This is a genomic window from Listeria farberi (genome assembly GCF_014229245.1).
GTDB classification, from domain to species: Bacteria; Bacillota; Bacilli; order Lactobacillales; family Listeriaceae; genus Listeria; species Listeria farberi.
The window spans coordinates 57,672-115,342 of record NZ_JAARZJ010000006.1 but is presented as its reverse complement, the minus strand read 5'-3'; the positions used below and the strand labels follow the sequence as shown (position 1 = coordinate 115,342).

The following is a 57,671-nucleotide window of genomic DNA, read 5'->3' as shown; positions in this document are numbered from 1 at the left end:
AATCACTAAGCAGTTCACGCTCAGCATTAATTCCATCAAGCACAGAACCATTAGGCTCCAGTGGATGGTGGCGGCGTGTTTCTTTATAACGCGAAACAAGCACCTTATCATCAGCCTCTAAAAAGAGAATTTTTGTTGTTATAAAATTGGTATTATCTAATTCATCTAGCGCTGGTTCAATGGAATCAAAAAACTCACGACCGCGAAGATCCATTACGAGCGCGATTTTATCCATTTTATCGCTTTCTTTCATTAACTCCCAAAATTTCGGAAGTAAACTTGGCGGTAAATTATCTACACAAAAATAACCGAGATCTTCTAAAGACTGCATTGCAACTGTTTTTCCTGCCCCAGACATCCCAGTAATAATTACTAACTTTAATTGTTTAGAAGCCATTTCTGCCTCATCCTTTCGCACAAATAATATCTATCTTTTATTTTAGCACACTTCACGCTAGAAAATCCCGGAAAAGTCTCTAAATAGAGTTTCCGGGATTTTTCTTTTTTAAGCCTCGATATGTTGCATTAAATCAGCTTTTACTTTTTCTAATTTTGTTGTACTTTCTTCTTTACTTTCACCACGAATACTAAAGTAGAATTTAATTTTTGGTTCTGTCCCTGATGGACGTAAGCAGAACCACGAACCATCTTCAAAATAACATTTAATTACATCTGCTGTTGGTAAATGAATTTCTCCAGTTTTACCTGTTTCAATCCAAGTAGTTTCACTTCTTAAATAATCTTCCGCGCGCTCAATTCGGAAGCCGCCCATACTAGTAGGAAGTTGCTCTCTAAAGCCACTTGTAATTTCTTTGATGCGCTCTGATCCATCTTTTCCACTTAAAGTAAGCGAAACTAAATCTTCTTTATAATAACCAAATTCAGCATAAATTTGTTCTAACTCTTCTAGCAAAGTCCGCCCTTCCGTTTTGCTCACAAGTGCCACCTCAGAAATCGCGAGAACTGCCTGAATCGCATCTTTATCACGCGTAAATGGCTTAACCATATAACCATTACTTTCTTCATAACCAAATTCAAAAGTATGCTTACCAGTTTCCTCAAAATGCTTGATTTGTTCTGCGATAAATTTGAATCCTGTTAAAACTTCAATCATTTGTACGCCGAAGTCTTTCGCGATTTCTGTTCCAAGATTACTTGTTACAATTGATTTTAAAACAGCCGCATTTTCTGGTAGTTCATTTTGCGCTTTCTTTTGCTTTAACAAATAATGTAAAATAATCGCGCCAATTTGGTTTCCAGATAAAACTTCGTATTCCCCGTCATTATTCCGTACTGCAACTCCCAAACGGTCAGCATCCGGATCAGTTCCTACTAATATATCGCCATCATGTTTTTTGCCATATTCAATTGCGAGCGAAAATGCTTCTTTGTTTTCAGGATTAGGTGATTTTACTGTTCCAAAATCAGGATCATTTACAAATTGCTCCTCTACCTTAATAATATCCGTAAAACCAACACTCTCAAGCGCAGGAACACCGAGAATTCCACCAGTACCATGAAGTGGGGTGAAAACAATTTTCAAATCCTCACCACGTTCTTGAACAAGCTCTTTATTTACAATAACCTCTTTTAATTTTTCTAAATATGGACGGTCTACCTTTTCACTAATCACCTCAAGTAAACCATTTTCAATTAAGTCAGCTTGCTTTGCCACTTCTACAGAAAAAATATCTTCTACCGCATTTATGTAATCAATTACCGCACTTGCACCTGTTGGAGGCATTTGTCCGCCGTCTTCTCCGTAAATCTTGTAGCCATTATATTCAGGCGGATTATGGCTTGCTGTAATAACAATCCCCCCAAATGCATTTAAATGACGTACTGCAAAAGAAAGTTCTGGTGTTGGTCGAAGTGCATCAAAAACGTAGCTTTTCACACCATGATGTCCAAGTACCGCTGCCGATTCAAAAGCAAATTCGCGTGACATATGGCGAGGATCATACGCAATTACTATCCCACGTTTCTTAGCCTCTTCACCGTTCTCCGCCACAAACTGCGCCAATCCTAAAGACGCCTTACGAATAGTATAGATATTCATCCGGTTGGTTCCAGCACCTAGTACACCACGCATTCCAGCCGTTCCAAATTCCATATTACGATAAAAACTATCTTCAAGTTCTTTTTCATTTGCTTCCATATCCGTTAATTGTGTTCGTATTGTGCTATCTAATTTATCATTCGCAACCCATTTTTGATATTCCTCTTGCCAATTCATTCTCGACACTCCTTCATTTAGAACTCTTTAATTAAAATTTATCAGCTCTCCACTGTGAAACGAAAAGCTGTCCTAGATGTAAAAGGCTTTTCTGGTCGAAGTACAATATCACCAAATCCATCATGGTTAATCGCATCCACTAAACCTTGTGTTTCCATTGTTATGCCAGCATATTTTGGTACAGCTCGCCCATCCATCTCAAAAGAGCCGTCTAAACTATTTGCTGTATATACTAATACCGCATCAGATTCGGTTTCCATTTCCAAGCGCCGCCCTGACTTTGGATCAAACAAAACTGCATCTGGACGACCATTTTCATGTTTTAAAATAAACGCATGATCCAGCCCCGCTCCAACTAATTTTACTTGCTGATCCTGACTTTGTGTAATCTCCGCTACTTCACGACCTGCACGCAAATCAAAGATAATATTTTCCACTGAGCGCTTTTCCCCAATTGGGAGGGACTCCTCATCTATAGGCAGGAATCTGTCACTATTAATCCAAAGCTGATGCCGTAAAATCGTCGAACCGACTTCTCCACTCAGATTAAAATAAATATGATTGCTCGGATTATAGATGGTCGATTGATCGCTTTTCGCTTCGTAATCAATCAGCCATTCATTTTTATTATTTAACGTATAAGTCATTTTCGCGTCGATATTTCCTGGATAGCCATTTTCCCCGTTCACCCAGCAGTATTCAAAAGTCATCACAATTTGATCAAGACCTTTTTCCACTGAAACATCCCAAAGCTTCTTACTAAAATTAAGTTTACCTCCATGACGATGGTTAGCGCCTTCATTTTGCGTTAATTGAATTTTCTTACCATCCAAAGAAAATTGTCCTTTGGTAATACGCCCAGCCACTGGGCCAAGTGTTGCGCCAAAGTATGGCGAATAGGCTAAATAATCCTCTAAATTCGAAAAGCCTAGACTAATATTAGCAAATTCACCAAATTTATCTTTCGTTTCAATAGAAGTAACAATCGCACCATAATTTAAAACGCACATTTTCATCCCGTGATCATTTATCAGCGTCCACTGCCACACATCATTTTCTTCAAACAACCCGAAATGTTCTTTTATTACTTTGATATAAACCACATTCTTTCGTAGTTATTAATAGCCATTGGGATGTGACACGTGCCATTTCCAAGCAGTCGCAATAATATCTTTCACATCTGTATAAGTCGGTTGCCAGCCAAGGATTTCATGCACTTTATCGCTAGAAGCTATTAAAGTCCCTGGATCTCCTGCACGACGTGGTACCACTTCAGCTGGAATTTCTTTTCCTGTTACACTTCGAGCCGCTTCAAGCATTTCTTTCACAGAAAAACCATTACTGCTACCAAGGTTGAAAATATTACTTTCTCCCCCATTTTTCAGGTATTCTAGCGCTTTAATATGCGCGTCTATCAAATCCTCTACTTGAACGTAATCACGAATACATGTACCATCAGGTGTATTATAATCATCCCCATAAATTGCTAGTTTTTCTCGTTGACCAAGAGCAACTTGTAAAATAATTGGAACTAGGTGCGATTCTGGTTTGTGGTCTTCCCCGATTGAGCCATCCGCTTTTGCACCAGCTACATTAAAATAACGTAATGCAACAAATTTCATGCCGTACGCTTTATCGCACCATTTCATCATTTTTTCCATCATTAGCTTTGTATCGCCGTAAGTACTTTCTGGGTTTGTTGGCATATCTTCTGTAATTGGCACACGTTCTGGTTCGCCGTATGTAGCCGCGCTTGAAGAAAAGACAATATGCTTTACAGCAAATTGCTCCATCACCTCTAAAACGATTTGCGTACCGTAAACATTATTATTCAAATATTCTAAAGGAACTTCCATTGACTCACCAACAAGCGAGCTCGCGGCGAAATGAACCACACTATCAATAGATTCTTTTTCAAAAACAGTGCTTAAAAAAACTTTATCCCGGATATCACCTTCATAAAATTTTGCTTTTTTGTGAATAGATTCTTGATGGCCTGTTCCTAGATTATCTACCACAACTACCTCATAGCCACGATTAATCAATTCATCTACTGCGTGAGAGCCAATATAACCCGCTCCGCCAAGTACGACAACGCTCATCATTTATCTCTCCTAACTGGTCTTTGTATTTCATTTTACACTACTCAGGACTATGTAGTCACGCAAAAAAATGGACCTAAGATAAATAATCTTTAGATCCATTTTTGTTTTTTATTATTTAGCTGCTTCTGCTTCCAAAGCTTCTTTTAATTCTTCCACATATTTTTGCGCATTTTGTCCAGCAAGTCCGCCGTCGCCTGTAGCTGTTACAATTTGGCGTAAGCTTTTCGCACGAACATCCCCCGCTGCAAAAATACCAGGAAGATTTGTACGCATTTCCTCATCTGTTACAATGTAGCCTTCATCGTCTGTAATACCTAAATTTAAAAATGCTTTCGTAAGTGGAACAAGTCCAACATAGATGAAAACACCATCCACTGGCATAATCGATTCTGAACCATCCACAGTAGAAACAAGTTTTGCACCTGTTACTTTTTTGCCGTCGCCAACAATTTCTTCTACTGTACTATTCCAAATGAAATTAACTTTTTCATCTTTAAAAGCACGATCTTGTAAAATTTGTTGTGCACGCAATTTATCACGACGGTGTACAATGGTTACTTTATCCGCATAACGAGTCAAGTAAGTCCCTTCTTCAACAGCAGAGTCTCCGCCGCCCACCACGATTAATTCGCGATTTTTGAAGAACGCTCCATCACAAACTGCACAGTAAGAAACACCGCGTCCGCTAAGCTCTTCTTCACCAGCTGCGCCAAGTTTACGATGTTCAGCTCCAGTTGCAATAATAATCGCCCGAGCTTTATATGTTTTCGACCCAGCCGTTACAGTTTTATATTCTTTTCCGTCAACAACTTCTTTAATATCGCCATAAGCATATTCAGCTCCAAATTGTTTCGCACCGCTAAGCATCTTGTCGGATAAATCCGGTCCTAAAATACTGTCAAAGCCAGGATAATTTTCTACTTCTGCCGTATTTACCATTTGTCCGCCTGGTACGCCACGTTCAATCATTAATGTATCTAAATCTGCACGGGAAGTATATAAAGCTGCTGTCATTCCAGCAGGTCCCGCTCCTATAATAATCACATCATAAATTTTTTCTTCACTAGCCATTCTTTTTGCCCTCCTCGTTTATGTGTATACAATAGTTAGCCTAAATTAATCCTAATACGGAATAGCAAAAAGGTCTATTTATCTGCTCAGAACTTGCTCAATATCCCTTGCACACTTGCTGCATTCAAATTCATCTATTGAATCGAGTTTTATTTCAGGTAAGAAAATCTTTGCAATCGCGCTAGCAACCGTTTCGATTGTATAACGACCAAGAATTAACTCTTTTCTATTTTCCATCAATACTAATGAAAAAATCGTTTCATATAAAGAATAGTTTTCTTTATTTAGTAAAAACCCTCTTTCCCGTAACATATTCATTGCTTTCATAATTAAATAGCAATTCTGCTCTACGTTTCCATCTGGAAAATAATCAAAATCGGTAAACATTAAATGCTCCATATATGACCAACTGCTCATGTCAAGAAGCGGATGAAATAGGACGAATTCCGGTCGGTTACCTGAGACAGACATTGCGTAGACGCCAAGGAGATGTGTGATATCCTTTTCGGCTTGAAGCATTTCTAAAACTAAACGAGTATCACTAGTTAAATCCGCTTCTTGCTCCCAAGGAAATCTAGTATCTTCATATAAATCACACTCTAAAAAAGAATGCCAAAACATTTTCGCCTCTTCAATATCTTCTAAATAATAAGCAGCTTTTGCTCGATAATAATAGTATTTACTGCGCTCCGTAACTTCCAAGTCCGCCACTTGTTCAAATAAATCGTCTGCCTCCTCGTAATCCCCCATCATTGCATGAATTAAGCCAATTTTTTCTTTATGATGCGAGAGAACTGGTAAAACATCCCGTAATTCCGAGTAAAGCGAGTCGGCTTCTTCCCGATTCCCTTTATAAAAATGGTAAATAAATAAGTCGCATAAGCCCAATAAGTTCCCTGGGTTTCTTGCAATTAAGTCGCTTAATACCTTAACACCTTCCACTTCTTTTAATTGTTCAAAATAAAGTGCGGCTAGCTGATTGTAAGCAGGCCAAAAGTTTGGTTTCTCATCAATAACTTTTTTCAAAATGTCACATGCAGAAGCACTATCTTCTTCCGCTAAATAACGATTAATTTCTTTCTTATATGAATAAAATTCCTGTTCTAATTTAGAAAAACCATTTTCAATTGTCTCACCAAATGGCGTTTCTTCGAGTAGTACTTCAATTAAATCTTTAGCTTCTTCAGCATAATCTCCTTCAGGTGCTGTTTCTAAATAGCGATTTGCATATTGCAGCGCCCTACGATAATCTTTCATATAAGCAAAATTATTAGCAATAAAATAATAACAGTATTCCATATTATCCAGTCGTTTTTCTAATATATCTCTTAGTAATTGATTTGATTTATGAAATTGACCGATTTCCGTATAGCATATTGCTAATTGACAAAGTATTACTGGCTCTCCAGGTTCAAGTTCTGCGGCTCGTACTAGATAACGAATCGCTTCCTTAATTCTTTGGTCGCGAAACGCCTCTACTCCACGCTCAAAATAAAATTGACCATTTGGATAAAATGGATAAATTTTTGCGGTTGTTTTTTTGTCTTTTTCCATTTCCCCACCTCCAACAATATCCTTATTCTTCTGAGTATAACATAGAATTAATTTCTTTGGGCAAGAAAAAAAGCCACTTCAATTTCACTCAAAAGTAGCTTTTTCTTTGATTACTAAAGGATTCCCATACGCAAAACTTTCTGGTGGAATATCCTTTGAAACGACTGCCCCAGCAGCAATAATCGCCCCGTCTCCTATTTCTATTCCAGGGAGAATGGTTACATTTGCCCCAACCATCACATCCTTACCAATAACTACTTCCCCAACACGATACTCAGACAACAAATATTCATGTGTTAAAATTGTCGTATGATAGCCAATAATAGAATTTTCTCCAATCGTAATCTTCTCAGGAAAAAATAAATCCGGCATAACTTTATAGGCAATAGCAGTTTTCTTACCAATTTTCATTCCAAGACAAGTACGGTAAATATTACGTTTACCACTCATCCAAGGAAAAAAACGTCCAAATTCAACTACCACAGTATTCTTAACGACTTTCCAAAAAGAAATGGTTTTATAAACCTGGAAAAGCGTGTTGACTTCCTCATCCGGCGCCTTAAACCTATTCAGCCGTCTCAAAATTTATTCCTCGTCCCTAACGATGGTAAGAAGATCGCTCATTTTTTCTAACATAAAGTCTGGTTGGAACTGCGCCAAATGTTCTGGCCCTTTAATCGCCCATGCTACACCAGCAGTCAGCGTTTCCGCATTTTTCCCTGCTTCAATATCATGATAATTATCACCAACCATAATCGCTTCTTCTTTCGTTGCATTTAGTAAAGAAAGAGCCATCTCTATACCTTCTGGATCGGGTTTCGCATTAGATACTTGATCTAACCCAATCACCACTTGGAAAAACTTATCCAAACCAGTCACTTTGAGACCTCGCATAATCGTATCGTACATTTTCGTGGATACAATTCCTAGTTTATAATCTTCTTCATACAAAGCACGAATCGCTTCATATACCCCATCATACTCTAAAATTAAATCATCGTGATGTTTCAAGTTATATTCCCGGTAAAACACACGCATTTCTTCTGCATGTGCTGGGTTTATTTCTCGAAAAGTTTCCATTAATGAAGGACCAATAAACGGTAAAATGTCTTCTCTTGTAAAAACTCGGTCAGGTAAGAACTCTTGTAGTGTTGCTTGGAAAGTTTTAATAATCAACTCATTCGTATTTATCAGTGTGCCATCTAAGTCAAATAACAATGTAGTAATTTTCCCAGTCATAATTTCTTCCTTTCTTATACAAACTCGAAAATCTTCAACTTTTTATTTCTTTTTAGCTACTTTTCCCAATTTATCTTCCATATAATACGGCGGATTCATTTTCACGCGACGATAAATAATTAAACCAATGGATAACACAATTAGCAGTAAAGATAAAACCTGCGAAACTCTAAAGTCACCCCACATTAAACTATCTGTTCGCATTCCTTCGATAAAGAATCTTCCAAACGAATACCAAATTACATAACTAAGAAAAAGTTCCCCGCTACGTATTTTAGTCCGACGAATAATTAGTAACACAATAAAACCAAGAACATTCCATAAACTTTCATATAAAAAAGTTGGCTGGTAATAAGCGCCATCTATGTACATCTGGTTGATAATAAAGTCTGGTAAATGTAAACCCTCAAGAAATGCTCGAGTCGTTTCCGCTCCGTGAGCTTCTTGGTTCATAAAATTACCCCAACGTCCAATCGCCTGAGCAATAATCAAACTTGGAGCAACAACGTCCGCAAGTTTCCAAAACGAAATTTTTTTAATCCGCGAGAAAATGATTGCAGTTAGCACGGCGCCAATCAATGCGCCATAAATCGCGATACCACCATGCCAAATCTTCACAATTTCGCCTAAATTATTCTTATAAAAGTCCCATTCAAAAACAACATAATAAATGCGAGCACTAATAATCGAAATTGGAATCGCCCATATTAGTAAATCTACAATAATTTCTTTATCCATTTTGCGTTTACTTGCTTCACTAAGAGCAAGAATCAATGCAATTACAACAGCAGAAGCGATAATAACTCCGTACCATTTTACAGAAATACTACCAATTTGAATCGCCACTGGATCAAGTGGCTGAACACCATTACCCATAATTTCCCTACTTTCAAAAAAGAAAACTCCGCAACCAAACAAGATTATCGTACTGTTTGTTTAGGCTGAGGAGAACTTTTCTCTATTTATTTAATCATTCATACTGCTATTATGACCTATTAAATTATTTAGATCTTGTGTAAATTGTTCTGCCGCATTGTAGCCCATATTTTTCAAACGGAAATTCATCGCTGCTACTTCTATAATAACAGATAAATTTCGCCCTGGCCGAACCGGAACAGTAATTTTTGGAATGTCCATATCAAAGATTTTAGTCTTTTCTTGGTCCAACCCAACACGATCATAATGCTTATCTGGGTCCCAGTTTTCAAGGTGCACAACAATAGTAATTTTTTTACTTGAGCGAACTGCTCCTGCCCCAAACAAAGTCATTACATTAATAATTCCAAGGCCTCGAATTTCTAGTAAATGTTCAATAATTGCAGGTGATGAACCTATTAATGTCATTTCATCTTCTTGACGAATTTCTACATTATCATCTGCTACAAGTCTATGTCCACGTTTTACAAGTTCAAGTGCCGTTTCACTTTTACCAACGCCACTACTACCTGTAATTAAAACACCAAGCCCGTAGATATCTACTAAAACACCATGCATTGAGATAACAGGTGCCAGTCTACTTTCTAAATAGTTCGTAATATAAACGGATAAACGGGTAGTCTTTAAACGCGAACGAAGAACTGGAATATCTGCTTCTTTCGCCGCTGCTACTAATTCTTTCGGCACTTCTAAATTTCGTGAAATCACAAAAGCAGGAGTCCTTTTCGTACACATTTGCTTATATCTTTTAAGTCGTTCTTCCGGCTCCATACCCTCTGAAAAGGAAATTTCTGTCATTCCAAAAAGCTGCACACGATCTTCTGGATAATATGAGAAAAATCCAGTAAGTTCCAAACCTGGCCGAGATAAATCACTGGTTAAAATTGGTCTTTCAAGTCCCGTTTCTGAACAAATTAGCTCTAAATTAAGTCGTTCCTTTAAATCCTTTACCGTAACCGATTTTGTCATGCAAGTACCTCCAAATGAATTATAAAGTCCATAACTGTTCGCTACAAAATATTGTTTAGAAAGCTCCTTATCATTTTAGCACTTTAGAGAGAATCAAGCTACCTCTTTCTTACCAAACGGCTCTACACAGCAAAACCAGCTACATTTAAAAGCTTTTTTAGCCTTAAAATGTAACTGGAATGTTTAATTTTCTTTATTACCCCATAAAACAGAATTAATAATCATATTCGCAAATGCCATAATTGCTGCAATAATTAATGCTGTTCCAAAACCGTCAATTTGGAAAGAATCTCCAATAAAGAAGGTAGTCATTTCAAGCATAATTGCGTTAACAACAAAGGTGAAGAGCCCTAGTGTGAATATATTAATCGGTAAAGTTAAAAGGAGTAAAATAGGTCTAATTAGCATATTAAGAATTGCTAATACAAAACTCGCTAGTAGCGCAGTTGTGAATCCATCTACGTGAAAACTTGTAAAGAATCCAGATAATGCTACAAAAAGTACCGAGTTAATGATTACGCCTATAATCCAACGCATATTTTAGTTCACTCCCATTCTGATTCAGGTGTTGCTTTTGGCATAATAATCGCCGCTAGAATATATAGTAAAATCCCAGTACCAAAGAATAGAACTGCTCCAGCCCAAAGTAAACGAATGATGGTTACTTCAATGCCAAAATATTCTGCAAGCCCACCACAAACACCAGCAATCATTTTTTGTGATGAAGATTTATATAACTTTTTCATTGTTTTCCCTTCCTTTCATTTTATTAAACGTTTTTAGATTCAAGTTCAGAAACCTTGATAATTCCATTTCCCACTTTCGCTTGAAGTGTTGCCATGCTTATTTCTTCTGCATTTTGAGTGAAGACAAAAGTTCTTTCTGCATCATCCCAAATTTTCGCATTTTTTAAGTCGAAGTAAATTTTTTCTTTTTTCGTTCCGAGTGTTCCATCGACATTCCATGTTGGCGGTATTTGAATTCGGATATCACCATTTGGAGCCTCTAGATCTGCGGCCGAGGACGTATCATTTTCAAGTATATACTCAACGTCACCTTGAGCCGCCTTAGCAATTGTTGTAAGGAAATTACCTTGAAGAGCAATATCTCCTTTAGCAGTAGACATATCTACATTCTCAACGGAGCTGCGTTTGAAGAAAATTTCGCCGTCTTTGGATTCTGTGCTAAGGAATTTACCACTAGCTCCTGAAGACCTAATATCACCATGACGTGTTTTGATAATAGCATCTTCTGCAGCTGTATCATCATATTTCAAATTACCATTAAGTAATTGAATTTTTACTTGTTCATATAAACGTTTTGGAATAGTAACAACTAAATCGGTTTTTAGTAATTCATTTTTTGATTCAAAAGTGAAACTATCTGGTGAAATGTCTAGCATTGTTTGGCTAAAGAAGTAATCCCATAGTTTTTCTTCACTTAATTGACGAATAGAGCGTGCTTTTTCGTGTACAGCTAGTACGGCACGAATTTTCATTTGATCTTTGTCCCAAGAACGGATAATAACATCCCCGGTAGCTACTCTTATTGTAAAAGAGCGGAAAGTTGCATCGTCAAAATTGAATTCTCGCACTGGACGAGGACGAGCTTCTTTTCTTCTTGCTCCGTGATGGATTGGTTCTGGTCTAACTGGTTTTTGTCTGTTGTGATGACGGCTATTTCTCATCGCTTCTCGCACTTCCTGTCTCGCTTCATTACGGTCGGCGTGGCGTCTTCTTTTTTCTTCAACGCGGCGACGATGCCGTTCAAGCACTTCCTCATTACTTGTATCAGAAGAAGGAATCACAAACAAGGCAACGATGTAAGCAATAATCGCAATACCGGTTTTCATCGTAATAATCGTGATGATAATATAGATAAGGCGTAGAAGTGTGGCATCTATCCCTAGAAATTCGGCTAGTCCGCCAAAAACACCACCGACTTTCCGATCCACTCTTGATCTTCTTAATTTTTTATCCATGTTAGCTCTTCCTTTCTTATTTCTATGTAAAATCTAGCGCGCTTTCTTCGCGCTAGATTTCAATTAATTATTTTGCATCACGAATTTTAACAGAACCTGTAGTTGCTTCTGCTTCGATTTTCAGTGAAGAATCAGCTGCTGTTGGTAGTTTAGTAAAGACGATTGATTTACTTACTGATTCCGTTTTTGATTGAAGTACTTCTGCATCTTTTAAGTCTAAATGTAGTTTTCCAAGGTTTGTATGGAAACGACCGTCTACGCCAATAGTTGTTGGTACGACTACCTCGATATTACCTGCTCCTGTTTTAGCTTTTAAGAAAGTAGCTTCATTACCAGTGAGCTGATAATTCACATTACCATTTTTAGTTTGCAAGTTTGTTGAATAATAATTACCTTTTACTGCTACATTACCGTTAAATGTTTTAAGTGCTACATCACGGGTTTCACCATTTTGGATACGAACATTCCCATTAATCGATTCAATTTCAGCTAAAGTAGCATTTAGTGTGCCAATGCTAACATGACCGTTTGTTGTTTTTACAAATAAATCGCGGCCTGATAATTCATCCATATGGAAATTACCATTAAGCATTTTTACAGAAACATAATCATACTCACGACGAGGCAAGTACACAGTTAAGTTCGTAACGATTTGTTTCGATGTAGATTCAAAACGCAATGTTTCTTCATCCACACGTAAAGTCGTTTTATCAAAAAAGATTTTAAGTGCTTCATCTTCTGGATACTCTTTGAAAAGTTTAATCATCGCGTGAACTTTAATATCATTTGAGTCGGATGGTTTAAATTCAACATTACCATTAGCAATTTCAAATTCTAAAATGGAAAGCGTTGTGTCGTGATAAATGAAATCACGTTCGATTTTAGTAGATGTAAGAAACGGAAATGGCATATCTTTTACTTGTTTAAACGCGCTATTTAGGAAAGAACCGATTTTTTCACCAGCTTGTGATAAGTCATTGACCATATTGCGCATGGAATCTTCACGGTCTTTAGAAGAGTTTTCATTACCTTCTTCTTGACGCTCATGGTTTTCTGGAGTTGGTTCAGGACGTCTCTTACGACTTTTCGGAGCAGTGTAAGGATTTCCTTCATTGTTCCAACCTTTGCTATAATCATAAGTTGGTTCTTCTTCCGGTTCTTCAACACGTTCTTCTCTAGGTGCTGTAGAACGACGGATATTTTCTTTTGCTGCGGATTTGCCTTCTTTTTTAGAGATATTTTCAAGTAAAGTAAGGGCTTCTTCTGTAGAAATGATACCTTGTTTCACTAATTCGAGAATACGTTTACGTTCATTTTCCATTTTCATTTCCTCCTAATTTTTCAGTTTAACTATTTTAGGCTTGCTTCATGTGCAAGTAATCTATCTGTTTTATCTATGACTCTATTATGAAGGAAAAAATAATTTCTGTCATACAACCAGAGGATGATTATTTGTTTAGACTTTGGGTGGTTGGGTCTTAGGAAAGAAAAAAATCCCGCTTATACTTTAATAAGCGGGATTGAGATTTATTTTTTCTTAGCGGTTGCAATACGTTCTTCTGTGCGCTCTTTGTCGCGTTCTAAAATTGGTTTTAAATATTTGCCTGTGTAGGATTTTTTAGAACGGGCGATTTTTTCTGGTGTGCCAGTTGCGATAATCTGACCACCGCCATCGCCACCTTCTGGACCTAAGTCAATCAAGTAGTCAGCTTGTTTAATAACATCTAAATTATGTTCAATAACAAGAACGGTATCGCCGTTTTCTTCTACCAGTCTTTGTAATACTTTTAGTAAACGACCGATGTCATCTGCATGGAGCCCAGTAGTTGGTTCATCCAGGATATAGAATGATTTACCGTTGCTGCGTTTATGAAGTTCAGAAGCTAATTTTACACGTTGCGCCTCACCACCAGAAAGGGTTGTTGCAGGCTGACCAAGGCGAATATATCCAAGTCCTACATCCACAATGGTTTGTAATTTACGAGCAATTCTAGGCTGGTTAGTGAAATATTCTAATCCTTCTTCTACAGTCATTTCTAGCACTTCTGCAATATTTTTCCCTTTATAGCGAATATCCAAAGTTTCCCCGTTATAGCGTTTACCATGACAAACCTCGCAAGGTACGTATACATCCGGCAAGAAGTGCATTTCGATTTTGATGATGCCATCGCCTTTACATGCCTCACAACGGCCGCCTTTTACGTTGAAGCTAAATCGACCTTTTTTGTAACCACGAACCTTGGCTTCATTAGTACTGGCGAAAAGATCACGGATATCATCAAATGCACCAGTATAAGTTGCTGGGTTAGATCTCGGGGTTCTACCAATTGGCGATTGATCAATATTGATGATTTTTTCAAGGTTTTCGATTCCTTTTATTTCTTTATGTTCACCTGGCTTAGCGTGGTTTCTGTTTAGTTTTCTTGCGAGTGCTTTTCTTAATACTTCATTTACTAGTGAACTTTTTCCTGAACCAGAGACCCCCGTTACACAGGAAAATGTAGCTAGTGGTATTTTGGCATTTACATTTTTTAAGTTATTTGCTTTAGCTCCGATGATTTCTAATTCAAGTCCATTTCCTTTTCTTCTTTTGGCAGGAACAGGAATGAATTTTTTACCAGAAAGATAATCTCCAGTGATAGAGTTTTTATTCTTCGCCACTTCTTCTGGAGTTCCAGCCGCGACAATTCGTCCGCCATGTTCTCCAGCACCTGGACCAATATCAATAAGATAATCTGCCGCCATCATGGTATCTTCATCATGTTCTACTACAATAAGCGTATTTCCAATATCTCGCATACTTTGAAGTGTATTGATTAATCGATCATTATCGCGCTGATGAAGTCCAATGGAAGGCTCATCAAGAATGTAAAGCACGCCAGTCAATCGTGAACCAATTTGGGTTGCTAGTCGAATTCGCTGCGCCTCTCCTCCCGATAAAGTTCCAGCAGCACGACTCATTGTTAAATAATCGAGTCCTACATTTTTTAAGAAGCCTAATCTAGCTCGCACTTCTTTGAAAATTGGCGCCGCTATTTGCGTTTCTTTTTCAGACAGCTCTAGATTATCAAAGAATGCAAGGGCTTCATTGATGGAGAACTCGCTAATTTGTCCAATGTGGTGATTGTTCACTTTGACAGAAAGTGTTTCTTCTTTAAGGCGGTACCCTTTACAAGATGGGCAAGGTAAATCTGTCATGTATTGCGCCATTTGATCGCGAGTAAAGTCTGAATTAGTTTCTCGGTAGCGTCGTTCAATGTTTGGTAGAATCCCTTCAAACGGAATCCAAGTTTCTCGTGTCATACCAAAATCATTTTTGTATTCAAAGTAAAATTCTTTGTCTTTTGAACCATTTAAGATAATATCTAATGCTTCTTTAGATAGTTTTTCTATTGGCGTGTCCATATCAATTCCAAACTCTTTACATGCAGAGGCTAGCATTTGTGGATAGTATTGTGAACTGATGGGTCTCCACGGAATAATTGCACCTTCATTTAAAGTTAAACTTCTGTCTGGGATAACGGTATCCACATCTACTTCTAATTTAGTTCCAAGACCATCACAAGTAGGACAAGCGCCAAATGGGCTATTAAATGAAAACATTCTTGGTTCTAATTCACCAACCGAAAAACCACAATAAGGACATGCATAATGTTCGCTAAATAGTAATTCTTTATCCCCCATAATGTCCACCACTGCATAACCATCAGCCAAGCGAAGAGCAGCTTCAATAGAATCATATAGTCGCGTATTTATTCCTTCTTTAATGACAATACGATCGATGATAATTTCGATGGAATGTTTTTTGTTTTTTTCGATTTCAATTTCATCATTAATATCGTATATTTCTCCATCAACACGAATACGTACGTAACCTTCTTTTTTAATTTCTTCAATCGTTTTCTTATGCGTTCCTTTTTTACCAGAAACGATAGGAGCCATAATTTGAATGCGTGTTTTTTCGGGGTATTCAAAGACACGGTCTACCATTTGTTCGATTGTTTGAGAAGTGATTTCAATGCCGTGATTAGGACACACCGGGTGCCCCACACGTGCATAAAGCAGACGCAAATAATCATGTATTTCAGTTACCGTTCCAACTGTAGATCGCGGGTTACGGCTTGTAGTTTTTTGGTCAATGGAAATTGCTGGACTTAACCCTTCAATTAAATCTACATCGGGTTTATCCATTTGACCTAAAAATTGGCGAGCATAAGCAGACAAAGACTCTACATAACGTCTTTGTCCTTCTGCATAAATTGTATCAAAAGCTAGCGAAGATTTTCCTGAACCAGAAAGCCCGGTCATCACCACTAATTTATCTCTTGGAATCTCTACATCAATATTTTTTAAATTATGGGCTCTTGCACCTTGAATGACTATTTTTTCCTTATCCAATTCCGCTTCATCCTTCCGCTTTTATTTCCAGTAAAGCATCACGAAGTTCAGCTGCACGCTCGAAATCAAGTGCTTTAGCTGCTTCTTTCATCTCGTGTTCCATACCTTCAATGAAAATATCTCGTTCTTTCTTAGACATTTTACTTAAGTCGTGTTGTTTTACTGCTTCTCGTTCATCTGCGGCAGAGGTTGCTGCGATAATGCCACGGATTTCTTTTCTAATTGTTTTTGGTGTGATGCCATGTTTTTCATTATATTCGATTTGAATTTTACGACGACGTTCTGTTTCACTAATCGAATTGCGCATGGAGTCCGTCATTTTGTCGGCATACATAATTACACGACCGTTTTCATTACGAGCAGCACGCCCCATTGTTTGGATTAAAGACCGTTCTGAACGTAAGAAGCCTTCTTTGTCTGCGTCTAAAATTGCCACTAAGGAAACTTCTGGCAAATCGATTCCTTCACGAAGTAAGTTAATCCCAACAATAACATCGTATACCCCTAATCGAAGGTCACGAATAATTTCAATTCGCTCTAAAGTTTTTACCTCAGAATGTAAATATTGAACCTTTACTCCGGCTTCTTTTAGATAATTCGTCAAATCCTCAGACATTTTTTTCGTTAACGTGGTGATTAGAACACGTTCGTTTTTCTCAACTCGATCATTAATTTCATCCATTAAGTCGTCTATTTGACCTTGGATAGGGCGTATTTCGACGATTGGATCTAGTAGTCCAGTAGGTCGAATGATTTGTTCAATCACATCTGGATTTTTTTCTAATTCATATGGGCCCGGGGTTGCAGAGATAAACATAATCTGATTAATATGCTTTTCGAATTCTTCTAATCGAAGTGGACGGTTATCAAGTGCGCTTGGCAATCTAAAACCATGATCAACTAGCATTTGCTTTCTAGCTTGGTCCCCGTTGAACATGCCGCGGATTTGAGGCATCGTTACATGCGATTCATCAATAACCATTTGGAAATCATCTTGGAAATAATCTAGCAATGTATATGGAGTTACTCCCGCTGGACGCAGTGATAAATGTCTTGAATAGTTTTCAATGCCTGAACAATAACCCATTTCTTCCATCATTTCTAAATCATAATTGGTTCTCTGTTCAAGGCGTTGTGCTTCCAGTAATTTGTTCTCTGCTCTTAAGACTTTAAGGCGATCTTCAAGTTCTGCTTTTATATTAACAATAGCTTTTTTCATAATATCTGGTCTAGTAACAAAGTGAGATGCCGGGAAAATAGAAACATGCTCTCTGTCTCCAATGATTTCACCAGTAAGTGCGTCTACTTCTCTAATGCGCTCAATTTCATCCCCAAAAAATTCAATCCGCATACAGTGTTCATCCCTAGATGCTGGGAAAATTTCGACCACATCTCCGCGGACACGAAAACGACCGCGCTGGAAATCAATATCATTTCGGTCATATTGAATATCAACCAGCTTGCGTAACAATTGGTCTCGGCTGATCTCCATACCAACTCGAAGCGAAACTAACATTTCTCCGTATTCGACCGGTGAACCTAACCCATAAATACAAGATACACTTGCAATAATAATTACATCTCTGCGTTCAAAAAGAGCAGCTGTAGCGGAGTGACGAAGCTTATCTATTTCGTCATTGATACTAGCATCTTTTTCAATGTACGTATCACTCTGTGGTACATAAGCTTCTGGCTGGTAATAATCATAGTAACTAACAAAGTATTCCACCGCATTATTCGGGAAAAACTCTTTGAATTCACTATATAATTGTCCCGCTAGCGTCTTATTATGTGCCATAACAAGCGTTGGCTTATTTACTTCTTGAATTACATTAGATACGGTAAAAGTTTTCCCTGTACCGGTTGCCCCAAGTAAGGTTTGGTGTTTCAAGCCTTTTTTTAATCCCGCAACTAATTGTTCTATTGCTCTAGGTTGGTCTCCTTGTGGGCTATACTTAGAAACTAACTCAAATTTATCCTTCAACTCGGATTCCCCCATTCTTTATCGGTCCGATTCTGGCATCTAAAAGCTTTAACTGTAAAATATCCAGCAAAGCAAAAAGCGGATTTTTTCAGATCCGTTAATGTTTCTATTTTATCATAAAAATTTTAATTAGCCTAGCAAAAACCGAACATATTTTCGCATTCGTTTGAAAATAAAAAACGCAACCTGTTGATTACGCTTTTCTTTATTTTATCACTTTTAGAGTATTCTACCTATCTATTTGCTTTTTAAAAGTCACTGCCGCTTTTCTTTAAACGTCGTAACATGTATGTGGCTACGACAAAACCAATTGTCATCGAAAAGGCGTCTATCGTAATTAACCAAAACGAACTTGTGTAACCTAATTTGGCAGAAGCGGCTATCAAAACTACCATAAGCACTAAGGCTACATAACGGTTATACGTGATGCGTGCAAAGAGAATAACGAGCAGACAAGGGAAAATAAGTGCCGATATAATTTGATCCATCTTACTTCCCTCCCCAATTTTTTTACTCGTCACGTAATGCTTTTGTCGTTATTTCTGTAGTAAGTTGTGGTAATTCTGTCTTTTCAATACCTTTTTCAGCAAGCATATCTGGTAAAATTTCTTTTAAAAAGTATTTTACACTAGCCATTTCTCGGTATTCATAAATAGTCGCGAGTGCTTCACTATAAATTTCAACAAAAATGTTTTCTGGATTACCTTTTTGAATCTCGCCAAAGGACTCATATAACAAGTCTACTTTATCAGATATAGCGAGAATTTTCCCTTCTAACGTACTGTCTTTCCCTTCTTTTAACAAGTGTCGATAAATAGGCTGGAAAGTTGCTGGTATTTCACGGCTAATAAAATTTTTAGTCATACTTTCTTCCACTTCAGAGAGCATTTCTCTTAGTTCTGTCGTTGCGTATTTTACGGGTGTTTTAATATCGCCAATAAAAAGCTCTGAATAATCATGATTTAACGCTTTTTCATATAAAGCACGCCAATTCACTTCATTACCTGCATCTTCTTCTACAGCTCCAAAAAATTGTGCGATAGAAGTAACCTTGTAAGAGTGTTCTGCAACCGAATGCTCTTGATATTTAAATTTTCCCGGACAACGATAAATGTTCTCTAAATCCGATAAACTTTGGAAATATTGATGAATTCCCATATTATCACTCCATTCTTCGTTTTATTCTTCTCTTTTTTGTTTTTTATTGGCGGGATTAGTGTTTTCTATTTCTCGCATCATTAATGCTGCACAGTAACCAATTAGAGCAATCATTGCTGCGGAATAAGTTCTAAAATTATCTGTCGCAAAAATAAAAATAATGACTGAAAACAGAAGTGTCGTTAATATTCCCCAACTAAAAAGTTTTGTTCCTCGTGCTGTTCCTACTTTCATATGCGAATATATTCCTACATAACATACCAACTGAATAATAATAAATTGCGCAACCGACAAACCAATAACTGCCGCAAGATTACTATTCCAAATAACTGCTAAAATGGAAATAATAACCATGACAACTATTCCCGCAATGACGATAAATTTTTGTACTGGCGATAATTTGCTCAAAATGTTTCCTCCAAATTTTTATTTGTTAACTACTTTATCATAATCTCTCTTTATTTGGCATAAAAAACACCCATCATTCCTAAAAAAGGCTTCTGAGCGTTTGTCATTAGTGATGGTGCACGTGGCGAATTGCTTGAGTCAGTAATTCTAATACGTGATTATCATCTTGCATATAATAAATTGTAGTCCCTTCACGTCTTGATTTCACAAGCCTTAAATTTTTTAAAAAACGAAGCTGGTGTGAAACCGTTGTTTGATTAAAAGTTAGCGTTCGCGCAATTTCATTCACAGAGTATTCTCGCTCTTGAAGCAGATTTAAAATTTGAACACGTGTCGGATCAGAAAGCGCCTTGAAAATTTGCGTTACACTAAAAAGCGTCTCATCATCTAAAGTTTGTTTTGCGTTTTCCATCAGAATCACCTCATTTTCATATATGGTCATATATTCATATGATACTTAAATAGGAATGATTCCGCAAGTTTAACTACCTCTTCATTCAAAAATGATTAAATATGAGCAAAATAGTAATTTTTCTCCTTCAGATGATACAATTTCTTTATTATAAAGAAAGGAGAATTGAAGAATAAATAAGGTTTTAAATATTGAGAAGTTATTTAAACCGCCTAACACACCAAAAAGTCCGATTAACCTGTGGAAAGGAAAATCGGACTTTTTTTATCTATTTAAATCTTCAATTTCCCCGCTCTTCAAGTAAACTATCCACTCGCAAACATTTGTTACATAATCACCAATACGTTCAATGTATTGAGAAACTAAAAGTAATTGTGATACATCTTCAATATGCTCTGGTTCTTCTTGCATAAAATGAATGCATTTTTGATAAACGATTTTATGCAGTTTATCTACTTCATTATCGCGCGCCGCTATTTCGCGAGCAGCTTCTTCGTCTTCCGAAAGATATGCTTTTAACACATCTTGTAGCATTAATTTTACAATTTCGCCCATTTCTGGAATTTCCGGAATCGGCTTTAAAACTTTACTTTCACCAATTAAAATAGCAGTTTTGGCAATACTTACTGCATGATCACCAATACGTTCTAAATCCGAACTTGTTTTGAGCACGGTAACAATCTTTCGTAAATCCATGCCGACTGGTTGTTGCAAAGCGATTAACTCAAAAGAGCGTTGTTCTAGTGAAAGCTCCATGTTATTAATTGCTTTATCTTCTGCGACTACTTGTTTAGCAAGTTCCGTATCGCGATGTACAAGCGACTTGACCGCTTTAAAAATTGCTTCATTCGCAAGCATTCCCATTTCCATTAGATGTTGGTGCAAGTCGTTTAACTGTTCCGTGAAAATTTTTCTGACTACCATATTAACACTCCTTTATCCAAATCTTCCTGAAATATAGTCTTCTGTTTCCTTTTCTGCTGGGTTAGTAAAAATACTCGTCGTATCCGCGAATTCCACGATACGGCCATTAAGGAAAAAGGCCGTTTCATCAGAGATTCGGGATGCTTGTTGCATATTATGCGTGACAATAACAATCGTATAGTCTTTCTTTAATTCTAAAATCAAATCTTCTACTTTCGCTGTCGAAATCGGATCTAGTGCAGAAGTTGGCTCATCCATCAAGATGACATCAGGTTTAACAGCTAAAACTCGTGCGATACAAAGCCGCTGCTGTTGCCCTCCTGACATCCCAATTGCTGAACGATCCAGCCTATCATGCACTTCTTCCCAAAGAGCCGCCTGACGCAAACTTCTTTCTACTATTTCATCAAGTACTTTTTTATCTTTTACACCGTGCATCCGTGGACCATAAGCTACGTTATCATAAATGGAAAATGGAAACGGATTAGCCTGTTGGAAAACCATACCCACTTTTTTTCGTAAGTTAACCATGTCAATTTTAGGATCTTGCACATTTTCGCCGCCAATATGGATTTCTCCGGTCGTTTTCACATTGGGAATTAAATCATTCATTCGGTTAAGCGTTCGCAGGAAAGTAGATTTCCCACACCCCGACGGACCAATTAAGGCAGTCACTTTATTCTTCTTAATATTTAAAGCAATTTTTTGCAGTGCTTGCTTGGAACCATAAAATAAATCTACATCTTTTGTTTCAATGATATACTCTACTTTTTCAGCAGTTTCGGTTGCCATAAAAAAGCTCCTTTCTAGCCAAAGTTACCAGAAATATAATCTTCGGTTTGTTTTTGTTGTGGATTCGTGAAAAGTTCGGATGTTCCTGAGAATTCCACGACTTCTCCTAGATAAAAGAAAGAAGTATAGTCAGAAACGCGAGCCGCTTGTTGCATATTATGCGTCACGATAATAATAGTATATTTATTTTTCAACTCATTAATTAAATCTTCAATTTTACTTGTGGAAATTGGGTCTAGCGCTGAAGCTGGTTCATCAAGTAGTAATACTTTAGGCTGCATTGCTACAGCTCTAGCGATGCAAAGTCGTTGTTGCTGTCCACCAGAAAGTGATAGCGCACTTTTTCCTAAATCGTCTTTTACTTCGTCCCAAAGAGCGGCACGGCGCAAGCTTTTCTCCACGCGCTCCATGATTTCTTTTTTATTCTTCATCCCGTGACGTTTAAGTCCAAAAGCAACATTTTCATAGATGGATTTCGTGAATGGATTTGGTTTTTGGAATACCATGCCTATTTCTTTACGAACATTGTATAAATCAACTTCTTTACGATTAATATTAATCCCATCATATAAAATTTGTCCTTCCATGCGGCAACCATCAATTTCATCGTTCATCCGGTTTAATGCTCTTAAATAAGTGGATTTTCCACAACCAGATGGTCCAATCAAAGCTGTCACTTTATTTTCCGGGAACGTCAAATCGACACCTTTAATTGCGTGATTATCACCATAATATACGTGCAAATCCTCGGTCGCCATTGCAGCAGGAAGTGAATGAGGATCTGGCGTTGCTTGTAAAATTGTATTAATTTCCGGTTTCTTCGTTAACATCATTTAAAATCTCCTTTCCTGACTTTTTACGACGAGGTCATTCGTTTATAAACAACTTTTCCAAGCAAACGAGCTAGGATATTGAAAAGTAATACAGAAAGAATTAATACGGCAGACGCTCCGTCAGAAACAGCTTGCGCATCCGGCATAATTCCTTCACCATTAATTTTCCAAATATGAACAGCTAGCGTTTCAGCTGGTCGGAAAATGTTTAGTGGTGACGCTGGGTTGACTGGATTCCAGTCCGTGAAGTCAAGAATTGGTGTACTTTGACCTGCTGTAAAGATTAGTGCAGCTGCTTCGCCAAATACCCGTCCTGCTGCTAAAATAACGCCGGTAATAATGGCTGGTAGTGCAGCTGGAACAAGCACTCTCGTAATTGTTTCCCATCTGGATAAACCAAGAGCAAGCCCTGCTTCACGCTGCGTGTTTGGAATAGCATTTAGTGCCTCTTCCACAACACGAATTAATAGTGGTAAATTGAAAATCGTTAGTGTAAGCGCCCCAGAAATTACCGAGAAGCTCCACCCCATTTGAATAACAAAAACAAGGAAACCAAATAGTCCTACAACAATCGATGGAAGTGAGGAAAGCACTTCGATTGTTGTGCGAATTAAATCTGTAAACCAATTTTTACGCGCATATTCTGCCATATAAATTCCCGCTCCGAGCGAGATAGGAACAGAAATAATCATCGTAATAACGAGCATATAAAATGAATTCCAGATTTCCGGACCGATTCCGCCGCCAGCTTGGAACGACTGTGGTGGGGTCGTCAAAAACTTCCAGCTAAGTTGCGGAACACCTTTTACTAAAATATAGCCTAATAAACCAGCTAAGATAATGACAATTAATACAGCAATAGCATAGAATACGCCTGTCGCGATTTTATCTTTTGTTTTTACATTCATTTGACTTTCCTCCTACGTCCGATGAAGCGAATCACAATGATGAAAAATAGTGACATTGCGAGTAGCACCATTGCAAGTGACCAAAGGATATTATTATCAAGCGTACCCATAACCGTATTTCCCATACCCATTGTTAAAATACTAGTTAATGTCGAAGCTGGTTCAAATAAGGATGTTGGAATAACGGCAGAGTTCCCGATAACCATTTGTACAGCAAGAGCTTCACCGAATGCACGTGCCATTCCGAATACTATCGCTGTCAAAATCCCAGAACGCGAACTACGAAGTACTACTTTCCAAATCGTCTGGAAACGTGTTGCTCCAAGCGCTAACGAGGCTTCTCGGTAGTGACGTGGAACAGATTTAATTGCATCAACACTTAGTGAAGTAACAGTTGGCAAAATCATTACTGTCAAAACAACTGTCGCGGCTGCAATACCAAATCCACTTCCCGAAATATGGTCACGAATAAATGGAACGACAACACTTAGTCCAATGAATCCATAAACAACAGATGGAATACCAACTAAAAGTTCCATAACTGGTTGTAAAATTTTCTTTCCAAACTTTGGTGAAATTTCTACCATAAAGATAGCTGCACCAATAGCAAGTGGTCCTGCAATACAAGCGGCAAAAAGCGTTACTGCAAAAGAACCAATAATCATTGGCAAAGCACCAACTAGAGGATTGCCATTTGCATCTTTTTGCGAAGGATTCCAGTCTGTTCCAGTTATAAAATCAACAAAAGACACTTTATTGACAGTAAATGTTGCTAAACCTTTCGATATAACAAAAAACAAAATAGACGCTGCGGCAATAACCATGATAGAAATACAGATGAATGTAATAATTTTGCCTCTAGTTTCTAGATGCGCCTTTTTAGAAGTTTGTGTAAGCTTCTTTTCTTTTATCGCTTCCAAGTCACGTAAGCTCCTTTCTCCTCCCATGTTTACTCCTAACATGGGTATACGTCTATCCTGATATTACTAGGATAGACGCCCATTTCATTCTTTTTATTTTACGTCAGTTAGTTTACCAGATGCATCACGTTCCACTTTCATGGACTTGATTGATTGGTAACCAAGTTGTGGTACGATATTATTTTGTACTTCATCAGAAGTCATATATTTTAAGAAAGTTTTTGTTAGGCCTTTTGGTTCGCCATTTGTATACATATGTTCATAAGACCAGATTTTCCAATCGTTAGTTGCAACTTTTTCTTCTGTTGGTTCAACGCCGTCTAGCGAAAGACCAACCACAGAAGCGTCAATGTAAGAGAATGCTAGGTAGCTGATTGCTCCTGGAGTTTCACTTACGATTTTACGAACTGTACCGGATGAATCTTGTTCTTGTGCTTTAACTGGTGTTTTACCATCAAGTCCCCATTTTTCGAAAGTAGCACGTGTTCCGCTTCCTTCTGCACGGTTGATGATTGTAATTTTTTCGTCTTTACCGCCAACGTCTTTCCAGTTAGTTGTTTTACCAGTGAAAATGTCGATTAATTGTTGTTTAGTAATGTTTTTAACGCCTACATCTTTGTTTACTACAGGAGCCATTCCGACAACTGCTACACGATGGTCAACAAGTTTCGAAGCATCTACGCCGTCTTTTTCTTCAGCAAATACGTCTGAGTTACCAATTTCAACAGCACCTTGTTGTACTTGTGTTAAACCAGTTCCAGAACCGCCACCTTGCACATTGATTTGAGCTTTAGGGTTAGTGTTTGTAAATTCTTTGGACGCTGCTTCAACGAGTGGTTGAAGTGCAGTGGAACCGACTGCTGTTAATGAGCCAGAAACTTCTTTATCCCCTTTTGTTGATCCGTTTGCTTTATCTTTTGAACTGCTGTCACTTCCACATGCTGCGAAGACAAGCATTACTGCTGCTAACATTGCTACTATTCCCAAATACTTCTTTTTCATTATCTTATTCCCACCTTGTTTTTTTAATAGTTATTCCTTACAAGTATCACTATAACGCGTGAGATTTAAGGTGGTGTGTAGCTAATGTTAAGTAATTGTAAATTACCTCATTTTTTGTCGGAAATGTAAACTTTTTTATGAATATCTTTCAAATAAAAGGCAAACTGGTAAATTATTACCCCAAATTTGTGTCTTTCGTAAATAAAATAAAAATATCCTGTCCGAAAGATTACATTCTTTCAAACAGGATAATTATTAGGCTTTTTTTGGTAAAGTGACGCGAAAGGTCGAGCCAACTTCTTCTTGACTTTCTACTTCGATTTGCCCACCACAGTTTTCAACTAAATGTTTGACGATAGAAAGTCCAAGTCCAGTCCCGCCAGAGTGTCTGCTACGCGCTTTATCCACTCGGTAGAATCGTTCAAACACGCGGTCAATGTCTTTAGCTGGGATTCCGATTCCGTTGTCAGTTACTTCTATGATAACTTCTGCTTCTTGCTCGATTAATTTAACTTTTACTTTTCCATCTACTGGCGTGTAATTGATTGCGTTAGAAAGTAAGTTAATTAAAATCTGTTGCAATTTATCGCGATCTGTTTCAATCATGATAGGTGGTAGATTTTTTTCTGGAACAGATACTTGAATATTTTTTTCGGTCGCCATTTCAAAAATGGTCCGGACAGATTGTTCGATGACTTCATCTACTTCCACTAGCTCTGTTTTTTCTGTCACAGGATTTTGTTCAATTCTCGAAAGTGCAAGAATATCCATTATCAATCGATGAAGCCTATCACTTTCTTCTTTAATAATCGTTAAGAATTTTTTGAGTAGCATTTCATCGTACATTGCGCCGTCGAGTAGTGTTTCCGCGAACCCTTTTAGTGCAGTTACTGGGGTTTTTAGTTCATGCGACACATTTGTAACAAATTCAGAACGAACATTTTCCAGATGGCGAATTTGAGTTATATCATGTAAAAGTAGTATTATCCCGGTAATCTCACCATTTTCTGTTAAAATTGGCGAAACACTTGCATCTAAAATCATCTCTCGTGGGAAATAAAGAATAATTTCTTTTTGTTGCATCGTCTTTGTTTCAAATGTTGCTTCTATTAACTGGCTAAGAGCGAAACTTTTAATTACTTCATAAAATGGTTTTCCAGTAATTTCGGTCTCTCCTAAAATTTGATACATCGTCCGATTGGTCATGATGACTTGTTTATCAACATTGATAAGCATTACACCGCTCACTAAGTTTTGAACAATGGCATTAAGTCGTTGTTCATTTTGCTTAATTTCGAACATCTGAGTTTCTAAACTTTCTGCTAACATATTAACGCTAACAGAAAGGTCTTGAAGCTCACCGCTTACTTTACCATGAATGCGACTATCGTATTTATGATTAGCCAAATCAGTCGAAACTTCAATAATCTCATTCACTGGTTTAGTAATTTTTCTAGCAATAAAGACACTGATTGCAGCAATAATAACTAAAGCAATGCCAAAAATAAGCGCTAAGTTACCCCAAAGTTTAGCAACAGCCGCATCAACCGACTCAAGAGAAATTGAAATTCTTAAAACACCGTCTGTCTCTCCTTGGTGTTTAACAGGAACAGCCACATAAAGCATACTGTAACCAAGTGAGTCACTCTCTCGAATAGAAATGCCAACACTTTTCCCTTTTTCAAGAATATCAGCTACTTCTGGGCGGTTCATATGGTTGTTTAAGTTCTCTGGGTCTTTTTTAGTATCGGCTACAACATTGCCATCATTATCAATCACCGTGATACGAGCATCAATTTCGTCGCCCAAAGGATCCAGCGTTTTTTGAATCGTCGCAGCATCTTGGTCCAAATTCAAATGCTCAATGTTAGTTGTTTGAAGTAAAATTTTCGCATCGTCTTCTAGTTGATTTTCTTTCATCGTTAAATAAGTGGATTTCATTAATTCTCCAGAGAAAATACCCACTATGACCATCACAACAAAGAATAAAATAAAAAAGGATAAACCAATTTTCAACCATAATTTTTTCATTATTTTACATTCTCCATTTTATAACCAAATCCGCGAATTGTTTTAATGTATTTCGGTTGTTTCGTATCAAGTTCAATTTTATCGCGCAAATGGCTTACATGAACGTCTACAATTCGAGTTTCACCAACATAATCATAGTTCCAAACCGTATCAAGCAATTGATCTCTTGAAAAAACTTTGCCACGATGATTAGCTAAAAATAACAATAGCTCGAATTCTTTCGGTGTTAAATCTAATAGATTATCTTGCAAGTATACTTCATAACTATCTGGCAAAATTTTCAACTCACCAATTAAAATGGTCGCCTCTGTATCTTCTTTTTGCTCTTCTGGAAGTTCTGCCTTACCTTCTGTCCGTCTTAAGATCGCTTTTATTCTCGCGACAACCTCTCTCGGGCTAAAAGGCTTTGTCATATAATCGTCTGCACCTAACTCTAAACCAATGATTTTATCTAGCTCTTCATCTTTGGCAGTTAACATTAGTATTGGAACCCCAACTTTATCTTGGCGGAGTTTTTTCGTTACTTCAATTCCATCCATTTCAGGGAGCATTAAATCAAGTACAACTAAATCTGGTTTTTCTGATAGAGCAAGTTCGTACCCCGTTCTACCATCCTCCGCTGTTACTACATCAAATCCAGCTTTTTCAATATTAAATTGCAGCAAGGTAACAATAGAAGCTTCATCATCAACTACAAGAATTTTTACCAACTTACTTCCCATCCCTTCTTTATGTATCCCTTTTATCTAAAATATAGCATGAATTAACTATTTTCGGGTAGAAATGCATTTATATTAATCTTATCTTTACAAAAACTTAAAACACCAATGCTGCTTTCAAACAACACTGGTGTCTTAACATTACCTTGGCTCGACTAGCAATAACCCGAGTTCAAATGATTCGTTTTCATAAAGTGCCGTCTGCTCAAAGCGAGGTTCACCAGCATTATCAATTACTTTCAACTTACAAAAAGCCCGGTTTAAGTTAAGTGCCTCGTATAATTCTTCGCGTGTATGAACTAGTTGGTTGTTAACTTCTGTGATTTTTTCTCCTGCTTTTAAGTTTAAACGGGCAGAAGGAGTGGCTTCACGTGCACCAAGCACAACAAGTCCATCTGCTTGTGGACCAAATTTTTTCGGCAATATTTTTTCTGCTTGGTAATGACGATACGAAATCCAAAAGCGTCCAATCACAGCAAACATAAAGGCAAATAATGTAAGAACTGGCATAACAATTCCAAGTAGTCCTGCCACCGCAATGATAGTCGCAAGTGTTGTAACTTGAACTGAAATTTTCCGGCTCGCCTCTTCTGGAAGCTGACTTTGTACCCGCTGTTGAAATCCAATAAATAACGGTAAAATAATCAATGAATAGGAATGTGCACCAATGGTAAAAACTGGCCACCATTCAAATATTTTTGTAAATACATCCCCAGGAATAAAAACAACAAGTGGGACAAACCATAATTTTCTTAATTGAAAAGAGCCAACTAGTTTACCACGATTACTTTTTCTAAGTGATGGTGAGGGGTTTTTCGCACTTGTATATTGGATAAGAAAAGCTTCCACAAAAAGTAACAATGCGAGTAAAAATGTCATTGAAATCATAAAATTATCGATAAATATCGCATCATAATTAAAATCTGTATTCGTAAATGGCGCTAAATTAATATCAAAATAATAACAGAAATAAAAAGCGAGACTCGTAATCCCAATTGTAAAAGCCGTGGAGCTAAGTCGAAACATTCCTATAATCAATAAAAAGCAGGCAACTGTATTAAAAATTGCCACCCATTCTAACGATACACTAAACCCTATTATTGCCGTAACAACCGAAATCCCTATGCCAAATAGCAAACCTATTCCAAAGAAATTTTTCAATTCAAGCATCGGTGAATAAACACGAATACTAAATGACTTTCGCTCCCATTTAACCCTGTTAAAACCAGCAATTATCACTAGAATAATTCCTACATAAAATGCTGGTTGTAAAAATAGTCTTCCTATTCCTTTAAGTATCTCAATAAAAACTTCCATTTTTCTACACCAGCTTTCTTAAAAAATTACTTCTATAGTATAGGTGATAAAAGTCGGCTTACCGCTTCCTTAAATTTAATCCATAATGATCGTTTTGCATATAATTCTGGAGTTAGTTGATACGATTTCAAAATATCTTCTAAAAAAGCATCTTCTAATTTTTGGACCATTTTCTTTTCATAGATAAAAGCATTTACTTCAAAATTCAGTCTAAAACTACGAAAATCCATATTAGCTGTTCCAACCGAAGCAATTTCACCATCAACCACTAATGTTTTTGCATGAATGAAACCATTGTCGTAAATAAATATTTTTGCTCCTGTTTCCATTAATTCCCCCGCATAGTTTGTGGTTGCTCGGTAAACAAAGGCGTGGTCAGGTTTATTAGGAATCATTACTCGCACATCGACGCCAGAAAGTGCCGCGATTTTAATCGCCTCTAGCAAACTAGCATCTGGAATAAAATATGGTGATTGCAAATAAATCGTCTTTTTGGCAGCATTAATCATTTTTATGTAACCATTTTTAATTTGTTGCCATTCAGAATCTGGCCCACTTGATACAATTTGCATGCTTGTATGCCCTTTCCCGTGAAAAGTAGGGAAATATCTCGATTTATAATCAATTTTATGAGTAGATGATGCTGAATTCCAGTCCATAATAAAACGAGTTTGCATCGCGTAAACAGCTTTTCCATGCACACGAAGATGCGTATCGCGCCAATATCCAAATTTTTTGGATAGGCCTAGGTACTCATCACCAATATTAAATCCACCAATATACGCAATATCTCCATCAATAATTGCTAATTTACGGTGATTTCGGTAATTTAATCGAAAATTAATTAATGGTAATTTTGATGGGAAAAAAGGTCTAACGATGCCACCATTTTTTTCAAAAGTCCGGAAAAATGACTTTTTCGTTGTTCGTGAACCCATGGCATCATAAATAATTTTCACATTTAAACCTTCTGCTGCTTTTCGTTCAAGCACGCGCATCAAGCGATTTCCAAGTTCATCTGAATGAAAAATATAATAAATCAAGTGAATATGATCCTTTGCTTTCTCAATATCTGCAATTAACGCATCAAATTTTTCATGTCCATCAATAAAAAGCTCTACTTCATTATCTTGTGTTAAAATAGCTCCATCATTTACAAGTAGTAAGTAAATTAAATCCCGATGTTTTTTAACATTCGGATCGCTAAATGGAAATTCTTTTTGTCGAATCATCTCTATCTGATTAGCAGTTGATTCTTGTATTCCAATTTTTTCTTGTCCCTTCCAATCGAAAATCTTTTTCCCTGATAGTTTTCTCCCAAAAATCAAGTAAATAATGAAACCAAAAATTGGAACAAAAGTTAAGACTAGTAACCAAGCCCAAGTGGCGGATGTATCCCGTCTTTCTAAGAAGACCGTCACTGCCGCAAAGAATACATTTAAAATTAGTAAAATAACTAATAAATAAGTCAACAGTCCCATTGTGTTCCCCCTTTTCTTGCACAAACTGATAGTAGTATCATATCATAAAATCATCATTTAGCCTATTCCAGTTCGTTTTCAATCAGAAAAAAAACCATTGACGGCTAAGTCAATGGTTTTCTATTAAAGATAAGGTGCTGGATCAATCGGGACGCCATTTTGATGAATTTCAAAGTGTAAATGTTGACCTGTGGATTGACCCGTAGAGCCCATTATTCCAATTGGTTGTCCTTGTGATACTTGCTGTCCAGCTACTACTTTTAGGCTACCCGCACGCATATGACCATATAATGTTTGGAATCCATTACCATGATCAATTTTAACTACGTAACCATAGCCACCAAAACCACTACCTGATGCTCCAAATCCTGAAAAGACAACTGTTCCTGAAGCTGCTGCAGAAACAGTAACTGTTCCACCTGCTGCGATATCTTGACCTTTATGTGACTCGTGTTGACCTGTAACTGGATTTGTACGATCACTAAAGCCGGAAGTTAAAATACCTGCTGCTGGTTTAATAAATTGTCCGCCACTTGAGCTTACTTTTTCTTGTATACTTGGCGCATTTGAACTAGGTGATTGTGCTACAACAGCTTTACTTTCGTTTGCTTTTTTAGCGTTTGCTGCTGCTTCTTGAATACGTTTTTCTTCGGCTGCTTTAATTGCTGCTTCTTGTTTTGCTTTTTCACCAGCAATATTAGATGCTAATTTTTTTTCTTCCATTGTTAATGAGCCTTGTTCATTTGCTAATAATGCTTGTTCGTTTTTTGTTAAGTCTTTTTTATTTGCTAGAGCCATAACTAAATCGTTTTTTTCAGCTTTTTGACTCTCCATATTATTTCGCGAAACTTCTAAATCCATTGCTAATACTTTTAGGCTCTCTAGTTTTTTTTGTGAACTTGCTTCAGTTACTTTTAATTTATCTTGATCATCTTTTTGATCTTGCATAATGTTTTGATCTGCTTTTACAATAGCTGACACAACGGTTACACGATCAACTAATTCTTTAAAATCATCTGCTTCAAAAACCATGTCCAAATATGATGTAGCTGTGCCTGTAGTTTGGATTGCTCGTGCACGGCTATCCAGTACTTTTTGGCGATCTTTTATATCATTTCGCAACTTTTCAATTTCTTTTTTTAATTGCTTTAACTTTTTATTCTCAGACTCCACTTTTTCTTCTTGTGCTTTTAGTTTTGTATTTGTTTCATCAATACTTTTTAAAAGAGATTCTAACTCTTTTGTTGCATCTTTTTCAGCGCTTTCTAAATGGTTTAGTTCTGAATTTTTTGTATCTAGGTTTTTGTCAATTTCTGATTTTTTTTGTTCAATTTCATTCTGACGCTTTTGCATATCATTAATACTATCCGCATTTGCACTAAGTGGCGCGCAAACTATTACAACACTTAACGCTAATGTTACCCCATATTTTTTTAACATATTAAGCTCCTTTTCTATTATCTATTTCATTAGGAACTTGTTAATTCCCTTACTATTCCATATAAAAAAGCACCTTTGTTTTAAAAATCGACAAAGGTGCTTTTTAACTTTTCAATAATGATTAGAAGCTAGCTACGCGACCATATCCTACAAGATATTTAGCCCAGTAACCGCTAGTGATGTTGTCATATTTAACACCGTTATTTTGAGCATTAATCATTTGTCCGCCACCAACATAGATTCCAACATGAGCAATTCCGCCACCGTAGTTGAAAAATACTAAATCGCCTGGTTTTGCTTGACTAGCACTAACTTTTGAAGCTGCTGCATATTGAGCACCGGAAGTTCTTGGAAGAGAAATTCCTGCTGCACGGAAAGCATAAGAAGTGAATCCAGAGCAGTCAAATGCGCTTGGTCCAGTTGCACCGAGGCTGTAAGGTTTCCCAAGTTGAGCTCTTGCTGCAGAAATCATTGCTGAATATCCGCTGCCAGACGGAGCTGGAGCACTTGGAGATTCGCTAGCAGATCCATTTGAGTTAGATTTTGATGAAGAATTACTACTTGAACCAGAAGAATCATTTGATGTTGCTACAGTTTTAGTTGTTGCTTTTTCTTCTTGACCAACGTTAGAAGATGTTGCTTCACGTAAAGCTGTTGCACGTGCAGTAGCTTCTTTAGCTGCTTTATCACGTTCACTTACAAGACCAGCTTTTGCGTTTTCAGCACTTGCTTGATCAGAAGCAAGTTGAGCAACGATTGCTTCTTTTTCAGCTTTTTGTGCTTCGATTTTATTTTGTTGTGCTTCATATTCATGAATTGCTGTTGCTTGTTCTTCTTGTTTTTTCTTAACAGAAGTTTGTTTAGTTTTTAAGGCTTTTTCATCATTTTGTTGATCTTCTAAAATAGATTTGTCAGAATCAACTAATTGGTTTACTGCAGAAACACGACCAACTAAATCAGAAAGATTTTCAGCATCTAAAACTACTTCTAGGTATGCATTAGAATTTGAAGTTTTTTGCATTGCACGCGCGCGGTCTTTTAAAACTGATTCGCGTTCTTTAATACGTTCATTGATAGCTTTAATATCTTCATTAAGTTGTTTGAGTTCTTTGCCTGTTTTATCGAAATCTCCTTGTAAAGACTTAGCTTTTTCTTGAGCTTTTTCAAGATCTGCTACTAAACTAGAAAGACCTGATTGTAAGTCTGCTTTTTTAGACTTGATGTCATTAATCTTTTTATCTTGATTTTGAATATCTGTATTTACGTCCGCAAAAACATTTGTCGTGAAAGCTGGCGTCAAACTAATAACTGCTGCGAGTGAAATCGCAATAAACGTATTCTTTTTCAAAAAGTTTACCTCCTAAAAAGCTCCCTAAGCTTTTTCTTTTAAATTATTTTTATTTCAAGTTAAGTAAATTTCTTAGTTAGACTTTTAAGAATCTACGGATAGATATAACACTACCCCAAATTCCTATTAGAACCCCAATTGCAATAATCAAAGCACTGATTTGATAGGCGAACGGTGTCGGAGGCAGAAGTGATAGTGAACTTGTCACCAACTTCGGATTTACCAAGTTATAAACGTTAACATAGCCTATAAATGTTAACACAACCGGGACAATCGAACCAATTAATCCAAGCCACGCTCCTTCTAAAACGAAAGGCCAGCGTATGAACCAGTTGGTTGCTCCTACTAATTTCATAATTTCTATTTCTCTACGACGGGAGAAAATCGCAATCTTAATTGTATTTGATATTAAGAACATTGCTGTTAATAACAACCCGATGCTTAGTACAATACCAGCATAACGTCCCCATTTTAAAGTATCAAATAATTTGTCGACTGTTTTCTCACCATATTCTACATTATCTACATACTGTAATTTTTCTACTTTTTGAGCAATTGCCTTCGTTTGTGTTGGCTCTTTTGCCTCTACAACGAACACATCATATAGTGGATTATCTTGTTTAAACAATTCGAAGTTTTTGCCGTACGCGCCTACTAATTTCTTCAACTCATCATCCTTGGAAGAAAAAGTGACACTATCAACTCCATTAATCTTCTCAATGTTTTTCTCAAGTTCTTGCTGCTGTTTCTTGTCTGCGCTTAGAGAAATATGTACGTTAATTTGTACATTGTTTTCTACATCTGTTGCAAGCTTGTTCATATTGATCAATATTGCAAAAAACACGCTGACTAAGATAAGTGTTACTGTTACTGCACTTGATGCTGCAAAGGTCATCCAACCATTCCGGTAAAGGCTCTTAAAACTTTCTCTTATATGTCTTCCTACAGTCCTAAATTTCATAACCATATTCTCCTTGCTGCTCATCTCGAACAATTCTTCCATTCTCGATAGCTACTACCCGGTGTTTCAACGTGTTTACAATTTCTTTGTTGTGGGTTGCCATCACAATGGTTGTTCCGCGATTGCTTATTTCCTCAAGGATATTCATGATTTCCCATGAAGTATCAGGATCTAGGTTACCGGTCGGCTCATCTGCTATTAATACTTTAGGCATATTGGCAATCGAGCGGGCAATGGATATCCGCTGTTGCTCACCACCGGAAAGTTCATCCGGCAACATCCTTACTTTATGCTTAAGGTTGACTAAATCTAGCACTTCCATAACACGTTCTTTAATTACAGTCGGCTCAGTTTCAACCACTTCCATCGCATAAGCAATGTTTTCATAAACAGTTTTGCTTTGAAGTAATTTGTAATCTTGGAATACCACGCCTACGTTTCGACGTAAATATGGGATTTCTCGATTTTTCATATTAATCAAATCAAATTTGTCTACGATGATTTTGCCTTTCGTCGCTCGTTCTTCTCTGTAAATCATTTTAATAAAGGTTGATTTACCAGCACCACTCGGGCCTACTACATAAACAAATTCCCCTTCGCCAATGTTAATATTGAGTCCATTAGCAGCAGTTATGCCATTGGGGTATTTCTTATACACATCTTCCATTAATATCATTTTATCACCTTACTATGCCTTTCTACTGAGTTACATTTTAGGTAATGCATGGTAACCATGGAGATGAACTGTTTGTTGGCTCGAATTTAAACTCACAACATAAGCTTAATTATACCATGACAGTTTTTCATCTATAGGTTAATTGCATTACAATTATATTTCAGGGTATGACAATATCTTGATTATTGTAATAGGATACACCTTTTTTGAGTTTAATTTCTTTGTGAAACTTTATCTGTGATTCATAATTTCTTAGACAAAATAAAAAAGCACCTGGGTTGGTCTTTTCTACTGCTAACATTGTAACTTGTTTTTACCCAAAATAACATTACAGGTTGATTAAAAAACATTACAGTTATCGCTACCGGAATAGACCAATTAGAACAAAACTGCTTCAAGTCTACAATTACACTACAGGTTCCTGTCATCAAATTGTTAAATAGCGCAGTAAAAAACTTGAAAAAGCACCATTTCCTCCCTAAAAAGAGGAGAAAATGGTGCCTTTTATGACGTAAAACCTTCCCCCATAACTTCACTTGCGCTCATTACTACGACGAAAGCTTCTGGGTCAATTTCTTTTATTACTTCTTTTAATCTAGAAAACTCACTTTGGGCAATAACACAAAGTAAGATTTGCTTGTCATCTTCTGTATACCCACCTTTTGCTGAAAGACGAGTAATGCCACGATCGATTTTAAAGAGAATTGCTTGTCTGATAGCTTCTTGGTTCTCGGAAATAATAAACACTGTTTTGGATTGATTAAGCCCAACTTGCACTAAATCAATGGTTTTACTTGTGGCAAAAAGACCTATAAGTGCATAAAGTCCAGATTCAATGTCAAAAACAAACATTGCCGAGATAACTACAAAGCCATCGATTAAAGCTACACATATTCCTAAAGTTAAATGAGAATATTTATGCAAGATTTGGGCAGCCACATCCGTTCCACCAGTTGAGGCCTTGCCCCGAAAAACAATTCCAAGTCCCATACCGACTAGTACGCCCCCAAATAATGCAGCGACTAACGGTTCATGTGTCCACGGGGTTAATCCTTGTGTTAAATACACAAAGAAAGGTAAAAGCATTGTACCAACAAAAGTTTTCAAACCAAATTGATACCCTAAGAAGAATAACCCAGCAAGAAATAAAGGGATATTAAAAGCCCACTGGATAAATGCTGGATTCCAACCAGTTAAATAGTTAATAATTGTACTTATCCCACTCACACCGCCAGAAGCAACATGATTAGGCAAGAGTAAAACATTGAAGGCTAGTGCAATTAAAGCAGCACCAATAATAACATATAAATACTCAATTAATTTAGAAACCATTGGGGATAAAGGTTGCTTTTTCCTTTTATTTGTCATCGTTCTTATCCAATCCTAGAACGCAAATATGCATTGATAAAGTCGTCTAAATCTCCATCCATTACCGCTTGAATATTACCGGTTTCGTAATTTGTACGATGGTCTTTCACCATGGAGTAAGGGTGGAAAACATACGAACGAATTTGGCTTCCCCAACCAATTTCTTTTTGCTCACCACGAATTTCTGCTAGCTCGCGTTCTTTTTCTTCTTGTTCTTTTTGATATAGTTTTGTTTTCAACATTTTCATTGCTTGTTCACGGTTTTTAAGCTGCGAACGTTCAGACTGACAAGTAACTACAATCCCAGATGGAATATGTGTCATCCGAACTGCTGAATCGGTTGTATTAATATGCTGTCCACCAGCACCAGTTGCACGATACGTATCAATTTTCAAATCTTCTGTACGTACTTCAATTTCAATATCGTCATCTAATTCTGGCATAACATCCACTGAAACAAAAGATGTATGACGTCTACCTGATGAATCGAATGGTGAAATACGAACTAAACGGTGCACGCCTTTTTCTGCTTTCAAATAACCGTATGCATTGTGTCCTTTGATGAGTAATGTAACGCTCTTAATACCAGCTTCATCACCCGCTTGATAATCGAGCATTTCTACTTTAAAACCTTTTTTCTCAGACCAGCGTTGATACATTCGTAGTAACATGGAGCCCCAGTCTTGTGATTCTGTACCACCGGCACCAGGATGAAGTTCTAAAATAGCATTATTTTTATCATATGGATCACTTAACATTAGTTTAAGCTCAAATTCGCTGATAGTATTCATATATGCTTTAATATCTTTTTCTAATTCTGCTTGTAAATCTTCATCTGCCTCTTCTTTTAATAGTTCTAAACTGATTTCCATACTTTCTTGTTCTTCTTCAAGCGCATGAAAAGCTTGATACGTTTCTTTATATCCGTTTGACTCATTGATTACTTTTTGTGCCGCTTGTTGGTCGTTCCAAAAATTCGGATCCAACATCTGGTCTTCTAACTCAGCAATTCGAACTTCCATGCTGTCTAAGTCAAAGAGACCCCCTAAAGTCTTTGATTTGCTGCGCTGTTTTTTCTAGTTCATTACGAATTTCTGCTAATTCCATTCTTAATTCCACCTTTTTTGAATTTACTTACAAACTTTCATAGCAAAAAGCGCCGTCTTTCAGGCGCTTTTTTAGTTGTTTCAATCTATGCTTCTTTACCATGACAATTTTTATATTTTTTGCCGCTACCACAAGGGCAAGGATCATTTCGCCCAATATGTTGATCTTTACGAACAGGTTGGCGTTTTGCTTCTGGTTTCCCTTCAGCAGGATTTACTGCTTCTCCTTTAGCTACTTGTTCGCGCTCAAGATTTTGGCGAATTTCTGCTTTCATGATATAACGAGCCACATCTTCATCAATGGATGATACCATTGCTTCAAACATTTCAAAACCTTCTGATTGATACTCACGAAGCGGATCAATTTGACCATAAGCACGTAAATGAATCCCATCGCGTAAGTGATCCATTGCATCAATATGATCTACCCATTTCGTATCAACAACACGAAGCAATACTACTTTTTCAAACTCATTAAATTCTTCACGAGGAAGCAGTGTCTCTTTTTCATCATACGCTGCTTTGATTTTATCCAAAATAAGGTTTTGAATATCTTCACTAGTTCTGTTTTGTAAATCTTCTAATGTAATTGTACCTTCTGGAAGTAAGTTAGCATCAACATAATCAATAATACCTTGTAAATTCCATGCTTCTTCTGGCTCATGGCTTGAAGCGTTGCTAGAAACAATAAAATTCACTGTACGCTGAATCATTTGTTCAATGATTTCGCGAAGACTATTTTCCGCATTAATTACTTCATAACGTTGATTATAAATAACTTCCCGTTGTTGGCGAAGCACATCATCATATTGTAAAACTTGTTTCCGGGAATCAAAGTTATTTCCTTCTACTCGTCTTTGGGCTGATTCAACTGCACGACTCACCATTTTACTTTGGATTGCATCTTCTGCCATACCAAAACGTTCCATCATGCTCTTCATATTATCAGAACCAAATCGACGCATCAGTTCATCTTCCATAGAAAGATAGAATTGTGTTACACCTGGATCTCCTTGACGACCTGAACGACCACGCAACTGGTTATCAATACGGCGTGATTCATGACGTTCTGTACCGATAACTGCTAAACCACCAGCTTCAATTGTACCTTCACCAAGCTTGATATCCGTACCACGACCAGCCATATTGGTTGCGATTACTACCGCACCACGTTCTCCGGCATGTTTAATGATATCAGCTTCGCGTTCATGTTGCTTCGCGTTTAGTACATCATGCTTAATTCCTTTACGTTTTAATTTGCTAGAAATAAGTTCGGAGGTTTCAATCGCAACAGTACCGACTAATACAGGTTGTCCTTTTGCATGACGCTCAGCAATATCTTCTACTACTGCATTAAATTTCGCTTCAATCGTTGTAAAAATCAAATCCGGACGGTCATCACGAATAATTACTTTGTTAGTTGGTATTTCAATAACGCGCATATTATAAATATCGCGGAATTCTTCTTCTTCCGTTTTTGCAGTACCAGTCATACCAGCAAGTTTTTTATACATACGGAAATAGTTTTGGAATGTAATTGTCGCCATTGTTTTGGATTCATTTTGAATAGTAACGCCTTCTTTTGCTTCCAGTGCTTGGTGCAAACCTTCACTGAAACGACGTCCTTTCATAATACGACCAGTAAATTGGTCAACAATGAGGACTTCATCATCTTGAACTACATAATCTACATCTAGGCTCATTGTATAATTAGCTTTAAGCGCTTGGGCGATGTGATGCAATATAACTGTATTTTCTAAGTCAAAAAGGTTATCTACATCAAAGTAGTTTTCTCCTTTTGTCATACCATCTTCGGTTAATTGAACAGATTTTGTTTTAATATCAACTGTATAATCTTCCTCTTCTGTAAGAGTACGTACAAAAGTATTTGCGCGCACATATAGAATAGTCGATTTTTCTGCTTCACCAGAAATAATTAATGGTGTTCTAGCTTCGTCGACCAAAATGGAATCGACTTCATCAATAACGGCAAAAGCTAGTGGACGTTGTACCATTTCTTCTTTATAAACGACCATGTTATCCCGTAAATAGTCAAATCCTAATTCATTATTTGTGCTATAAGTAATATCACATGCATAAGCTTCTCGCTTTTCTGTGCTTGATAAAGCATTTAAGTTTAACCCTACAGAAAGTCCAAGGAAATTGTATAAAACTCCCATTTCTTCTGCATCACGATGCGCCAAGTATTCATTGACTGTGACAACATGCACACCTTCACCAGAAAGCGCATTTAAATAAACTGGTAAAGTCGCTGTTAATGTTTTACCTTCACCAGTTTTCATTTCTGCAATATTACCCTCGTGGAGAACAATCCCCCCCATTAATTGAACTTTAAATGGATATAGGCCTAGAGCACGTTTAGCACCTTCTCTAGCTACAGCAAAAGCTTCTACCAATAAGTCATCTAGCGTTTCACCTTTTTGAACGCGTTCTTTAAACTCTATTGTTTTCTCGCGTAAGGCTTCATCTGAAAGCGCCGCAGTTTCATCTGCTAAAGCAATAATTTCATCTGCTTTTCTCTCCAAATATTTAACATCTTTTTTTCCTGATTCAAAAATCTTTTTCAATAGTCCAGCCATTTAAATTCTCCTCTACTGTTTTCGCTGTCGTCTCGCAGTTTCATCTATGATAACTTTCAGGAATTATCTTCTCTTAAAATATACACACTAATTCTATCACTTATTAGATAAAATATACAACTGGTTATCTCTTTTTAACAAATAAAAATACAAAATCGTCATATATTCTTCATTCTTAATAAAAATGGAGGCCAAAATTTTGGCCCCCATACTAAATTATCTTTTATAATTAATTAGTTTCAATTAATCCATATTTACCATCTTTACGTGAATAAACAATATTTGTTCCATTAGTTTCAGCATCAGTATATACATAGAAGCTATGTCCTAGCAAGTTCATTTGTAAAACCGCTTCTTCACTATCCATAGGTTTTAATGAAAATTGTTTTGTTCTTACAATTTCAAGATCACCTTCGTTTTCTTCTGGCGGTGTGCTACCATTAACATCCGAATAAGCAAAATAATCTCTTTCTGCACCTTTATCACGGAATTTACGGTTCACTTTTGTTTTATGTTTACGAATTTGGCGCTCTAATTTATCCACAATCAAATCAATGCTAGCATATAAATCTCCACTAGTTTCTTCTGCACGTAACACAAGATTTGGGAGAGGAATGGTCACTTCAACCTTCGCATTTTTATCGGAATATACTTTTAAATTAACATGAACGTTAGCATCTGGAGTTTCTGTAAAATATCGTTCTAGTTTATCGATTTTCTTTTCAACGTAATCTCGAATCGGTTCCGTTACTTCAATATTTTCACCACGAATGTTGTACTTAAGCATAGCAATTCCTCCTTTGAAATAAAACAAAAATAACGATAAAGAAGAGTATTCTTCTTACCCTTAGTCTACGTGAAAACGATAGGTTTTGCAAACATTTGCACAAAGAGTAAAGAAGCATTTATCTACTTATCTTTATTTACTATTTTATTCCACTAAACAGGCTCCCGCAAACCTTTTTTGCCGATAAATCTCAACTATCTAAAGATGGTTAAAGAAGATACCTTTTTCATGCCTGCTTCTTTTAATTCTTGCGCTGCTAAGTTCAGAGTACTACCTGTAGTGTAAATATCATCAAATAAAATTATTTCCTTCTCATCACTCCCAATCTCTTTAGTTAGATAAAATACTTGCGCTGCTTCTAATCTTTCTTGCCTTGTTTTCTTAGATTGTTTTTCAGAGTGTTTTTTCGCTAAAAGCCCTTCATATTGAATGTCCGATTGTTCCAATATTGCTGTTGTTTGGTTAAATCCTCGTTCTAATTTACGGGCTTCACTTACTGGAATTGGGACAATAGTTGCTTTATTCTTGGCAAAATATTTTTTGAGTTCCTTTTGAAAAATTGCTCCTATAATATAATCTCCTTGGAACTTAAACCGTTTCATATATTCTTTAGCAAAATCATTATAACGGTATAAAGATTTATTACTATCTAGAAATAATTCTCTACCTTGGCAATCTTTACAAACTTTATCAGATGATTCTCTGCTACATATGGTACAAAGCGGTCCAGCTAATTTTTCAAAGCCCATTATACAATGAGCACAACATAAAATTTCCTTACTAAAAAGCCATCCACTTTCCCAACTCGCTGTTTGTTTAATCGGAAGTAAGCAAAGTAAACAATTATTCATCTAACATGCCTTCTTGAAAACCCAACTGATTCATTTTTTTAATATGCCAAATAGCTCGCTTCATTTCTATAGTCTGTCCATAATGAAAAAAACAAACATCTCCAGTTGGGTGAGTTAATTTCCTTCCGGCACGCCCAGCTATTTGGACTAATGCTGCTTCAGTAAAAATTCTCCCCTCACTACCAAATACAGCTACTTGAACATCTTTAAAAGTAACACCTCTTTCTAATATAGTTGTTGTAAGCAACAGCTTAATTCTACCTTTACGCAACCACTCTACTTTTTCTTTACGTAACTGATCCGCTGAATGAACGGTTACCGGCCGGGAAACATTATAATTTACAAGTGCTTCAGCAAATTGATTCATCGCTTCAATTTCTGGAAAGAAAATTAATGCTGGTTGATTTTTAAGTTCTGCTTTTTTTATCCAATTAATTAATTTATGGGTTATTTTTCCTTGAGCTAATTTTTTATTCCATGGGCCAATCCAGCAAGTTCTAGGAACAGGTAATTGTTTCCTATGATAGCGTGCGGGAATTTTTATATAATTACGTCTACCGGCCGCGCATTCTTGTTGCCATTTCTTCTCTGGAGTTGCTGTAATTATGATGGTCGAGCCTACTTTTGTTCTAGCCTTTCGAACAGCGTATTCTAAAAAAGGATCTTTTGCATACGGAAAGGCATCTACTTCATCGATAAAAATAACTTGAAATGTTTCATAAAACCGAATTAATTGGTGTGTTGTTGCAACTACAAATTGTTCTCCTTGATAACTGTCTTTGGAATCTCCGTACAAACAAACTATATCTATCTCTTGAAAAACGTTTTGCAAACGCGGATATAATTCTAAACACACATCAACCCTAGGAGAAGCTACACAAATTCTAAAACCTTGCTTTAATGCTAAATCCATTCCTTCAAACATCATTTCTGTTTTGCCTGATCCGGCAACTGCCCATAAAAGCATATCAACTCTCTTATTTATACTTGAAACAACTGCACTTGAAGCTTTTTTTTGCCCTAAAGATAAAATTCCGTTCCAACTCAAAAAAGATTTGTTTGTTTTCGGTAGAATCTCTGCTTTTTGATAATACAAATTCTGACAGCTATTTACCCGTCCCATAACAATACAGTTTCTACAATACATACAATCCTCTCTCCCGCAAAAAGCACATGACATTTCGCTAAATAAAAATGGATTTGTATTTCCACAACGAAAACAGCGATTAGCTGAAATAGCAAGGATTTCCATTAACCCTTCAATTGTTTCAAGTTCACGCTTTAGATATAACCTTCCAGGAAAAATTTCCATCGCTCTACACCTCTCCTCAGTTATACACTTTTTTGGATTTCTTTGCAGAAGTGAATTTCTTATTTTCCAGCATCAGTTTAACCATAAAATACTATTTTTGTTAAAGGTAAAACAATCTTTTTTAATAGGTAAGATTAGCGAAAAAGTAAATTTACCCTAAACAAAAAAATCTCTAGCTAAAAAGCTAGAGATTTATCTATTTTATTGACCAGGTTAGCCCTAGTGCGCCTTCACCTAAATGAGTACCAATAACTGGGCCAAAATAGCTCAATTCAAATTGCACTTCTGGAAACTTGGCTTCTAAATGTTTACGCCATGTTTCTCCTTTTTCCGGATTATTTCCATGAATAACATAGGCTTTTTCTGCATTTTTATTTTTGATAGCTACTTCAAGAATATCTTCAATCCGTTTTAACGCTTTTTTTTGCGTTCTAACTTTTTCAAAAAGAACAATTTGCTTATCACTAAAATGAAGGATTGGTTTAATTTGAAGCAAACTACCTACAAGTGCTTGAGCTCCATTTAAGCGACCGCCGCGTTGCAGATTATTTAAATCATCTACCATAAAATATGCATCTTGCGCCTTTTTAATCTTATCTAATTCGGAAATAATTCGATCTAAAGGTTCATTTGCTAAAGCCATTTCAGCTGCTTTAATGGAAAACATCCCTTGTGCCATACATGAAAGTTCTGAGTCATAAGCAACTACATTCAAGCCATCGATTAATTCACCTGCGGAAGCTGCGTTTTGTAAAGTTCCACTAATACCACTGGATAGATGAATACTAATTACCGTGTCAAAACCTTCTTCTTTTAATTTCTCAAACAGTTTAATAAATTCGCCAGGGGCAGGTTGCGAAGAAGTCGGAAAATTTTCAGCTTCTTTTATTTTTTTGTAAAAGTCAGCCGTAGAAAGTTCTTCTCCTTCACGATAAGATTTTCCATCAATTATTACGGAAAGTGGTACGACATTAATTCCTAGCTGCTTTTTCACTTCATCTGGCAAATACGTTGTGCTGTCAGTAACCACTGCTATTTTTTCGTTCATATAGTCCCCCTGAAATTTCTTTAGCGAATATAAACCCAGCCGTGCTTAATTGCCGTTACCACCGCTTGAGTCCTATCATTCACTTTCATTTTTTGTAGAATACTACTTACATGATTTTTTACTGTTTTCTCACTAATGAAAAGCGTTTCCCCAATTCCGCGGTTACTTTTTCCATCGGTAAGAAGCTGTAATACCTCACATTCTCTGTGTGTTAAGATATGCAAAGGCATTTTCACTTCGGGTTGCTGATAACCATAAACCCCTTGAGAAGTGTTTGTGCTTGCTAAATGTCGATACTCACGAATTAATTTAATCGCTACACGCGGATGAATATACGCGCCCCCATTGTCTACTATTTTAACAGCTTCGACAAGTTCATGCGCGTCCATTTCTTTTAGCAAATAACCTACTGCTCCTGCTCTAAGCGCCTCTGTTACATATTCATCTGTATCATGAATAGTCAATACGATTACTTTGATACTAGGAAATTGACGTACTAACATTTCTGTTGCATCTAGTCCATTAACAGTTGGCATGTTAATATCCATTAAAACGATATCTGGTTTATATTCACGAACTTTTGCTACGATATTTTTACCGTTTTCAGCTTCCGCTACGACCTCAAAAGAATCTTCCAATTCTAAAATTCGCTTGATACCTTCGCGAAACAACTGATGATCATCTACAACCATGATTTTGAGTGCCATAATGACTACTCCTCCTTCACTTATCTAATTTCACCAAGCCACTTTGCAATCGAAAACATCATCCTTTTTAGTAGCAAAACGCTTAACCTTATAATCCCTGCCATAAAATTGGCAATTAAACTTTTCTCTTTTAAGTACTATTTAACTCAAATCGACCTATTTCCATTACAAAATGTAGCTTAATTATACAGTAAGGTTCTAGAAAATTACTTCTATATGCCTATAAAATGCAATTAAAAACCAGTCTAAAGTAATAGTAGTTTTTATTATAACACGAATTTGCCACCACTTCACCCGCTGCACTTAGAAAAATATCTATACAATCGCTTTGCTTTCGGATAAAATAAAAGCAGACTGAATGTATCAACTTATGGAGGTTCCTTATGTTGGATCATTATTTAACCATTCGTAGCGATGGAAAACATGAAATAATAATTGAAAAATCTCGCTTTATTTGTCATGTTAAGCGGATAAAAACAGAATCCGAAGCACAGGTATTCATACAAACAATCAAAAAAGAGCACCGTGATGCTACTCATAATTGCTCCGCCTATATTATAGGAGAAAATGACCAATTTCAAAAAGCACATGATGATGGAGAACCTAGCGGAACAGCAGGAATCCCAATGCTAGAAGTTTTAAAAAAGAAAGCTTTAAAAAATGTGGTGGTTGTTGTTACTCGCTACTTTGGAGGAACTAAGCTTGGAGCAGGAGGTCTTGTTCGTGCATATGGCAGTTCTGTAAGTGAGGCTATCGATAGTATCGGTATAGTCGAATGCAAATTAGCTACTATTATTGAATGCACTTTTGCTTATCCGCTTTTAGGTAAAATAGAGAACGCGCTTGAACAAAAAAATTATCAAATTGTTCATAAAGAATTCACTGAAAAAGTCGTTCTTCAAGTATTCGTTGATAATGACAATCTTCCAAATTTTTCCACTTGGATTATAGAGGTTTCAAATGGCCAGCTTAAGTATAAAGAGGGCCCACAAAAATATAGAGAAAAGGATGTTACTTAGGATGTCCACAAACATATCTTTGCATTTACCTTCCACTATTTCTACGGAACGAACTATTATGAGAAAAACTTCTTTTGCAGATGCAACGACCTTATTTGATATTTGGTCTGATAATGACGTTGCTCAGTTTATGAATATCGAAAAATTTTCTACTATTCTTCAAGCAAAAGAAATGATTCAAGCCATTGAAAATGAACCAAATGCATGTAGATATACTATTTTCACCTTGGATAATTCTTTACAAGCAATTGGTTCCTTAGGTATAAACGATATTAACAACAATAACCAAACAATTGAAATTGGTTATGAATTAGCCAAAAGGTATTGGCGCCAAGGACTTATGTACGAAATTTTAACGAAATTTTTAAATACAACAAAAGCTCACTTACCATATAAAACAATTACAGCAAAAGTTCTTCCTGAAAATATAGCCTCCATAAAACTACTTTCTAAGCTCGGTTTTGAGCTCATTTCATCGGGACAAGAACTAGATTTGCACTCCGGGAAAATTTGTGAAATTAGTAATTATCAATTGCTACTGGAATAGGCAAATATTACATTTTTGAAAGATATTAACTTTTTTGTATTTTTTTTCAATGAAATTCTGTATAATAACATCAAAGTTGAAAATTAAAGAAAGCGTAAATAACGCGTAACATTCTTTAGTTCAACAAATGATACAATAAAACTTAGAAAAGTGACTATAAGGAGAATTAATATATGAGTAAAGGCACTGATGATAGCCGAAGAAGCAGCAAGAAGTACAAGCGTAGAAGAAAAATTCTATTCTGGATTCTAATTCCTGTGATGTGTTTAGTACTTGCAGGTGTCGGATATGGCACTTATCTTTTTAGCAAGACAAAACTCGCAGCAGACAACTCTTTTGATAACGTAAGGAACGGAAAAGCTTCCACACTTCGAACAAATGATGTTGAGCCTATAAAAGACAGTTTTTCTATTTTGATTATTGGCGTTGATACAAGCACTACAAGAGCATCTAATGGAAATCCTCGTAGTGACTCCCTTATCCTAGCTACATTTAATGTAAAGGATGCACGGGTAGAAATGACAAGTATCCCTCGTGATTCTTATGTGCATATTGAAGATTCTGCAAAAGAAATTGATAAATACACGAAAATTAATGCAGCTCATGCATATGGTGGTCCAGAACTTACCATGAAAACAGTAGAAGAAGAATTCAAAATCCCAATCGATTACTATGTTCGTTTTGACTTTGATGCTTTCCTCAAAATAGTTGAGGCTTTAGATGGTATTGATGTAGATGTTCCAGTAAGCTTTACAGAACAAGATTCAAAAGATAATGCAGATGCTATTACGCTTAAAAAAGGCCAGCAACATTTGAATGCTGAACAAGCTTTAGCACTTGCACGTACCAGACATATTGATAGTGATATTGAACGCGGGAAAAGACAACAGCTAATCATTAAATCTATTGTTAGTGAAGCAACTTCTATTTCTTCAGTCAGCAAGTATTCTGATATTATTGAAGTAGTTGGCGATAACATGAAAACCAACTTAACTTTCAATCAAATGCTTTCAATCGCAAAATTCGGCATGTCTAATAAAATTGATATTAAATCGCTTAACCTTCAAGGTGATAGCAACCCAATGAACGGTATTTATTATTATCAACTCAATGAAGCTTCCGTTCAAAGTATCTCGAATGAATTTGCTAGTGAACTAGGAATTAAGCAACCATATCCCGGCGCTGCGCCTTATTCAGATGAGAGTTCCACTGCATCAAACTAACCAAAAACCAACAACTAATTAATTAGTTGTTGGTTTTTTTACTTGCGTTTCCGATGTATTTTTTGAAGCAAATTTAAAATTGGTCGATAATCTTCACCAATTAAGCCGATAAATTCAACAATGATTTCAATACAAAAAATCAGCAATAATAGTAATAGTAATGCTCCCCAAGTTGTAGAAAAAGAAAATACAAAACCAGTCATAGAGAACAGTAATGCCATGCAGTAAATTAATAATACTGTTTGTTTTTCGGTAAAACCAAGCGCCATTAACCTATGATGTATGTGAGAACGATCCGCAGACGATATAGGCATCCGCTCTTTCAGTCGCCGTACAATAGCAAAAAATGTATCTGATAAAGGAACTCCTAGAATAATGAGAGGCACTAATAAAGAAATAAAAGTGACGTTTTTAAATCCCATAAGCGACAAAACAGCTATCATATACCCTAAAAATAGTGCCCCTGTGTCTCCCATAAAAATACTTGCAGGCGGAAAATTGTATATTAAAAAAGCAGCAACTGAAGCGGCTAGAATAAGTGCAACTGGGGCAACGAATGCATCTTTAAGTAAGAGAGCCATGCCAGCAATTGTCATTAAAGCAATAATAGAAATCCCACCAGCAAGTCCATCTAAGCCATCTATTAAATTAAGTGCATTTACAATAGCTACAATCCAAACTATAGATAATGGTATTGCAAAATATCCAAAGTCCAATTCCCCGTAAAAAGGAATATTAATAAAATTAATTGTTATTTCACCCCAAACAGTGACACAAATAGCAGCTAAAATCTGCCCTGCCATTTTCCATTTAGGAGATAAATCAAATAAATCATCAATAAATCCAGTTACAATAATGATTAGAGCGCCAAAATAAATTGGGACAAATCCAGATTTATCAATTGGCACTAACAACATCCCGACTGAAAAACTTATAAAAATAGCTAATCCACCTAACGTGGCTGTTGTTTTTGTATGTTTATGTCTTTCACGCGGCGTATCAACCGCGTTAATTCTAAATGCAAACTTTCTAATTAATGGGACCATAATGATACCCACTGCAAAGCTAATCAATATACTCCATATTAGCAATATTTTTTCAGCTCCATCCTTTATTTAGCAAAATTTCTTCTGTTGATTTAGTATATTTTTGCAATACCTCTGAATTCAACGCCACACCAATACCATCATTAGATGGAACTCTAAGCCTACCTTGATTTAATTCAAAAGTCGGTTTTATAATATCCTCCTCAAAAAAACGATTAGAGGCGGATATATCCCCTGGAAAACCAAACTCTTCTCTCGCTGCTAGTGCAATGTTATGGGCTCTACCTACTCCTGCTTCAAGCATTCCTCCACACCAAACAAGCAAATCATTTAATGCGCAATACTCTGCTATTTTAAGTGCAGAAGACATACCACCAACACGTGCTAGCTTCAGATTAATTGCCTGACAACTACCAAGGATATGTGCTTGCTCTACATCTTTTACAGATCTAATATTCTCATCTAAACAAATACGTGTTTTCAATTGTTTTTGCAACCAAGCATGATTGACAAAATCTGTAGTTCCGAATGGCTGCTCAATCATTTCTAAATCATATTGATCTAATTCTTTTAATAACAAGAAATCTTCTCTATTATACGCTGAATTCGCATCTGCCATCAAGCTTAGTTTTGGAAAACGTTTTCGAATCGCTTCGACAAATTGAATATCTTTGTTTGGTGCAATTTTTAGCTTCACCCGTTCATATCCCTGATCAACATATTGATTCACTAATTGAAGTAAACTTTCTACATTCGGTTGTAAACCAATACTAACCCCTACCTTGATAGATTCTTTAGTAGCACCAATCATTTTAGATAATGAACGCTTTTTCATTTTAGCAAAAGCATCCCAAACAGCCAACTCTACAGCCGCTTTTGCCATCTCATTACCTTGAATCCAACTAAATATCTTCTGTACGTCTTCCGGTTTATCAATTTTTCTTTGAGCTAATAGAGGAAGTAAGTGCTTCCTAATAATTACAATAGCTGTGCTGAGAGTCTCTTCAGTATAATCTGGTAACGGAAAAGCTTCTAACTCCCCGTAACCACAGATCCCTTCTTCAGTTATTAATTCAATTATATAAAAATCTTTGCTTTTCAGCTCCCCATAACTCGTTCTAAATGGCGCCAAAAGCGGTAGTTCAGCATGAATTAATCTCGCCTTTTGAAAATACATTCTACTCACCCTTTTTCAAACGTTTGCGCTCTTTGTGGATAACAAACATAAATTGAGGTATCGCAAAAAAACGTCTCCATCTAGAAGGATTCGCTAGCAATCTATAAACCCATTCAAGTCTTAGCTTTATCCAAATTTTAGGCGCTCGTTTTACATTATCAGTTAATACATCAAAACTTCCGCCAACACCGATAAAAATGCCCTTAGAAAAATTAGCCATTTGAGATAAAATCCATTTTTCTTGAGCAGGTGAACCTAACGCAACAAAAATAACATCTGGTTTAGAAGAGATTATTTCTTTAGCAATTTCTTCGCTCTCAAGCGCATCAAAATAACCATGATGAACACCACAAACAATCGCTTCTGGATATTTTTCATTGACTTTACTCTCTATCCCTTGGCTAACTTCTGGTTTCGCCCCTAAAAAATAACAACGTAGAGGCTTTTCTAATAAACCAATCATTGTATCATAACCAGTAACTCGTTCTTTTAGAGGAGTTCCAAGTTTTTCAGAAGCCATGATAATACCAATACCATCCGGAACAATGTAGTCAGCTTGACGCAAAATCCCCTCAAATTCCTTATCAGTCCGAGCGTGCATTACGATTTCGGGATTTGCTGTTACTACAAAACATCGTTCTTCATTTTTAGCAATAGTATGCAATTCCTCTACAAAATCAGCTTGAGTTGTATTGTAAAAAGGTATATTTAAAATTGAAATTTCCTGCTTTTTCATATGAATCTCCTAAAAAACTTTATTATGTATAAGTTTATCATAAAATAGAGTCTCTTCCTATTTTTAATCAAAAAAAGCTGTAAATAGCATAATGCCATTTACAGCTTTTCTATATGGAGTAAATTAATTTAAAATTTGTACTTTAACTTGTTTTACGCCCCAGTTATTAGCTTCTTGTACTGAGTTTAAATGTACATCAATTTTATTACCTTTAATTGCACCACCAGTATCAGCTGCAATCGCTTCTCCGTATCCTTCAACATATACTTTTGAACCTAGAGGAATAACAGATGGATCTACTGCAATTACACGTGAATTATCATTTAAGTCAATTCCTGTAGCTGTCATATGACCCATTCCAGGTTCAGCTTTACTATATGCAGTAGCTGTAACTGTTAGCTCTTTAGAAACATTCCCTTGGGCTGATGATGAACTGTTTGACGATTCATTAGATGCTGTTGATTTTTGAGTAGTTTGTGTTCCATTTTCTTCTTTTGGTTGTTCAGCTGGTTGTTCTGTAGCGTTACTTTCTGAATTTTTATTTTCAGAAGTAGTACTTTCACTAGCTTGAGCATTTTCACCTACAGACAATTTTTGACCAACTATGATTAAATCAGATGAAAGATTATTCCATTCTTTTAATTGGTTGACTGTCACACCGTTATCTGCTGCAATATGTCCTAATGTGTCTCCAGCTACAACAGTATACTCCGAACCGTTACTCGTAACTGCTTTTTTCTCACCACTATTTACTTGCAATGTTTGGTTTGGAAAAATTAAGTTCGAGCTTAAGTTATTGTCTTCTTTCAATTGTTTTATAGAGATATTATTTTCATTTGAAATTTTCCAAAGCGAGTCACCGTCTTGTACTTTATACTCAGCCGCAAAAGCTTGAGTTGAACCAGATCCTGCAATAATTAAACCAGCCGCAATGGCTACTACTGTTTTCTTCATGTAATTATTTCCCTCCTTGATTACTTTCGAGGATAATCGTACCATATGAAACTTTGGGCTTGGTTACTAAAAAATTAAGGATGTATGACAGGCACCCGAATAGCTTCTAAAATTCTGCAATATTTGTAAATTACCTTTATTGTCTGATTTTTACTGTTTATACTTCAATTGAGTCTAACTTTCTTTTACCTCAGCTCATTACTATAGTTTGCTTCTCTTTAATACTGTTATAAGATAGTTTGTACGCTCAATTATTTATATTAAAAAAGTAGAACTGGAAAAATTTTCCATTACAAATAACGCCCAAAATTAGTTCTATTATTCGTTATTTCGTCTAAATTTTTATAAATTATTAGTTAAACTTAATGTTTTATAACAAAGTATTACATCATTCATCATCTTCTTGAGAGATATTAACCACGTTCTCCTCTTTATTTCTACTTGATAAATACCTAATTTGATGAACTAATACCTCCGTAATATAGACTTTTTGTTCTTCCTTATTCAAATATTGTCTAGATTGTAGTTCTCCTATTACGCCTACTAATTGTCCTTTGCTACAAAATTCAGCAGTTGCTTCTGCCCGTTTGCCCCAAATAACACATTGAATAAAATCCGCATCATTATCGACTCTTTTATTTTTTCCAAAGCGGTTTAAAGCTATAGTCATATTCAAAACCGCCTTGTCTTCTGTAGTCCATTTTAGTTCTGGATTCTTTGTTAAACGTCCTACTAAAGTTACTTGATTAATCATATAATCGCCTCTTTCTTTTGGTGTAATGCGATTATATTTGATAAAAATTTCTTTGTAAAATGGATAAAACTCTATTTTCTCCAGGTTTAAGGCAACAAAAAAGCTAGTTTCTTCTATAGGAAAATCATAGTTTTATAATGAACTAATTAGTACAAAACACTAATTTAGCAAATTGAAACTTTTTTTAGCATATGCTATCTTAAGAATATTAAAAAGCACCAAAATCCAATTTGGACTTCAGTGCTCTCTATTTTTATTGTGGTAAATCTGACAAGGCAAACATAATCTCTGCCTCACAAACCAAATCGCCTTCTACTGTGGCCTTTACTTTAGCCTTAGCAATAGCGCCCCTCATTCGAGTTATTTCTGCTTCGAGTAAGAGTTGGTCACCTGGCACAACTTGACGTTTAAAACGGCATCCATCAATCCCTGCAAATAAACCAATCTTGCCTTTATTAGCTTCACTTTGCATCATTGCGATTCCACTTGTCTGAGCAAGTGCTTCTACAATTAGAACACCTGGCATTACCGGATACTCTGGAAAATGACCATTAAAGAATTCTTCATTAACAGTTACATTCTTTATAGCTGTTACTTTTTTTCCTTCTTCAACTGAGATAACTCTATCTACTAATAAAAACGGATAACGATGAGGTAAAATTTCTTTGATTTTTTTAATATCTAACATATAAATCCCCCATATTCAAATTTAGATACGACCACGTTTTTTATTTGTTAATGATTCAAGCAAAATACCGGTACCAAGTGCTACAACATCTAAAGGATTTTCAGTAATTAGAACTGGAACTTTTAATTGTTCCGACATTAGTTCATCTAAGCCATGTAATAGTGAGCCGCCACCAGTCATAATAATTCCTCTATCAATAATATCTGCTGAAAGCTCTGGAGGAGTTTGCTCTAAAACTTGTTTAGCTGCTAAAACCATTAAGTTTAATGAATCATGAATAGCTTCTTCTACTTCAGAGCTAGTAATTGAAATCGTCTTAGGTAAGCCACTTACTAAGTCTCTACCGCGAATCTCCATTACTTCTTCTTTAGTACCCCGGCATGCAGTTCCAATGCTTACTTTAATATTTTCAGCAGTTCTTTCACCAATAAGTAAGTTGTACTTTCTTTTAACATAATTTAAGATATCAGCGTCCCATTTATTACCTGCCACTTTTACGGACTGGCTTGTTACAATATCACCCATAGATAATACTGCTACATCTGCTGTTCCACCACCGATATCAATAATCATATTACCAGAAGGTTCAAAGATTTCCATACCAGCACCGATAGCTGCAACTTTAGGTTCTTCTTCCAAAAATACTTGTTTTCCACCACTTTTTTCAGCAACTTCTCTAATTGCTTTTTGCTCAACAGAAGTAATATTCGTCGGGCAACAAATTAAAATGCGTGGACGCGAAAAAAAGGTTTTCAGGTTCAACTTCTGTATAAAGAAACGCAGCATTTCTTGGACAATATCAAAATCAGCAATAACACCATCTTTCATAGGTTTGATTGCGGTAATATTCCCTGGAGTTCTACCAACCATATCTCTAGCTTCTGTTCCAACTGCTAGCACTTGTCCAGTTTTATTGTTTATAGCGACAACTGAAGGCTCATTAACAACGATTCCTCTTCCTTTAACATGAATTAATACATTAGCTGTACCTAAATCGATACCAACATCTTTTGCCATTTACATTTTAACTCCTTTCGTGGTGTACACTTAATTTTACATCTCATTCTGAATTATAGCATAATTTGAGGTAAGCTGAAATGTATATTTCATGACAAGCTGTTTTTTTTAACTACAATAAAAAAACCGTACCAAAAGATACGGTTTTTACAAATTTAATATTAGAATAAGGATGCTAAATTCGTTACATCAATTTTAGAATCATCTACACGTTCTACATCTGCACCAAGCGATTGAAGTTTTCCGTGGAAATTATTATAGCCACGATCTAAGTATTTAAGTTCTGTTACTTGTGTATAACCATCCGCAACAAGACCTGCAAGAATAAGCGCTGCTGCTGCACGTAAATCAGTCGCTGCAACTTCAGCTCCTTGTAGTTTTGCTGGACCAGAAATAATAACAGAATGTCCTTCAATTTTCATATCTGCATTCATTCGGCGCATTTCTTCAACATGCATGAAGCGATTTTCAAAAACAGTTTCTGTCATAATACTTGTGCCTTCGCTTAACATTTGAATAACCATCATTTGTGATTGCATATCAGTTGGGAAACCTGGGTGTGGCATGGTTTTAACATCCACAGCTTTCAATTTATCTGGTCCAATGACACGAATGCCATTTTCTTCTTCAATAATTTGAACGCCCATTTCTTCTAATTTAGCAATTAATGAACTAATGTGTTCAGGTACTGCATCTTCAATTAAAACATTTCCGCCTGTAATTGCTGCAGCTATCATAAAGGTACCTGCTTCAATACGATCAGGAATAATAGAATGCTCAGTGGCAGTTAATTCCTTAACTCCTTCAATTCTTATTACTTCAGTTCCTGCTCCAATAACTCTGGCACCCATTTGGTTAAGGAAATTCGCCAAATCTACAATCTCAGGCTCGCGAGCGACATTCTCTATCACTGTTGTTCCTTCAGCTAAAGTAGCAGCCATCATAATATTCTGTGTTGCTCCAACACTTGGGAAATCTAAGTATACTTTAGCACCTACTAATTTTTCAGCAGTAGCTTCAATATAACCATTTTCGATTTTAACAATTGCACCCATTGCTTCAAAGCCTTTTAAATGTAAATCAACTGGTCTTGAACCAATTGCACATCCTCCTGGTAAAGCTACACGAGCTGAACCAGTACGAGCTAATAGTGGTCCCATTACAACAATAGAAGCACGCATTTTTCGAACATACTCAAAAGGTGCATCAGAAGTGATTTCTCCTGTTGCATCAACTGTTACTTCATCATCTACAAAAGAAACATCCGCATTTAAATATTTAAGTACTTCATTAATTGTGAATACATCAGACAAATTTGGGACATTTTTTAATACGCTAGTACCTTTACTCGCAAGTAATGTAGCAGCTATTACCGGTAGTACAGCATTTTTGGCGCCTTCCATTTTTACAGAACCATTTAACTGTTTTCCACCGCGTACAATAATTTTTTCCAAAAAGAACCCCTCCGCGTTACTAATAACTAAATCATTTATCGAATTTTATTAATCAAAATTTAATTTTAAAACATATCTTAGTAATTCTACCACTTATCACCCTAAAATATCAACTGATTTTAATGCATTATTAAAGTTGTTATAAGCTTCTGTTAATTTTTTACTACTTATAGTAGTTTTTCTAACCAAAAAAATTAATTAATTGTTTGGAAGCTGCTAGATAATCTAAGAAGAAATTGCTTAATGTATAACCTAATACAATCGAAATAATCACGAATAACAATCTAGCTTGTGTAACATGATTTTTCTTGATAAATTTCTCATAATTAATTGCTTGCAATGACCAAAAAGTAATAACTATAAATAGTAAATGTGAAATGATGATGACATATGGTGATTCCATAATAATATTATACATGCGTTCGCTCCTCAAATTTCGCTACTACTCATTTTAACAAATACCGCTAGGAAAAAACAGTTAATACACTTATGAGTATATAAAAAAACTTCCCGGCAATTTGACCAGGAAGTTTTATGATTATTAATTGTGTTCTTTTGCATGAATTCGGTTGATAGCTCTTTGTAGTGCTAATCGAGCCATTACTTCATCCACTTTTTGTTCTTTCGCACGACTAAGTTCTTCTTCTGCGCGTTGTTTTGCTTTTTCAGCGCGATTAATATCAATATCTTGTTCGCGCTCAGCAGTATCCGCGAGAATATTAACTTCTTCGCCGTTTACTTCCATAAAGCCACCATTTACAGCGACCCATTCCTCACCAGACTCTACTTTTAGACGAACAATGTCGATTTTAAGTGGAGCAACTAGTGGAACATGGCCAGGTAAAATACCGAGTTCACCTGCTTTTGTTCTAGCAATAACCATTTGAGCAACGCCTTCATAAACAGGGCCGTCTGGAGTAACAATACTAACATTTAATGAACCCATACGTATTTCCTCCTGTTTTTATCAGACTTCAACGCCCATGTCTTTTGCTTTTTCAAGAACTTCCTCAATGCGTCCAACAGAACGGAATGCATCTTCAGGAATATGGTCGTATTTTCCAGCTAATAAGTCTTTGAATCCTTTAACTGTTTCTTTAACAGGGACATAAGAACCTTTTTGGCCTGTAAATTGTTCTGCAACGTGGAAATTTTGCGATAAGAAGAATTGTACACGACGCGCGCGGGAAACAGATTGTTTATCTTCATCAGATAACTCATCCATACCTAAGATTGCGATGATATCTTGTAATTCTTTATATCTTTGTAATAAACGTTGTACTTCTGTTGCTACTGCATAGTGTTCTTCCCCAACAATATCAGGAGAAAGGGCACGCGATGTAGAAGCAAGTGGATCTACCGCTGGATAAATACCTTGTTCTGTTAATTTACGTTCCAAGTTAGTTGTTGCATCTAGATGGGCGAAAGTTGTAGCCGGAGCCGGGTCAGTATAGTCATCGGCTGGTACATAAAT

The 57,671-nt window shown here is 36.4% G+C and carries 56 protein-coding genes (2 of these 56 cut by a window edge); 3 read left to right on the top strand and 53 right to left on the bottom strand.

All coding sequences use genetic code 11. The annotated features are described in order from the left end of the window. From rapZ to degU, 42 genes are all read right to left on the bottom strand, one after another. Nucleotides 1-397, bottom strand: the beginning of a protein-coding gene (gene rapZ, locus HCB45_RS06990) for an RNase adapter RapZ (RefSeq protein ID WP_185319879.1). Its footprint begins 479 nt before the window's first position; only the first 397 of its 876 coding nucleotides appear in the window; the start codon lies at nt 395-397; the stop codon falls past the left edge of the window. Nucleotides 398-505: 108 nt separating this feature from the next. After that, entirely contained in the window at nt 506-2,236 is a 1,731-nt protein-coding gene (locus tag HCB45_RS06985; protein ID WP_185619398.1) for a phospho-sugar mutase, read from the bottom strand. A gap of 41 nt (nt 2,237-2,277) precedes the next feature. Further along, a complete protein-coding gene (locus HCB45_RS06980; protein WP_185319881.1) occupies nt 2,278-3,339 on the bottom strand; it encodes an aldose epimerase family protein in 1,062 nt (353 codons plus the stop codon). A 15-nt stretch (nt 3,340-3,354) separates the two neighbouring features. Beyond that, nucleotides 3,355-4,338, bottom strand: a complete 984-nt coding sequence (gene galE, locus HCB45_RS06975; protein WP_185619397.1) for a UDP-glucose 4-epimerase GalE — start codon at nt 4,336-4,338, stop codon at nt 3,355-3,357. Nucleotides 4,339-4,452: 114 nt separating this feature from the next. Beyond that, the gene (gene trxB / locus HCB45_RS06970) at nt 4,453-5,412 is read right to left on the bottom strand and encodes a thioredoxin-disulfide reductase (RefSeq protein ID WP_185608126.1); all 960 of its coding nucleotides are present in this window, start codon (nt 5,410-5,412) and stop codon (nt 4,453-4,455) included. A 78-nt stretch (nt 5,413-5,490) separates the two neighbouring features. Next, nucleotides 5,491-6,966 (bottom strand): tetratricopeptide repeat protein, encoded by a 1,476-nt coding sequence (locus HCB45_RS06965; protein ID WP_185619395.1) that lies wholly within the window; start codon nt 6,964-6,966, stop codon nt 5,491-5,493. Nucleotides 6,967-7,050: 84 nt separating this feature from the next. Further along, on the bottom strand, nt 7,051-7,548 hold the full coding sequence (locus HCB45_RS06960) for an acyltransferase (RefSeq protein ID WP_185319885.1): 498 nt from the start codon (nt 7,546-7,548) through the stop codon (nt 7,051-7,053). 3 nt (nt 7,549-7,551) lie between these two features. Then, nucleotides 7,552-8,205: a pyrophosphatase PpaX gene (gene ppaX / locus HCB45_RS06955; protein ID WP_185319886.1), complete on the bottom strand. Its 654-nt coding sequence runs from the start codon at nt 8,203-8,205 to the stop codon at nt 7,552-7,554. Between the two features lie 42 nt (nt 8,206-8,247). After that, complete coding sequence (lgt, locus tag HCB45_RS06950) at nt 8,248-9,081, bottom strand: prolipoprotein diacylglyceryl transferase (protein ID WP_185319887.1); 834 nt, start codon at nt 9,079-9,081, stop codon at nt 8,248-8,250. A 90-nt stretch (nt 9,082-9,171) separates the two neighbouring features. After that, nucleotides 9,172-10,110 (bottom strand): HPr(Ser) kinase/phosphatase, encoded by a 939-nt coding sequence (gene hprK, locus HCB45_RS06945; protein WP_003763911.1) that lies wholly within the window; start codon nt 10,108-10,110, stop codon nt 9,172-9,174. A 183-nt stretch (nt 10,111-10,293) separates the two neighbouring features. Next, nucleotides 10,294-10,647, bottom strand: coding sequence for a phage holin family protein (locus HCB45_RS06940; RefSeq protein ID WP_185319888.1), 354 nt, complete (start codon nt 10,645-10,647; stop codon nt 10,294-10,296). Between the two features lie 8 nt (nt 10,648-10,655). After that, on the bottom strand, nt 10,656-10,856 hold the full coding sequence (locus tag HCB45_RS06935) for a PspC domain-containing protein (protein ID WP_003768305.1): 201 nt from the start codon (nt 10,854-10,856) through the stop codon (nt 10,656-10,658). Between the two features lie 23 nt (nt 10,857-10,879). Beyond that, the gene (locus HCB45_RS06930) at nt 10,880-12,091 is read right to left on the bottom strand and encodes a DUF4097 family beta strand repeat-containing protein (RefSeq protein ID WP_185319889.1); all 1,212 of its coding nucleotides are present in this window, start codon (nt 12,089-12,091) and stop codon (nt 10,880-10,882) included. A gap of 67 nt (nt 12,092-12,158) precedes the next feature. Continuing rightward, nucleotides 12,159-13,412, bottom strand: coding sequence for a DUF4097 family beta strand repeat-containing protein (locus tag HCB45_RS06925; RefSeq protein WP_185319890.1), 1,254 nt, complete (start codon nt 13,410-13,412; stop codon nt 12,159-12,161). A 206-nt stretch (nt 13,413-13,618) separates the two neighbouring features. Next, complete coding sequence (gene uvrA, locus HCB45_RS06920; protein ID WP_185619393.1) at nt 13,619-16,489, bottom strand: excinuclease ABC subunit UvrA; 2,871 nt, start codon at nt 16,487-16,489, stop codon at nt 13,619-13,621. A gap of 7 nt (nt 16,490-16,496) precedes the next feature. Then, the gene (gene uvrB, locus HCB45_RS06915; protein ID WP_185619391.1) at nt 16,497-18,473 is read right to left on the bottom strand and encodes an excinuclease ABC subunit UvrB; all 1,977 of its coding nucleotides are present in this window, start codon (nt 18,471-18,473) and stop codon (nt 16,497-16,499) included. Between the two features lie 248 nt (nt 18,474-18,721). Continuing rightward, nucleotides 18,722-18,961 carry a CsbA family protein gene (locus HCB45_RS06910; protein ID WP_003763924.1) on the bottom strand — a complete coding sequence of 80 codons (240 nt, stop codon included), beginning with the start codon at nt 18,959-18,961 and terminating at the stop codon, nt 18,722-18,724. A gap of 22 nt (nt 18,962-18,983) precedes the next feature. Beyond that, the gene (locus HCB45_RS06905; protein ID WP_003768317.1) at nt 18,984-19,631 is read right to left on the bottom strand and encodes an HD domain-containing protein; all 648 of its coding nucleotides are present in this window, start codon (nt 19,629-19,631) and stop codon (nt 18,984-18,986) included. Nucleotides 19,632-19,652: 21 nt separating this feature from the next. Then, nucleotides 19,653-20,039, bottom strand: a complete 387-nt coding sequence (locus tag HCB45_RS06900) for a hypothetical protein (RefSeq protein ID WP_070752445.1) — start codon at nt 20,037-20,039, stop codon at nt 19,653-19,655. Between the two features lie 106 nt (nt 20,040-20,145). Next, nucleotides 20,146-20,451, bottom strand: a complete 306-nt coding sequence (locus HCB45_RS06895; protein WP_185319892.1) for an ArsR/SmtB family transcription factor — start codon at nt 20,449-20,451, stop codon at nt 20,146-20,148. 264 nt (nt 20,452-20,715) lie between these two features. Further along, nucleotides 20,716-21,375: a phosphate signaling complex protein PhoU gene (gene phoU, locus HCB45_RS06890; RefSeq protein WP_185319893.1), complete on the bottom strand. Its 660-nt coding sequence runs from the start codon at nt 21,373-21,375 to the stop codon at nt 20,716-20,718. A 12-nt stretch (nt 21,376-21,387) separates the two neighbouring features. Beyond that, nucleotides 21,388-22,167, bottom strand: a complete 780-nt coding sequence (gene pstB, locus HCB45_RS06885; RefSeq protein WP_185619389.1) for a phosphate ABC transporter ATP-binding protein PstB — start codon at nt 22,165-22,167, stop codon at nt 21,388-21,390. Nucleotides 22,168-22,181: 14 nt separating this feature from the next. Next, the gene (pstB, locus tag HCB45_RS06880) at nt 22,182-22,997 is read right to left on the bottom strand and encodes a phosphate ABC transporter ATP-binding protein PstB (RefSeq protein WP_003725427.1); all 816 of its coding nucleotides are present in this window, start codon (nt 22,995-22,997) and stop codon (nt 22,182-22,184) included. A gap of 26 nt (nt 22,998-23,023) precedes the next feature. Continuing rightward, nucleotides 23,024-23,908 (bottom strand): phosphate ABC transporter permease PstA, encoded by an 885-nt coding sequence (gene pstA, locus HCB45_RS06875; RefSeq protein ID WP_185319895.1) that lies wholly within the window; start codon nt 23,906-23,908, stop codon nt 23,024-23,026. Then, nucleotides 23,905-24,828 (bottom strand): phosphate ABC transporter permease subunit PstC, encoded by a 924-nt coding sequence (gene pstC, locus HCB45_RS06870; RefSeq protein ID WP_003741167.1) that lies wholly within the window; start codon nt 24,826-24,828, stop codon nt 23,905-23,907. Before pstC ends, pstA begins: the two co-directional genes overlap by 4 nt. 93 nt (nt 24,829-24,921) lie before the next feature. Beyond that, nucleotides 24,922-25,830 carry a phosphate ABC transporter substrate-binding protein gene (locus HCB45_RS06865; RefSeq protein ID WP_003763937.1) on the bottom strand — a complete coding sequence of 303 codons (909 nt, stop codon included), beginning with the start codon at nt 25,828-25,830 and terminating at the stop codon, nt 24,922-24,924. A gap of 255 nt (nt 25,831-26,085) precedes the next feature. Continuing rightward, nucleotides 26,086-27,861, bottom strand: coding sequence for a two-component system histidine kinase PnpS (gene pnpS, locus HCB45_RS06860; RefSeq protein WP_185619387.1), 1,776 nt, complete (start codon nt 27,859-27,861; stop codon nt 26,086-26,088). Next, entirely contained in the window at nt 27,861-28,571 is a 711-nt protein-coding gene (locus HCB45_RS06855) for a response regulator transcription factor (protein ID WP_185619385.1), read from the bottom strand. The genes pnpS and HCB45_RS06855 overlap by 1 nt, the downstream gene beginning before the upstream one ends. 150 nt (nt 28,572-28,721) lie before the next feature. Beyond that, on the bottom strand, nt 28,722-29,897 hold the full coding sequence (locus HCB45_RS06850) for a PDZ domain-containing protein (protein WP_185319898.1): 1,176 nt from the start codon (nt 29,895-29,897) through the stop codon (nt 28,722-28,724). A 32-nt stretch (nt 29,898-29,929) separates the two neighbouring features. Next, nucleotides 29,930-31,378 (bottom strand): cardiolipin synthase, encoded by a 1,449-nt coding sequence (cls, locus tag HCB45_RS06845; protein ID WP_185319899.1) that lies wholly within the window; start codon nt 31,376-31,378, stop codon nt 29,930-29,932. A gap of 123 nt (nt 31,379-31,501) precedes the next feature. After that, the gene (locus HCB45_RS06840) at nt 31,502-32,818 is read right to left on the bottom strand and encodes a murein hydrolase activator EnvC family protein (RefSeq protein WP_185619383.1); all 1,317 of its coding nucleotides are present in this window, start codon (nt 32,816-32,818) and stop codon (nt 31,502-31,504) included. A gap of 121 nt (nt 32,819-32,939) precedes the next feature. Then, nucleotides 32,940-34,166 (bottom strand): NlpC/P60 family protein, encoded by a 1,227-nt coding sequence (locus tag HCB45_RS06835; protein WP_185608123.1) that lies wholly within the window; start codon nt 34,164-34,166, stop codon nt 32,940-32,942. A gap of 76 nt (nt 34,167-34,242) precedes the next feature. Further along, on the bottom strand, nt 34,243-35,127 hold the full coding sequence (gene ftsX / locus HCB45_RS06830) for a permease-like cell division protein FtsX (RefSeq protein ID WP_185619381.1): 885 nt from the start codon (nt 35,125-35,127) through the stop codon (nt 34,243-34,245). Continuing rightward, nucleotides 35,117-35,803, bottom strand: a complete 687-nt coding sequence (gene ftsE, locus HCB45_RS06825) for a cell division ATP-binding protein FtsE (protein ID WP_003772335.1) — start codon at nt 35,801-35,803, stop codon at nt 35,117-35,119. Before ftsE ends, ftsX begins: the two co-directional genes overlap by 11 nt. A 504-nt stretch (nt 35,804-36,307) precedes the next feature. After that, nucleotides 36,308-37,171, bottom strand: coding sequence for a YitT family protein (locus HCB45_RS06820; protein WP_070752443.1), 864 nt, complete (start codon nt 37,169-37,171; stop codon nt 36,308-36,310). 5 nt (nt 37,172-37,176) lie between these two features. After that, nucleotides 37,177-38,278 (bottom strand): peptide chain release factor 2 gene (prfB, locus tag HCB45_RS06815; protein WP_185619380.1). Its coding sequence is split into 2 segments (ribosomal slippage): nt 37,177-38,205 and nt 38,207-38,278, totalling 1,101 coding nucleotides; the frame shifts between segments, so codons are not numbered across the junction. 85 nt (nt 38,279-38,363) lie between these two features. After that, nucleotides 38,364-40,877, bottom strand: coding sequence for a preprotein translocase subunit SecA (gene secA / locus HCB45_RS06810; RefSeq protein ID WP_185319904.1), 2,514 nt, complete (start codon nt 40,875-40,877; stop codon nt 38,364-38,366). 229 nt (nt 40,878-41,106) lie between these two features. Then, on the bottom strand, nt 41,107-41,664 hold the full coding sequence (gene hpf, locus HCB45_RS06805; protein ID WP_185319905.1) for a ribosome hibernation-promoting factor, HPF/YfiA family: 558 nt from the start codon (nt 41,662-41,664) through the stop codon (nt 41,107-41,109). Between the two features lie 194 nt (nt 41,665-41,858). After that, the gene (locus HCB45_RS06800) at nt 41,859-42,515 is read right to left on the bottom strand and encodes a ComF family protein (protein ID WP_185619379.1); all 657 of its coding nucleotides are present in this window, start codon (nt 42,513-42,515) and stop codon (nt 41,859-41,861) included. Then, nucleotides 42,508-43,827: an ATP-dependent helicase ComFA gene (locus HCB45_RS06795; RefSeq protein ID WP_185619377.1), complete on the bottom strand. Its 1,320-nt coding sequence runs from the start codon at nt 43,825-43,827 to the stop codon at nt 42,508-42,510. The genes HCB45_RS06800 and HCB45_RS06795 overlap by 8 nt, the downstream gene beginning before the upstream one ends. A 196-nt stretch (nt 43,828-44,023) precedes the next feature. Further along, nucleotides 44,024-44,875, bottom strand: coding sequence for a fatty acid kinase binding subunit FakB (gene fakB / locus HCB45_RS06790; RefSeq protein WP_185619375.1), 852 nt, complete (start codon nt 44,873-44,875; stop codon nt 44,024-44,026). Between the two features lie 20 nt (nt 44,876-44,895). Further along, nucleotides 44,896-45,582, bottom strand: a complete 687-nt coding sequence (gene degU, locus HCB45_RS06785; protein ID WP_003749520.1) for a two-component system response regulator DegU — start codon at nt 45,580-45,582, stop codon at nt 44,896-44,898. Nucleotides 45,583-45,965: 383 nt separating this feature from the next. Here degU and HCB45_RS06780 point away from each other — a divergent pair, with 383 nt between their 5' ends. The 3 genes from HCB45_RS06780 to HCB45_RS06770 all read left to right on the top strand — a co-directional run bounded on the left by HCB45_RS06780 (nt 45,966) and on the right by HCB45_RS06770 (nt 48,371). Continuing rightward, nucleotides 45,966-46,601, top strand: a complete 636-nt coding sequence (locus tag HCB45_RS06780) for a YigZ family protein (protein WP_185319909.1) — start codon at nt 45,966-45,968, stop codon at nt 46,599-46,601. 1 nt (nt 46,602) lies between these two features. Continuing rightward, complete coding sequence (locus HCB45_RS06775; protein ID WP_185619373.1) at nt 46,603-47,148, top strand: GNAT family N-acetyltransferase; 546 nt, start codon at nt 46,603-46,605, stop codon at nt 47,146-47,148. 173 nt (nt 47,149-47,321) lie between these two features. After that, on the top strand, nt 47,322-48,371 hold the full coding sequence (locus tag HCB45_RS06770; RefSeq protein WP_185619371.1) for an LCP family protein: 1,050 nt from the start codon (nt 47,322-47,324) through the stop codon (nt 48,369-48,371). 38 nt (nt 48,372-48,409) lie between these two features. Here the strand turns inward: HCB45_RS06770 and HCB45_RS06765 are convergent, their stop codons facing one another. From HCB45_RS06765 to atpD, 11 genes are all read right to left on the bottom strand, one after another. Then, nucleotides 48,410-49,462 carry a glycosyltransferase family 4 protein gene (locus HCB45_RS06765; RefSeq protein WP_185319912.1) on the bottom strand — a complete coding sequence of 351 codons (1,053 nt, stop codon included), beginning with the start codon at nt 49,460-49,462 and terminating at the stop codon, nt 48,410-48,412. A gap of 7 nt (nt 49,463-49,469) precedes the next feature. Continuing rightward, nucleotides 49,470-50,594, bottom strand: a complete 1,125-nt coding sequence (gene menC / locus HCB45_RS06760; protein WP_185608118.1) for an o-succinylbenzoate synthase — start codon at nt 50,592-50,594, stop codon at nt 49,470-49,472. A gap of 1 nt (nt 50,595) precedes the next feature. Then, nucleotides 50,596-51,330 carry a WecB/TagA/CpsF family glycosyltransferase gene (locus tag HCB45_RS06755; protein ID WP_185619369.1) on the bottom strand — a complete coding sequence of 245 codons (735 nt, stop codon included), beginning with the start codon at nt 51,328-51,330 and terminating at the stop codon, nt 50,596-50,598. Nucleotides 51,331-51,453: 123 nt separating this feature from the next. Continuing rightward, a complete protein-coding gene (locus HCB45_RS06750; protein WP_185619366.1) occupies nt 51,454-52,284 on the bottom strand; it encodes a LysM peptidoglycan-binding and 3D domain-containing protein in 831 nt (276 codons plus the stop codon). Between the two features lie 388 nt (nt 52,285-52,672). Beyond that, a complete protein-coding gene (locus tag HCB45_RS06745; protein WP_185619364.1) occupies nt 52,673-53,038 on the bottom strand; it encodes a single-stranded DNA-binding protein in 366 nt (121 codons plus the stop codon). 253 nt (nt 53,039-53,291) lie between these two features. Then, nucleotides 53,292-53,726 (bottom strand): 3-hydroxyacyl-ACP dehydratase FabZ, encoded by a 435-nt coding sequence (gene fabZ, locus HCB45_RS06740; RefSeq protein ID WP_185319917.1) that lies wholly within the window; start codon nt 53,724-53,726, stop codon nt 53,292-53,294. 21 nt (nt 53,727-53,747) lie between these two features. Then, nucleotides 53,748-54,743, bottom strand: coding sequence for a rod shape-determining protein MreB (gene mreB / locus HCB45_RS06735; protein ID WP_185319918.1), 996 nt, complete (start codon nt 54,741-54,743; stop codon nt 53,748-53,750). A 161-nt stretch (nt 54,744-54,904) separates the two neighbouring features. Beyond that, the gene (gene murA, locus HCB45_RS06730) at nt 54,905-56,197 is read right to left on the bottom strand and encodes a UDP-N-acetylglucosamine 1-carboxyvinyltransferase (RefSeq protein ID WP_185319919.1); all 1,293 of its coding nucleotides are present in this window, start codon (nt 56,195-56,197) and stop codon (nt 54,905-54,907) included. Nucleotides 56,198-56,378: 181 nt separating this feature from the next. Next, nucleotides 56,379-56,615: a DUF1146 family protein gene (locus HCB45_RS06725; protein ID WP_010991327.1), complete on the bottom strand. Its 237-nt coding sequence runs from the start codon at nt 56,613-56,615 to the stop codon at nt 56,379-56,381. Between the two features lie 123 nt (nt 56,616-56,738). Beyond that, nucleotides 56,739-57,143, bottom strand: a complete 405-nt coding sequence (locus HCB45_RS06720) for a F0F1 ATP synthase subunit epsilon (protein WP_185319920.1) — start codon at nt 57,141-57,143, stop codon at nt 56,739-56,741. A 21-nt stretch (nt 57,144-57,164) separates the two neighbouring features. Continuing rightward, nucleotides 57,165-57,671: the end of a F0F1 ATP synthase subunit beta gene (gene atpD, locus HCB45_RS06715; RefSeq protein WP_011703209.1), read on the bottom strand. It continues 915 nt past the right edge of the window; 507 of the gene's 1,422 nt are visible here — the last part of the coding sequence; the start codon falls outside the window, past its right edge; it ends in the stop codon at nt 57,165-57,167.

Excerpts from the sequence above, each read along its gene's own strand:
- hpf (WP_185319905.1), bottom strand. The coding sequence starts at position 41,664 with ATGCTTAAGTACAACATTCGTGGTGAAAATATTGAAGTAACGGAACCG.
- degU (WP_003749520.1), bottom strand. The coding sequence starts at position 45,582 with ATGGCACTCAAAATCATGGTTGTAGATGATCATCAGTTGTTTCGCGAA.
- HCB45_RS06905 (WP_003768317.1), bottom strand. The coding sequence starts at position 19,631 with ATGGGAATTCATCAATATTTCCAAAGTTTATCGGATTTAGAGAACATT.
- fakB (WP_185619375.1), bottom strand. The coding sequence starts at position 44,875 with ATGAACGAAAAAATAGCAGTGGTTACTGACAGCACAACGTATTTGCCA.
- galE (WP_185619397.1), bottom strand. The coding sequence starts at position 4,338 with ATGAGCGTTGTCGTACTTGGCGGAGCGGGTTATATTGGCTCTCACGCA.
- HCB45_RS06795 (WP_185619377.1), bottom strand. The coding sequence starts at position 43,827 with ATGGAAATTTTTCCTGGAAGGTTATATCTAAAGCGTGAACTTGAAACA.
- pstB (WP_003725427.1), bottom strand. The coding sequence starts at position 22,997 with ATGTTAACGAAGAAACCGGAAATTAATACAATTTTACAAGCAACGCCA.
- HCB45_RS06725 (WP_010991327.1), bottom strand. The coding sequence starts at position 56,615 with ATGTATAATATTATTATGGAATCACCATATGTCATCATCATTTCACAT.
- HCB45_RS06755 (WP_185619369.1), bottom strand. The coding sequence starts at position 51,330 with ATGAAAAAGCAGGAAATTTCAATTTTAAATATACCTTTTTACAATACA.
- HCB45_RS06935 (WP_003768305.1), bottom strand. The coding sequence starts at position 10,856 with ATGAAAAAGTTATATAAATCTTCATCACAAAAAATGATTGCTGGTGTT.
- HCB45_RS06750 (WP_185619366.1), bottom strand. The coding sequence starts at position 52,284 with ATGAAGAAAACAGTAGTAGCCATTGCGGCTGGTTTAATTATTGCAGGA.
- hprK (WP_003763911.1), bottom strand. The coding sequence starts at position 10,110 with ATGACAAAATCGGTTACGGTAAAGGATTTAAAGGAACGACTTAATTTA.
- HCB45_RS06745 (WP_185619364.1), bottom strand. The coding sequence starts at position 53,038 with ATGATTAATCAAGTAACTTTAGTAGGACGTTTAACAAAGAATCCAGAA.
- HCB45_RS06865 (WP_003763937.1), bottom strand. The coding sequence starts at position 25,830 with ATGAAAAAGAAGTATTTGGGAATAGTAGCAATGTTAGCAGCAGTAATG.
- HCB45_RS06720 (WP_185319920.1), bottom strand. The coding sequence starts at position 57,143 with ATGGGTTCATTAAATGTTAGTATTGTTACTCCAGACGGCCCTGTTTAT.
- HCB45_RS06770 (WP_185619371.1), top strand. The coding sequence starts at position 47,322 with ATGAGTAAAGGCACTGATGATAGCCGAAGAAGCAGCAAGAAGTACAAG.
- fabZ (WP_185319917.1), bottom strand. The coding sequence starts at position 53,726 with ATGTTAGATATTAAAAAAATCAAAGAAATTTTACCTCATCGTTATCCG.
- pstA (WP_185319895.1), bottom strand. The coding sequence starts at position 23,908 with ATGAATGTAAAAACAAAAGATAAAATCGCGACAGGCGTATTCTATGCT.
- HCB45_RS06910 (WP_003763924.1), bottom strand. The coding sequence starts at position 18,961 with ATGGATCAAATTATATCGGCACTTATTTTCCCTTGTCTGCTCGTTATT.
- HCB45_RS06985 (WP_185619398.1), bottom strand. The coding sequence starts at position 2,236 with ATGAATTGGCAAGAGGAATATCAAAAATGGGTTGCGAATGATAAATTA.
- pnpS (WP_185619387.1), bottom strand. The coding sequence starts at position 27,861 with ATGAAAAAATTATGGTTGAAAATTGGTTTATCCTTTTTTATTTTATTC.
- HCB45_RS06800 (WP_185619379.1), bottom strand. The coding sequence starts at position 42,515 with ATGAATAATTGTTTACTTTGCTTACTTCCGATTAAACAAACAGCGAGT.
- HCB45_RS06895 (WP_185319892.1), bottom strand. The coding sequence starts at position 20,451 with ATGGAAAACGCAAAACAAACTTTAGATGATGAGACGCTTTTTAGTGTA.
- mreB (WP_185319918.1), bottom strand. The coding sequence starts at position 54,743 with ATGGCAAAAGATGTTGGTATCGATTTAGGTACAGCTAATGTATTAATT.
- ftsE (WP_003772335.1), bottom strand. The coding sequence starts at position 35,803 with ATGATATTAATGGAAGATGTGTATAAGAAATACCCCAATGGCATAACT.
- ppaX (WP_185319886.1), bottom strand. The coding sequence starts at position 8,205 with ATGACTGGGAAAATTACTACATTGTTATTTGACTTAGATGGCACACTG.
- HCB45_RS06850 (WP_185319898.1), bottom strand. The coding sequence starts at position 29,897 with ATGGAAGTTTTTATTGAGATACTTAAAGGAATAGGAAGACTATTTTTA.
- HCB45_RS06925 (WP_185319890.1), bottom strand. The coding sequence starts at position 13,412 with ATGGAAAATGAACGTAAACGTATTCTCGAATTAGTGAAACAAGGTATC.
- menC (WP_185608118.1), bottom strand. The coding sequence starts at position 50,594 with ATGTATTTTCAAAAGGCGAGATTAATTCATGCTGAACTACCGCTTTTG.
- HCB45_RS06930 (WP_185319889.1), bottom strand. The coding sequence starts at position 12,091 with ATGGATAAAAAATTAAGAAGATCAAGAGTGGATCGGAAAGTCGGTGGT.
- HCB45_RS06820 (WP_070752443.1), bottom strand. The coding sequence starts at position 37,171 with ATGACAAATAAAAGGAAAAAGCAACCTTTATCCCCAATGGTTTCTAAA.
- phoU (WP_185319893.1), bottom strand. The coding sequence starts at position 21,375 with ATGGTAGTCAGAAAAATTTTCACGGAACAGTTAAACGACTTGCACCAA.
- secA (WP_185319904.1), bottom strand. The coding sequence starts at position 40,877 with ATGGCTGGACTATTGAAAAAGATTTTTGAATCAGGAAAAAAAGATGTT.
- cls (WP_185319899.1), bottom strand. The coding sequence starts at position 31,378 with ATGGGACTGTTGACTTATTTATTAGTTATTTTACTAATTTTAAATGTA.
- HCB45_RS06940 (WP_185319888.1), bottom strand. The coding sequence starts at position 10,647 with ATGCGTTGGATTATAGGCGTAATCATTAACTCGGTACTTTTTGTAGCA.
- trxB (WP_185608126.1), bottom strand. The coding sequence starts at position 5,412 with ATGGCTAGTGAAGAAAAAATTTATGATGTGATTATTATAGGAGCGGGA.
- HCB45_RS06780 (WP_185319909.1), top strand. The coding sequence starts at position 45,966 with ATGTTGGATCATTATTTAACCATTCGTAGCGATGGAAAACATGAAATA.
- lgt (WP_185319887.1), bottom strand. The coding sequence starts at position 9,081 with ATGGGTAATGGTGTTCAGCCACTTGATCCAGTGGCGATTCAAATTGGT.
- ftsX (WP_185619381.1), bottom strand. The coding sequence starts at position 35,127 with ATGAAATTTAGGACTGTAGGAAGACATATAAGAGAAAGTTTTAAGAGC.
- HCB45_RS06965 (WP_185619395.1), bottom strand. The coding sequence starts at position 6,966 with ATGGAAAAAGACAAAAAAACAACCGCAAAAATTTATCCATTTTATCCA.
- HCB45_RS06775 (WP_185619373.1), top strand. The coding sequence starts at position 46,603 with ATGTCCACAAACATATCTTTGCATTTACCTTCCACTATTTCTACGGAA.
- HCB45_RS06840 (WP_185619383.1), bottom strand. The coding sequence starts at position 32,818 with ATGTTAAAAAAATATGGGGTAACATTAGCGTTAAGTGTTGTAATAGTT.
- pstB (WP_185619389.1), bottom strand. The coding sequence starts at position 22,167 with ATGGCAACCGAAACTGCTGAAAAAGTAGAGTATATCATTGAAACAAAA.